A 57,671-nucleotide genomic window follows, 5' to 3' on the forward strand; every position below is an offset into this window, starting at 1 on the left:
CGAGCTGGAACGTCTGCAGGCTTATATGAACGAACAGGCTAAGCTTGCACAGAAATTGACGAATGAGCGGGTGATCGACCGCGAAGAAGAGGTCCAGCGCATCGTCTCGGAAGAGCGAAATCGTTTGGCAAGGGAGCTGCATGACTCTGTCAGCCAGGAACTGTTCGCGGCCTCCATGCTGATTTCCGCCCTGACCGAATCCGAAGAAGGAGAGACAGCAATGTTCACTGCATTGAAGCAGCTTGAAGCAATGGTCCAGCAATCGCAGCTGGAGATGCGGGCGCTGCTTTTGCACCTTAGACCTGCAGCCCTGAAAGGGAAAACGCTGCAGGAAGGGATGGATATGCTCCTGGAAGATCTGCGGGCGAAGGTGCCGCTTTCGATTGAATGGGAGCTGGATACCTTCCCTGTGGAAAAAGGTATCGAGGATCAGCTATTCCGTATCGTGCAGGAATCTGTATCCAATACGCTGCGTCATGCAAAAGCGGAAAGTCTTTCAATCAAGCTTCTCCAGCGTGACAGCTTCATCATCCTGCTCGTTGCGGATGATGGTATCGGCTTCGAAATAGGCACCGAACAGCCGGGAGCTTACGGTTTACAAAATATGAAGGAAAGAGCAGCGGAAATCGGTGCCCATCTGCGGGTGGTAAGTGTGCCGAACCAAGGTACACGCTTGGAGGTGCGGGTTCCGATGCTTGATAGGGAGGAAGAATGGACATGATCAAGGTTCTATTTGTAGACGATCATGAAATGGTGCGGATCGGTGTTTCGGCATATCTATCGACGCAAGCCGATATCGAGGTCATCGGAGAAGCGGACAATGGGGAGGAAGCGGTTCGACTGGCGCTGGAATTGAAACCGGATATCATCCTGATGGACCTTGTGATGGACCGGATGGATGGGATAGAAGCGACCAGACAGATCGTAACGGCCTGGCCCGAGGCTAAGGTGATTGTCGTCACGAGTTTTCTGGATGATGATAAAGTGTATCCGGCCTTGGAAGCGGGTGCAGCCAGTTATCTGCTGAAAACATCCAAAGCAACGGAAATAGCCAAGGCAATAAGATCTACATATAATGGAAATGCTGTTTTCGAACCGGAAGTGACCAATAAAGTGATGGCTCGCATGCGGCAGCCGCAGGCTCCTGCCTTGCATGAAACACTGACAGCAAGGGAGCGGGAGGTATTGCTTTTGATCGCCAAGGGAAGATCCAATCAAGAGATCGCCTCGGAGCTGTTCATCGCCCTGAAGACAGTAAAGGTGCATGTCAGCAATATATTGAGCAAGCTGGAGGTGCAGGATCGCACGCAAGCGGCCATCTATGTGCATGAAAATGGATTGCTCCAGTGAAAAAGCAGGCTTCCCTTTAAAGGGAATGCCTGCTTTTTTATAAACCGAATGTATCGTTCGGGATATACAGTTTGAAGCTCAAGTCATCATTCGGCAAATCGAATTGCTCTACTTCCACATGGAAGTTGTTTTGTAATTCCATCTGCGTGACAGCGACATAGATGGATTCCTTATCTGGATTGATTGTGACCCATTCAGGCATCTTATAATATCTGTCTATATATTTAAGGACCTTATCATTCGGCAGGGATAGACTTCCAAGGGAGATATCCCGCTGTACGAGCAATAGATCCCCATTTTCCTGTACTTGCGGTTCAAGGGTGATCTGCAGCGGAATCCTTACGCCGAATGCAGTGATTCCCCCTCTCAATTCCACAGCATCATCCCCGAGTACAACCGAATAATTATCGGAGTCATCGTTCAGTTCCTTGTCGATGTATGCGTTGATCAGTTCATTGACGTTTGCTTTGGTCGAGCTGATTGTGAACTCGGAAGAATCCGAGCTATCGAATTGGGCTTCCTTTGGCGGCTCCGGAGCCGGACTGAATGCCGGAAGGAAGATAAGCAAAAGCAAAAGCAGCAGGACAACACCGTTTGCAATAGCCAATATTTTAAAGTATTTTTTCCAGTCCCGCTGTTTCGGCGGCCGTGTTTCATTTTTTCTGTTTTCCATGATAGTCACACCTGCCTATTCATCGTCTTCCTGTATAACAGGTTTGATACTCTCCAATACCCGTTCGGCAACTTTTCCATACCCGACTTCATTTGGATGGAAGTAGTCATCAGCCAATAAAGCTGCTGTCTGATTATGGAATAAATCGGCTGTTTCAATATAATGCTGGTCTTCTTCTTCTGCAACCTGCTTTCCAATGGCATTATATTCATCTACGATCGTGCCGAGCTGATCCTCGATTTGAGGGAAGGATTCCTCAAAAGGATTATAAAAGCCGATCAAATATACTTCAGCATCGGGATTCAATGTCCCGATTTTATTGAATACTTCTTTCATCCGTTCTTCATAGGACGGCATGGCCGCGCTGTAGTCATCGTAATCCAGATCAGTGAAGTGATCCTTAGTCACTTTCATGATATCATTGGCGCCGATCGTAATCAGGACAACATCTGCATTCTCGATGGAGGCCGAGATGACAGGATCGTCCAGTCTTTTCAGCAGCTGATCCGTTCGATTGCCGCGTTTGCCGAAATTATCGATTTTGACGTGATCATCTGTTTCTTCGAACGTTTGCTTTAGAATGCCGACATACCCGCCATTCCCTGTCGTGTCTCCCACTCCTTGGGTCAGGGAATCACCGATTGCGGTGATATGCAGATCTTCCTTGATGAAGAGGCCGATTGTATCCTTGAGCAATCGCTGGAAAGCCTTCTTTATTTCGGAGGAAGTATCTGCTTCTTCTTCCGATGCAGCCGGATTTTCCGCGGTGTCATTGGAATTATCGGTTTCACTAGGTACAATTTCGGTAGGGGCATTCGTGACCGTTGCTTTTTTATCGGTTCCTGCAAAAACAATCACTGCCCCGATTACAATGGCGAGCAGGAACGATGCAACCATGTAGTAGATTTTTCTTTTATGCAAGCATCATCACCCTCGATCAGCAGAAATATGATTGCGTATTCCCGCCATTTGGGCGGCGGGATACTGAAAATACAATTGTTAATTGGTTGTAAAACTATATCTTACTAGATTCAGAGAAGGTTGGGTAGTGGGAACAGCTGGTACCCCGCAATGTTTTGCTGAATGTTTTGTTGGGAACACGTTTTACTAAAAGGGTAGGAGGAGCACAGTATGAAGGAATACGGTGCTATGCCGAATAAGGATGTATCAGGCTGGTACGTGAAAATGGAAGATGCTGCCGTTTTGGAGGCAGAAGGACTTGCCCGGGAAAATGCACCCAGCAAACTCATCATCTGTGATGCACAGCATGAGGTAAAAGAAGAGAGACGGTTTTAAAAATACCGGCTTTTGTTGCCGGTATTTTTTAACCCTTTGGGCAGTTCCTGAATAAGCTGAACAGCAGGAGGTGCAAGTATGGAATTTTCCTTGCTGCTGTTAGCTTTTTCGGGAATCGCATTGATCAGTATCGGAGTGCTGCGTCATGTCACCAAGGACCCGTTTGTTTTATTCATCCCAGCTGCTGTAACGGCACTGCTGCTGCTTGTAACCAGTATATTCTCTGTCCTGTTCCAGGGGGAACTCATCAAAGGGACATTATACATCTTTGCTTCTATCTTATGTGGATTATTCGTGATATTGCTTTTCTTGCCACCTTTTCGTAAATGAAGGTGGCTTATTTTACAGCTTCGGCATGCTTCAGCTGCTTTGTCGTCAGACGCTTCATGCGGATGCCGGATATGGTGTAGAGAAGCAATGCCCCCCAAATGCATGTGAAAGCAATCAAATGTGCATGTGTGAATGCTTCACCGAATAAAGTGACACCCAAAATCAGCATGAGTGTTGGTGCAATATACTGGAGCAGGCCGATCGTCGTCAAAGAAAGTCTGCGGGCGCCAAAGGCGAATAGCAGAAGCGGCGCTGCTGTGGCAGCTCCGGATAAGAATAGGACGACAGCTGTACCAGCTGATATGGGATCACTGTCCGCAGCAGGCACAAAGAGCAAATAAAGGATAGCCAACGGGGTGACGAACATCGTCTCGATTGTCAGTCCGAACATAGGCGGGATCGTCACTACCTTTTTAAGCAGGCCATAGACAGCGAAAGTGATTGCCAGCAGGAACGACACCCAAGGAAATACCCCATAACTGAAGGTGAGATATATGACGCCGATAGCTGCAAGGATGAAGCTGATGATCTGTAAAAGCGTGCTTTTTTCCTTCAGGACGATCATGGCGAGCAGGATGCTGATGAGCGGGTTTATGTAGTAACCCAGGCTGGACTGCAGGACATGACCGGAATTTACTGCCCAGATGAATACGAGCCAATTGAGGCTGACCATGATGGAAGCTGCGAACAACCCCCAGAATGCGCGTTTATCCAAAAACAGATCCTTCAGCTGTCTGATGAAGGGACGGATTTTTCCCAGCAGAAGGACGATTAGGATCATCGTGACAAAGGACCAGACAATTCGATGGGCAAGCAAGTGGCCGGCATCGATTCCCTCTAATAAATTCCAAAATAACGGCAGTACGCCCCACATCACATATGCGATGGCGGCATATACGACACCTGACTTGGATGATTGCGATTGCATGATGGCATGCGCCTCTCTTTCTAATCTCTGTATGGATTAAGTGTAAGGTTTGTGTATCGGGGTTTTCAATACTTTTATTCTTTAAAGGGTAGAGAAGTTGTCAATGCCCGATAGAATGCTATATATTAGTATGGGTAATTGGAAATATATGAAGGGAGACGCTCATGTGCATATATTTGCGTATTTATTAGGATTATTAACTATCATAAATATCCTCCTCGCACTGGCAATTGTCTTCCTGGAACGGCGCGATGCCAGTGTCACATGGGCATGGCTTCTCGTACTGGTATTCATACCGGTGGCGGGCTTCGTGATTTATTTGCTTTTTGGCCGCAAACTCTCGGGCAAGATCTTCACCTGGGATACGAAGTCAAGGCTTGGTGTGAAGAAACAAGTGCAGGCCCAATTGCGTGCCATCGAGGAAGATACATTCGTCTATGAGCAAGAAGCAGTCAAGGAATACAAAGACCTTGCCTACATGCATCTGCGCAATGATGATGCCATCCTGACACAGGGGAACGAGGTGGAGCTGTTCACGGACGGCCAAAAGAAATTCCATGCGCTGCTGCATGATCTTTCACAGGCGAAGGACCATATCCATCTCCTGTATTATATCGTGCGCAGTGACAAGCTGGGGGAACGGCTGGCTGACGTGCTTATCAAGAAAGCACAAGAAGGTGTCAAAGTCCGGTTTCTGTATGATGATATGGGTTCGCGCAGCATCAAAAAGAGCTATGTGCGCAAACTCGTGAAAGCTGGAGTGGAGATTGAAGCTTTCTTCCCGTCTTTCATACCAAAAATCAACCTGAAGCTCAATCACCGGAATCACCGGAAGCTGGCGATCATCGATGGAAAAGTCGGCTACATTGGCGGCTTTAACATCGGAGATGAATATCTGGGCTATGATAAGAAATTCGGTTATTGGCGTGATACGCATCTGCGGATAACAGGAGAGGCAGTAAGAGCAATGCAGACGCGTTTCATTTTGGACTGGAACCAGGCCTCGCGCCATGATATCGAGTATGAGGATCGTTATTATTTGTCGGAACCGACGGGTAATATCGGGGTACAGATCGTCTCAAGCGGTCCGGATTCCGAGTGGGAGCAGATCAAACATGGCTACATCAAGATGATTCTCTCAGCCAAGAAATACGTCTATATCCAGACACCATATTTCATCCCTGATGAAAGTCTGGCGGATGCAGTGAAGATTGCAGTGCTGTCAGGGGTGGATGTACGGATCATGATCCCGAACAAGCCCGATCACCCATTCGTCTATTGGGCGACTTATTCCAATGCAGGTGACTTGATCAATGCCGGGGCAAAGGTTTATATCTACCAAAATGGATTCCTCCATGCCAAGACGATCGTTGTCGATGATAAGATATCTTCCGTCGGGACAGCGAATATCGATGTCCGCAGTTTCAGGCTGAATTTTGAAGTGAATGCATTTTTATATGACGAAAATACGGCGGGGGTATTGAAAGAAAAATTTGAAGAGGATATCCTATTATCAACGGAACTTTCACATACACTATATCAACAGAGATCAAATTGGATCCGTTTCAAGGAATCCCTCTCACGTTTGATCTCCCCGATCTTGTAGCCTAAAGTTTGGCGGAAAGAAGGAACCCAAGTGAAATCGAAACCATGCATCGCATCTTTGACAGTGAAAACGTCCCATGTACTTCCTCCTGATACGAATACCCACGGTACGCTTTTCGGAGGAACGCTTATGGCTCATATCGATGACGTAGCGGCAATCGCTGCCTATCGTCACGCCAGGCAGCTTGTAGTGACAGCTTCAACCGACAGTGTAGACTTCCTTGCACCAGTGAAAGAGGGAGATACAATCTGTGTCGAAGCTTTTGTCACATGGACGAACAATACCTCCATGGAAGTCTTTGTCAAAGCCGTGACAGAGGACTTACGCACAGGAGACAGAAAAGTATCGGCGACTGCGTTTGTTACGATGGTTGCACTGGATGAGAACAATCAGCCAGTCGAGGTGCCGGAAGTATTCCCGGAAAGTCCCGAAGAGAAATGGCTGCATGATGGTGCACCGCAGCGTGCTGCTTACCGCAAAGAACGTTTGAAGCGTTCCAAGGAGATGGCGGTGGCATTCGGAACTGATTATCCATGGTTCCGTAATGACGGACGCAACTTCGAAGAAGAATGAGCAAGACGAGCCTGTTTCACCGCAGGCTCGTCTTTTTTATGTCAGTATATTCTTTTCTGCATATTCCCGTAGATCGGCAGCTGTTTTTGTAAGCTTTTCGATTTCGATCATGAACTCGTTCACCAGCTTGGCTTCTTCCTGTGTGGAACTGGAAATATCCTGAAAGTCATTTTGCATTTGATGGATGGAGTCCTTGATCGCATTCAATGTGTCCTCGATGCTGATCGTTGCATTTTTCGACTCGACACTCAGCTTGCGGACTTCAGCAGCTACGACGCCAAAGCCAGCTCCGGCGCTGCCGACGCGTGCTGCCTCGATAGCGGCATTGAGGCCGAGCAGATTCGTCTGTTCACTGATGCCTTTGATCGTTCCGGCAATATCGGTTATTTTGGCTGAATGAGCCACCGTATTGCGTGTGTTTTCCGAGATTTGCTCGGTTGTTGCGAAGAGCTCCTCCGAATGTACGGCAATATGCTGGATATTTCCGAGTAGGGCATCCGTGACACTTTCCATTGCTGCTGATGATGTTTTTGAATAAATCCTGCTTGGCTGTCGTAACCGCGAAATTCATCCCGCCAATCATATTGCCGGCATCATCTTTTATCGGAATGGAGATGCTGTCGAAAGGTGCACCGAATTCCTCTTTCGGCACTTTTACGACTGTGACACCTTCCGGATTGACTTGCTTGAAATGTTTATAGTCTTTTGGCAGCGGATCACCAGCCTGGTGATGGAAGTTAAGATCTGCGCTTGGAGAATAGTATAGATACTGCTCAGCATCAAAAATGGTGATCATTGCTTCCTCTCTGAGCACTGCTTTTATATATGGTACTGCCGTGATGATCGCTTCTATCTTTTTTCCAATGTCATTCCCCTTAAAATTCATACATTTGTATCTATCGGAGGAAAACGGAAATAGTTTAGTGTTTTGATCACAAAAAAAGAGAGCTGAATATTTACAGCTTCTCTTTTTCCAATGGCTGGATCAAATGGCTGAAGAAGTCATTCAGCAGGTCGTAATGGTGCTTCAATTCCCGTCCATCCCCGTCATGTACAGTCAAATATTCGATTCGTTGATAAATGCTGTGGATCTCATGCTTCTGTTCCTCGGTGAGCGCCTGAACATCCAGGACGAGTGATGCGTCCATATCCTTTGGTTCCAATTTCTTCAAATCCTTGCCGTATTCTTTATGCGGATTTGCCATCAGCTCCTGCGCGATGTCACTGAGGAAATAAGCCATGAAAAGGTCTGCTTCCTGCTTATATTCATCATGGAAGTAAATGCCCATCAATTGATCCAGATGGCGGACATTGGTTTTATTGCGGACGATTTGAATTTGCTTCCGATTGAATACACTCACCAGGATAGGTGCTGCTTCCAATACGGAAAAACGGTACCAGGGCTTACGAGAGCGGATGATATGCCGCTGATCGACCCGATGGGATTTCCCGTCCTCCAAATATTGCTTCAAGCCATGCTCCAGTTCCTGTTCATCATCCACGCATAGAAGCAGCGTCTGCTCATCCTGCTGCACAAGCTGCTTGTAATCAATGTAGGAAAAGAAGGGCTGTTTCAATTGAGCAGCTTTTGAAATACAGGGCAGGAAGTGCTGTTTACCGATTTGCCATTGCCGCATCTTGCTGCTGTTAAAGCAGAAATACTGATTCGATCCGGTTTTTATGCCGTGTTTGGCACTGGCAAAATGCTTCAGCGGCCGTACATTCGTGTAGCGCTTTTGGCTTTCCTGGTAAAAATGCAATTTCCATTTATCAGCTGGATTCAAATCCTGTCGCCGGCGGATGATACCGTGAGGCTTTTTCCGGTCCGATAGGATGTATGCCTTTGCTTGCTGCAGTTCCTGAACGGACTGGGTGCGGATGAACTCAATTGCATCGCTGCTGCTCGATTTATCGAAAAGCAGCAAGGAGCTTGTCGTCGCCGCGCCTTTGAACCAGCCCATTTGGATATCGGTGTTGATGATTATTTTCAGGCTGCCGTCCTGGAGGAAATACTCTTTTATCTTCGTGCCATATCTAGCATTCAGGAAGTCGGAAGGCACGATGAAGGCAGCACGTCCGTGTTCGTTCAGCTGATGCAGGGATTTAAGCATGAATAGACCGTACAAGTTTGTATATGTAGAAAGCAAGATGCCCATCTTCTGCCGGAATAGATTCAAGTAAATCTCTTTTTCATCATGGTTTCGGAAAGTTATATAAGGCGGGTTGCAAATGATGCCATCATAAACCTTTTCCCAGTCAGCTGAAAGGAAATCCTGTTCATATAGGCGGATGGAGGACTGGGATGTGAAAAAGTCTCGGTTAGCCTCCAAAATCTCTTTATCATCATCATATGCATCGATTGTATATTCATCGGGTATATCTTTGATCAGCTTCCCCAGACCGACGGCGGGGTCAAGCAGACGGCCGCCATCCAGATTGTGCAGCACCCACTGTTTCATCATATCTGCGGCCGCATCGGGAGTGAAATATTGACCATAATGGCGGCGATGGAGCGCAGAGCTTTTATTTAAATATGATTCTTCCAATCGAGATTCTTCCAACAGGGCACACCTCCAAGGGCAATAGGTACAAAAAACTAGATTCATTGTATTATAAAACCTACATACTTTTCCAGTGAAAGGAGGGGATTTGACAAAAAACCCGATGGATGGACAAGTTTTGATAATATTAACCATACAGCTCTGATGATATGCAGGCTGGTTGATAGACAAGGAAGAAAAGGAGTATAATACAACCAGTTATAAAAAATGACAGCATGTATGCAAAAAGGGGTTACGGACATGAACAAAGCATTGACAATTGCAGGCTCAGATTCCTCTGGAGGAGCGGGTATCCAAGCGGATCTGAAGACGATGCAGGAATTTGGCGTATACGGAATGTCTGCTGTGACGACGATCGTCGCAATGGATCCTTACAATAATTGGCATCATAATGTATTTCCGGTTGATGTGAATACGGTGAAGGAACAGCTGAACACGATCGTTGTCGGTGCAGGCGTCGACGCAGTGAAGACAGGAATGCTTGGTTCCCCCGAAATCATTGAATTGGCAGCCAAGATGATCGAAGAAAATAATATTCCGAATGTAGTCATCGACCCGGTGATGGTATGCAAGGGTGCAGATGAAGAACTTCAGCCGGAAAACACAGTCAGCCTTCGGGAGAAGCTGGTCCCGCTCGCAACCGTCATCACACCGAACTTATTTGAAGCAGCCAAATTAGCGCAAATGCCATTGATTCACTCAGTGGAAGAAATGAAAGAAGCGGCACAGAAAATTCATGCCTTGGGTGCAAAATATGTTCTTGTCAAAGGCGGCAGCAAGCTGGAAACGGACAAAGCGATTGATGTGCTTTATGACGGGGAAAACTTCGAGATTCTTGAAAGCGAGAATATCGATACTACTTATACGCATGGTGCCGGATGCACAAGCTCTGCTGCAATCTGCGCATTGCTCGCAAACGGAAGCAGTGTGAAAGAAGCCATATACGAAGCGAAGGCATTCATTACCGAAGCGATTCGCGGAGGCTTTAAGCTAAATGAATATGTAGGCCCTGTCAATCACGGTGCCAGAAAGTCCATGCAGCAGCAATAAGCAAGGATGGATAAGGAAAAAGCCGCCTGTACGGGCGGCTTTTTCCTTGTTCGGGAAGGAGGAGGAAATGCGTATTTTCAGCGTGGAAAATCTTACGAAAACATATGGGGATAAACAGCTGTTCCAAGCAATAGGATTTCATATCGAAAGCCGTGAACGAATCGGACTTGTCGGTGTCAACGGGACGGGAAAGTCCACATTGCTGAAGGTGTTGGCCGGTATCGAAGGTGCAGATGCCGGGGACATCGACCATAGCAAGACATTTCAGCTCGCTTACTTGGCGCAGGAGCCGGAATTGACTCCTGGCAGGACGGTACTGGAGGAGGTGTTCAGCGGATCCAGCCCGATCCTGCAGACGATCCGCGCCTACGAAGAAGCGCTTTCGGATTTGGAGCGGGAACCGGATGATGCCAAAGTGCAGAATCGGTTATTCAACCTTCAAGCCAAGATGGATGCCGAAGACGCTTGGGATGCCAGTACCCAGGCGAAGACCATTTTGACGAAACTGGGTGTCGATTATTACACAACCTCTGTCGATGCTTTATCAGGCGGACAGCGAAAACGTGTAGCACTGGCAAAAGCACTCATTCAGCCTGCGGATTTATTGCTCTTGGACGAGCCGACAAACCATCTTGATAACGAGACAATCGAGTGGCTGGAAGGCTATCTGCCTAGTTATCAGGGAGCCATCATGCTGGTGACGCATGATCGTTACTTCCTGAATCGGATCACCAGCCATATCTTTGAACTGGAGATGGGCAGGCTATATCGATATGAAGGAAACTATGAAACATATTTGACGAAGAAGGCGGAGCGGAAAGCACAGACTCTCTTGGATCAGGAAAAGCATCAAAATACACTGCGCCGGGAGCTTGCATGGCTGCGCCGGGGGGCCAAAGCACGTACGACAAAACAAAAAGCACGAATCCAGCGTGTCGAGGAAATGAAAGAGGCTAAGTTCCAGACGCAGGATAATGAGTTGAATCTCCAGGTCGGAGCTGCCCGACTAGGCAAGAAGGTATTGGAAGCGAAAGATCTGACAGTCAAATTCGGTGATGAAACATTATTCAGTCATTTTGATTTCCTATTCAAGCCAGGTGACCGCATCGGCATCATCGGACCCAATGGCAGCGGAAAAACATCTCTTCTGAATACACTCGCAGGCAGGATTTCCCCGACAGCCGGGGAAGTGGAAACAGGGGAGACCGTCAAACTTGGCTATTACACGCAGCTGCAGCAAGACATGGATCAGCAGCTTCGCATCATCGATTACATCAAGGAAGTAGCAGAAGTCATCCATACCGCAGATGGCAATGTCATTACGGCGGAACAAATGCTCGAGCAATTCCTTTTCCCGCGGAGTCATCAATATACGTATATTCATCGTTTATCCGGAGGGGAAAGGAAGCGATTGTATCTGCTCCGTGTGCTGATGGAAGAGCCGAATGTCCTTTTCCTCGATGAACCGACCAACGACCTGGATACAGAAACACTGGGGATCCTTGAGGATTACTTGGATACCTATCCTGGTGTGGTCATAACGGTTTCCCATGATCGTTATTTCCTGGACCGTGTAGTGGATCAGCTGATTCTCTTTGAAGGCGAAGGAGTCATCTCCACATTTTATGGCAACTATAGTGAGTACCGGGATAAAGTGCAGGAACAGCCTAAACCGCAGCAGGAGAAAAAATCGGAACCAGTCCAAGAGAAGAAAGCAAAGAAAAAGCAGAAGCTCTCTTACAAGGAACAGCAGGAATGGAACACGATCGAAGATGAAATTGCGGAGCTGGAACAGCGGATCGAGGCTTGTACGACAGGCATCACCGAAGCAGGCAGTGACAGTGAGCTTGTCCAGAAACTATTTGCCGAGCAGCAGGAGCTGGAACAGCAATTAGAGCAAAAGATGGAACGATGGGAAACATTATCCCTCCTGATAGAAGAAATCGAAAAGCAAAGGTGACCGATTGGGTGAGAAAGCCTGTTGGAAGCCAGAAAGAATGTCCAGGCATAATTCGTGTGAAATTGCTCATACTCTACTAGAATGGAAGAATAGTCTGAAATCAATGACGGGAAGGATGAATCCAATGCCAGAAAAGGAATTATTGGAAAAATACGCGGAGGTTGCTTTGCGTACAGGTGTGAATATACAAAAGGATCAACCTCTATATATCATGGCACCTATCGATGGAGCGGAGTTTGTCCGACTAATCGCCAAGCGCGCTTACGAGCTGGGGGCCAGTGAAGTACATATCAATTGGTCCGATGATACGCTGACCCTTTTGAAGTATAAACATCAATCCGAAGAGGTGCTGACAGACATTCCTGATTGGGTTGTGGAGCAGCGCGCTTATTATATGAAAAAGGGAGCGGCTCTCCTGCAAATACGTTCCACCGATCCGGATCTTTTGAAGGATGTCGATGGAAGCAAAGTGGCACAGGCAACAAGAGCGACTGCCCAGGCCCTGCAGCATCTGCGCAAGTATACGATGAATGATATCATCCCTTGGACGATCATCACGATTCCGACAGATGCCTGGGCGCAAAAAATCTTCCCGGGCAAATCTGCAGAGGAAGCAACGAAGCTGCTTTGGGACTCCATCTTTAAAATTGTCCGTGTCGATCAGGAAGATCCTGTCCAGGCCTGGAAAGAGCACAATGCAAAGCTGCACCATGCCCGGGATGTCCTGAATGACAAACGTTACAAAAAGCTCCACTTCAAATCCGAAGGAACGGATCTTGTGATTGGTTTACCGGATGGACATATTTGGAAGGGTGGTTCATCTACGACAGAAAGCGGTACGGAATTCAATCCGAATATGCCGACGGAGGAAGTGTTCACGCTTCCGCATAAATATGATGTGGAAGGGACAGTCACAAGCAAGAAACCGTTGATTTATGACGGGAATATGATCGATGACTTCACGCTTACCTTCAAGGAAGGAAAAGTTGTTGATTACAAAGCGGAAGTGGGGCAGGAAACGCTCAAGCATTTACTGGAAACAGACGAAGGTGCTTTGCGGCTTGGCGAAGTGGCTTTAGTGCCCCATGAATCGCCGATTTCCCAATCCGGCCTTATTTTCTACAACACCTTGTATGATGAGAATGCATCCTGTCACATTGCTTTAGGGAAAGCTTATCCGACAACGCTTGAAGGCGGTTCGTCCATGACGGAAGAAGAATTGGATAAACATGGCGTCAATGATAGTCTTACACACACAGATTTCATGATCGGTTCAGCGGATCTAGCCATTGACGGTATCTTTGCAGATGGGACATCCGAGCCTGTATTCCGTGATGGAAGCTGGGCAATCAAATTCGATTAAAAGAAAACCCGCATCACTGGAATGCATCCAGTGATACGGGTTATTTTATTGCTCGAGTATAGCGTGATGCACGAGTACTGCACGGATGCCGTGGTAGTCACATGGTATATCCAATTGATCCTTGATTTCCCTGAGCTTTGGCAGCTCTTCATGCTGCTTCAGCACATGGAGAACGGCATTTTCCTGCTCCTCGGTGAAAAATTGCCTCAGATCGAGAGCTTTTCCTTCTGCATAAGCTTTGAACAAATGATTGCTGACAGTCATCGGAGTCAAGCCTCGTTCCTTGGCTATGTTTTCCATCGGTATACCTTGACTGAAGGCATCATAGCTGATGAGATGACTCGGTGTATCCTGCCTTTCCTGCAGGAGAGGCTTTTGATCGATGTCCGGGTTGGATGCTGTCTGCTCATATTGCTTCAGCACTTCGAGGAACTGCTCTCCATATTGTTCCATCCGTCTTTCCCCGATCCCCTTGATACCGAGCATTTCCTGCTGGGTATGCGGGATATATCGGCATAGCTCTTTCAATGTTGCATCCGAAAAGATGACATACGGAGGCAGTCCTTCTGCTTGTGCGATGCCTTTACGCAATTCACGCAGTTCCTGGAACAACGCCTCATCATAGTCCGCTTCGGCAGATTCCGTCGCTTTGGCGATCTGCATCATTACTTTCCTTTCGCCTTTCAGTATACGGACAGCTTCATCCGTCAGTGTCAATACAGGGTATTTATCATCGGTTGGAGCAAGGATCATTTCTGCGGAAAGATAATGGATGAACTGTGTGATATCCTTTTCCGTACGGTTTTTCATGATGCCATACGTAGAAAGTCCATCAAGCCCGAATTGCTTGATCCGCTTGTCCTTGGACCCTTTCAAAACCTTTGCAACCAAAACGGCTCCAAAGCGCTCGTCCATCCGTTTGACACAGGAGAGCACCATTTGCGCTTCACGAGTCATATCCGTCTTTTCGAATTCATTCAAGCAATTGCTGCATCTGCCGCAATCCTCGGGAATATGCGGATCCTGGAAATAGTGAAGCATATAGGTCTGTAAACAGCTTTGTGTATGGCAGTAATGGATCATTTGCTGCAGTTTCTGATACTCCGCTTGTGTGTCCGAGGCAGAATTCTCAATCAGGAATTTCAGCAGATGCACATCCTGGCCGGAGAAGAGCAGGACACAATCACTCGGTTCTCCATCGCGGCCTGCCCGGCCAGCCTCCTGATAATAGGCCTCCATGTTCATTGGCAAGGCATAATGCAGTACATAGCGTACGTTACTCTTATCGATTCCCATGCCAAAAGCATTCGTCGCAATCATGACACTGACTTCATCCTGGATGAAGGAGATTTGCGCTGCCTGGCGATCTGCTTCGCTCATCCCGGCGTGGTATTTAGCCGTCTTTATTCCTTGGCGGTCGAGAAACAGGGAAAGCTGATCGACCAGCTTTCTTGTTGGTGCGTAGATGATACCTGTATCTCCTTTGCGTTTTTGGATGAAATCGAGGATATAGCGCTCTTTATCGGCTCCTTTCACTACCTGGAAGCGCAGGTTCTCACGAGCGAAGCCGGTGCGTACCGTATAGTCTTCCTGGATATGCAGCAATTTTTGGATATCATCTGCCACCTGTGGTGTTGCAGTGGCAGTCAAAGCCATCACTGGAGGCGTATCTGCCAGCTTATCCAGGATGGAGATGGCTGATCGGTAGCTTGGACGAAAGTCATGTCCCCACTGGGAGATGCAATGCGCTTCGTCAAAGGCAATCAAGCTTATCGAAAGCTTGCGGATCATTTGCAGAAAGCGAGCATTTTCCAGCCGTTCAGGCGCCACATAGAGAAAGGTGAATGCACCTTGGGCAGCTTGCTGCATCGTCCATTCCAGTTCTGCTGCTTCCAATGTACTGTTTATATAAGCGGCAGGTATGTCCATTGCTGTCAGAGCATCCACCTGATCCTTCATCAAGGAGATAAGGGGAGAGATGATCAGCGCAGTACCCTGCCGCATCAAGGCCGGGACTTGGTAGCATATCGATTTACCACCGCCTGTCGGCATGATTGCTAACGTATTTTCATCATTCATTGCATGACCGATCACTTCGGCTTGACCTTTTCGGAAGGTGTCATAACCGTAATAATCCTTGAGTATTTGCTCGGCAGTAGCTTGCACGTTCAAAATCCTTTCCTCATTCATGTTATGTACAGCATAACACGATTCTGTGCAAATCAGCATTTTAGTCGGAAAAATAAGAAACTGCCCGTATCTGATACAGGCAGTTCCTTATTTTTATACCGTCGCCTCGCTGTGCGGGCGCTTCAATTCAATTTTAATTTTTTCCAGGCGATTATCCCGTACGGATTCAACGGTAAAGAGCATGTTTTCATATTCCACGACTGTATCAGCATCTTCGTCCGGGATTGATCCGATGCGGCTTAGGATGAAGCCGGCAATCGTATCGAAATTTGGTACGTCGATATCTGTATCGAAGTAATCGTTAAACTCATCGATTTGGAGGGAACCGCTCGCCATATACGTATTGTCATCGATGCGTGTCAGCTCTCCCTCGATTTCATCATATTCATCGTCGATATCCCCGACGATCTCTTCGATCATGTCTTCCATGGTCACGATACCAGAGAAACCGCCATATTCATCGATCAGGATGGCGAGATGATTATGCGTCTGCTGCAATTCCTTCAGCAAATCATCGATGTATTTCGTCTCGGGCACAAAATGTGCTTCCCGCAAAATCGTCTCAAGACGGATGCCATCGAATCCATACTCCCGGACTGCTTTGAAATAATCCTTCATGTTCAGAATACCGACGATGGTATCGCTATCTGTCTGATAGACCGGAATCCTGGAGTATTTCTGTTCCAGCAGAATGTCAGCCAGCTCCTCTGCCGGGGTATCGATACTCAGTGTGAATGTATCCGTACGGGGGGTCATGATCTCACGTGCAATCTTATCATCAAGATCGAATACACCTTTGATCATGCCGAACTCATCTGCATTCAATATACCTTCCTCCTGACCGGTCTGAGCCAGGAGCTTGATCTCTTCCCGAGAAACCTTTTCGGCTTCTGCGTCATTTCCCACACGAGTGATTTTTACGAGCATATTCGTGGAGAAGGAAAGGAACTTAACGAATGGCATTGCGATTTTACTGATAAATAGAATCGGTGTGACAGAGAATCTGGCTATCCTCTCCGCGTTTTGAAGGGCAACCCTTTTTGGGAACAATTCACCGAATACAAGTGTTACATATGACAGCAAGACAGTAATCACAATAACGCTGATTTGCTGTGCATAAGGGATATCTCCCAGTACACCGGCGAATCGATTGGCAAGTCCGGTAGCAGCTGAGGCACTCGAGAAGAAGCCTGCCAGCGTTATACCTACTTGAATCGTAGCAATGAACTTACTCGGATCGGCGATGAGCTTCTGCAGCAATGCTGCTTTTTTATCGCCTTCATCCGCTTGCTGCGAAATACGATTCTTATTCAGTGAGACCAATGCGATTTCCGCCGCAGCAAAAAAAGCATTCAGGACTGTTAAAATACCAATCAATACGAGTTGGAGTAAAACTGGACTCCCAGGATCATCCGGACTATTCATGTATAAAATCTCTCCCTTAAAAAAATAAACGCAAAAAATGCGTTTTCATTATGAATATTATAAGCTTTTTTTATGCGTAATCCAACTAGTGTGCACGTACTGTAGTATATCCTGTGAATTGGGAATTATTCCAATGCCCGCAGCTGCTGGCGGAGTGATCGGATCTCCATTTCCATTTCTTCCAGCTGCCTTTCCATATGGGATGCTCCAGCACCGCTTGATGCCAATTTATCCGCATCTGCCTGAACGCTTGTGTACGACATTTTTAACTCGGCCAGTTTTGCTTCCAGCTCTTGCCTATCCATATCATCACCTCTACACTTAGAATAGGGAAAATCAAGTCTCTACGTCAAGCGGGAGGGGAAGGAATGCGTTTTGTACAGGAACATGATGTGCATCGTCTGCTGGCAAAAGCTGAACAGTCATTGCTGCAGCATGAAGCAGAGAATAATTTATTGTTAGGGCTGCTGGGAAGAGTGGCGGATGGAGAGGATATGGGATCGATTTTTGGATATGGGGAGGATGACCATGGAATTTGCACCGTCTTCTTGCATACAAAGGGAAATCGTATCATCCTTTCTCATGACACGGTATGGAAAGACGAAGAAGCTGCCCAGCTGGCCGGATTTGTGAATACATTGACGCCCGACCTTCCTGGAGTCATCGGACCAGTGGAACAGGCAAATCAGTTTGCACGAGTTTGGTCCAGGCTTTACGAAAAACAGATGAAGGTCCATATGAATCAGTTCATCTATCAGCTTGATCAAGTGGAGGATGCCGGTGCCGCCGCAGGGGAAATGCGTCTGGCAGGCAAAGAAGATTTCCTCTTGCTGCGGGATTGGCTCGTGCAATTCGGGAAAGCCACTGGCGAAGATATGACGGAAGAACGAGCGAATACAGTGATCGGCAGGATGATCACCCAAAAGCGAATGTATGTCTGGACGATCGATGGCAATGTCGTGAGTATGGCAGGCTGTGCCAGAGAAAGCCGGCATGGGATCGTCATCAATGCAGTTTTCACGCCTGCAGAGCAGCAGCGCAAAGGATATGCCCAAAGTTTAGTGGCAGCACTTTCGGCTAAATTGCTCCATGATGGAAAACAATTCTGCTGTCTGTTCACGAATGCGGATGACCCAGGTCCGAATAAGCTGTATCAAAAAATCGGATACCGCCGAGTCGCCCGTAGCTGCGCTATCGATTTCTTATAAGAAAGGGCCGTCACAGTGAAGTGACGGCCCTTATCTGTATTTATGTTTTATATTTTGCCTTGGAAGGCAGCAAGTTCGTCGTAGAATTTATCGAATGTCGGAATATCCATTTGCTGGCCTGCATCGGACAATGCAGCAGCAGGATTCGGGTGCACTTCAGCCATGACACCATCTGCACCGACAGCCAATGCAGCTTTCGCGCACGGGAGCATGATGTCCTTTCGGCCAGTGGAATGCGTCACGTCGACCATGACAGGAAGATGTGTTTCCTGTTTCAAAATCGGCACGGCAGAAATATCAAGTGTATTCCGCGTCGCTGTTTCATAAGTGCGGATACCGCGTTCGCAAAGGATGATTTGTCCATTGCCTTCGGAGTGGATATACTCCGCAGCAGCTATGAATTCTGCAATTGTACCGGATAAAGCGCGTTTGAGCAGGATTGGTTTATTCGTACGGCCTGCTTCTTTCAGTAATTCGAAGTTCTGAGCATTACGCGCACCGATTTGAATGACGTCGACAAAATCCAGCGCTTTTTCGATGTCATGCGGCGTCACGATCTCACTGATGACAGCCAAATCGTATTCATCCGCTGCACGCTTCAGGATTTCCAAGCCTTCCACACCGAGCCCCTGGAAATCATAAGGGGATGTACGCGGCTTGAAAGCACCGCCGCGAAGCAGCTTGAGTCCTTTGTCTTTCAAAGATTCCGCTACCGCCGCTACTTGATCATAGCTCTCCACCGAACAAGGACCAAAGACAAAGCTTGCTTTGCCGGTTCCGACTTTTTCTCCTTTTAGGTCGATTACCGTATCTTCGTTTTTGTAAGAGCGGGAGACAAGCATCGGACGCTTGCTGGCAGCTTCTTCTTCCTTCGTCTTGGATTTCATCACAGCTTGGAAGATAGCATCCAAAGAGGATTCCCCGAGGACGCCTGTTTCATTCTGTGCTTTCAGCTCTGCCAGCAGCAGTTTTTCGGACTGGCTGCGCTCACTCTCGGGAAGATCCTTCAGCTGCTGCTTAAGGCTTGCCTGTTCGTTCAACAATTTCAACAGCTCGAAATGTGTTTGTTCATACTGCTTCTTAAGCTCCAAAACATTTGTAGTCTGCATAAATAGATCCTCCTTATAAGTTTAAATGCCCCAATTTGTCTTCAATAGCCCATCCAGCCGGTATCAGTTATCCTGCAAGCGAGAATTCCCGGATCCCGGGGAATCCCTTGCAAACCGCTGCCGCCCTGAGACGGGTTATGGAAGAAGCACAACATCAACATCGCAATCCGAAATAAATACAATGTTGAAAATATTATCCCTATACTACATGCTTTTATAAATAAATACAAATGAAAGCTTCGAGGTATGCAGAAAAAAGGACGATAGTACCTATTTACCCTGGATTTTTGCCTTGCCATGATTTTGATGAAATCTTTATATTTTTTTAACATTCATAGCAGGCTGCCGATCTTTTCGACGCTTGATAACATAATCGGACAGCGTGAACAAAAATACGAGCAAGAATAGGAAACTCGATATTTGGAACAGGGAAGAAGTCGGTACGAATTGATGCAAAATGCCAAGGATGACAGCACTCAGGCCAATGCCAAAATCGATAGATGAATAGTACATGCCATTGGCGATACCGCTTCTTTCAACATCCGTCTTGGATATCGTCCAAGCTTGCAAAGCGGGGATCATTGATCCATAACCAATCCCGAACAAAGCCCCGGAAAGGATGAAATACCAGTTTGCCGATGCGATGCTGAGTATCCACATAGCCAGGAAAGCTATCACGGAACAGCCCATGATCAAAAGCCAAGGTCCCTTGGCATCGAACAGGCGCCCTGTGAAAGGTCTCGAAATGGTAGCACATAAGGCATTGGCTAAATAGAAGAGGAATGTCCCGGTCAGATTCTGTTCCTCTCCAAAAAGGACAAGATAAGTAACGATGGAACCGTATCCGAATGAAGTCAGGAACGTGATGAATACTGGATAAGTGCTTTTCTTTTCGATCAATGATCGGAAAAATGAAAACTTCGGCGGCTTGGCTTGGTTCCGTGATAGTGCTTCAGGTTCTGCATAATGTGTAATCGACAGGAATAGGAAAGCTATCATGCCTAGTAAGACAGAGACAAGTACGAGGGTGCGGAAATCATAATTTTGATAAAGGAAAATACCGATGCTTGGTGCAATGATCATTCCAATCGTTATCGAAAGGCCAAAATAACCCATGCCTTCTCCGACACGCCTTCTCGGCACAAGGTCAACTGCGGCGGTACCGTTGGTGGTGGTGCCCCATCCCCAAGCTGCCCCATGCAGGAAGCGGAAGATCAGCAGAAGTGTGACAATTTGAGTGAAAGGATAAAGGATTGTACAGACGAGTAAAAGGAAAGAGCCGATAAGAACCGGCATTTTCCTTTTTTTCGTCAGCAGGATATGGCCGATGAACGGCCTGATCAGAATTGCTGCGACTGAAAAGGATGTCGTCACCAATCCTACTTGAAGGCTGCTGCCGCCGATGGAGGCAATATAAGGAGGCAGATTCGGCAGCAGCATCTGGAAGCTCATGAAAGTAAAAAGATTGCCCAGCAGCAGGAAAACAAAGGCCTTCGTCCATAAGGGAGGCGTATTGTTCATGATCATGCGCCTCCTAATCTGCCTGAATTCCAGCAGCTGATTTTTTCTTCATTCTATAATCGACCCATTCCCGGTAAAAGTGGGAAACGACCGCTTTGCAAACGGCATAAAACGGAATGACGAACAGAAGACCGAGGAAGCCGGCAATGTTTCCGGCAGCCAGAATCAGCGTGATGACTGTCAGCGGATGGATGCTCAAGACTTTGCCCATGACATTCGGGGAAATGAGATTTCCTTCGATCTGCTGGGCAATCAGCATGACGATGGCAGCCAGTATAGCCAATTTGGGCTCTTGGAAAAAGGCGACCAGGATGGCTGGCGCAGCTGCCAGATATGGCCCGAGAAACGGGATGACATTGAAAACGAGTCCGATGACAGCAAGCGTGAAGGCATATTTCAGCCCGATGAGCGAATAGCCGATGAACAGCATGGTGCCGACGCATACCGATACAATGAACTGGCCCTGGATAAAGGAGGCCAGCGTATGATTCACATCTTCCATCAGTTTTTTCACGCTTGCTCCTTTTTTCTCATCGAAGAATTTCGTGATGAATGGAATCAATTTTTCCCCATCTTTGAGCATAAAGAATAAGAAAAAGGGAATTAAGACAAGCGTGAACAGGAAGTTGACCAGGCTGGAAATGAAACTGATGAGATAACCTGGGATGTCCTGCAGACTGGATTGCAAGTTCGAAGCATAATTCATGATGGATTCTTCCACTTGATCCGGCAGGGCAGAGTGATTCTCTTCCCAATAATCCACGATGGACATAATTTCATTGGTTATTCCCGGGATATTATTCACCAAAGCCTGAAATTGCTTCTGCACGATTGGTGCAGCGAATTGGAATACGATATAACCCAATCCGATCAAGAGCAGGAATATCGTCAGGATGGCCACCCATTTCGGGAAACGGATCCTTTCAAGGAGCCGCACCAGCGGTTTGGTGATATAGAATAGAAGGCCGGCCGCGATCATCGGGAATGCGATGGCGCCTATGTATGCGGCTAGGGGCCGGAAAATGAAGCCCACTTTCGAAATCAACAGGATCAGGGTGAAAGTCAGGACAGCGGCCACAAGGCCTTGAAACCATTTTTTCTGAGTCAACTAAATCGTACCTTTCCAGTTATTGATATAGCCTAGCATAGCATAGCCGGGCTTCGGCGTAACCCTTTCCCAAAGTTTTTATTGAATTTCCAGCAAGATGGGGATTCTGCGCCATTTCACATTATAATGTGGTAAAATCTCACTATACTTATTTTTCAGGAGGAAAGCACATGGCATGGCAAGATACATATCAGAAATGGAGTTCATTTACAAGTCTTGATCCTAAATATAAAGAGGAATTGGCGAAAATCGCCGAGGATGAAGCTGCTTTGGAAGATGCTTTTTATAAAGAGCTGACATTCGGGACAGGCGGTATGCGCGGCGTGCTGGGAGCGGGAACGAACCGTATGAACATCTATACTGTCCGCAAGGCAGTGGAAGGGCTGGCAGTGTACATGGAGAAGAACGTTGCAGATTACAAGGAACGCGGCGTAGCAGTTGCTTATGATTCCCGTTACATGTCTGCCGAGTTTGCGGATGAAACTGCCCGTGTCCTGGGAGCGCATGGAATCCGTGCGCATGTTTTCGAATCGCTTCGTCCGACTCCGCTGCTATCCTTCGCGGTGCGTCATTTGAATGCTGCAGCCGGCATCATGATCACAGCGAGTCATAACCCGCCTGAATATAATGGCTTCAAAGTCTATAATGAAGACGGCGGTCAGATCCCGCCGGCGCAGGCAGAGGCAATCATAGCGGAAATTGCCAAAGTCGAAGATGAATTGGCGGTGGAAGTCGCGGATTTGGAGACAATCCGCAAAAATGGTCTGCTGCATTCCATTGGGGAGGATGTAGATAGTGCCTACCTCCAAGAATTAAAGACGATCTCAAACATGTCCGATTCTGCGAAAGAGCAGCTGGACAAACTCCAGATTGTATTCACACCGCTTCACGGTACATCCCATGATCTTGTCCTGCGCGGTTTGGACCAGCTTGGCTTCCAGCATGTACATGTGGTGAAAGAGCAGGCACAGCCGGATCCGGAGTTCTCGACCGTGGAATCTCCGAATCCGGAAGAGCATCAAGCCTTTACACTGGCGATGGAACAAGGTGCGGAGATCGGAGCGGATGTACTGATTGGGACCGATCCTGATGCGGATCGCCTGGGAGTTGCTGTACAGGACGGAAAAGGTGCATATCAAGTATTGACAGGGAACCAGCTTGGTACTTTGATGCTTGATTACGTACTGACCAATGCATCAGAGGATGATCTACACAGCGGGAGGCTCGTCAAGACCATCGTGACGACTGAAATGGGACGCGCAGTGGCAGCATCATATGGCGTGGAGACGATTGATACGCTGACGGGGTTCAAATATATCGGTGAGAAAATCAAGCAATTCGAAACCACCGGCGAGAAATTCCTCTTTGGCTATGAAGAGAGCTACGGTTATTTGATCGGTGATTTCGTACGTGATAAGGATGCTGTACAGGCTGCTATGATCGCTTGTGAAATGGCTGCTCACTGGCGGGCGCAAGGCAAGACGCTGCTGGAGGCATTGCATGTACTTTACGAAAAGCATGGCTACTTCCTGGAGGATCTTCATTCCATCACATTGAAAGGTAAAGATGGTGCCGCGAAGATCGCAGCGATGATGGATGCTGTCCGTGCCGATACACCACAGGAGCTTGGCGGTCTGAAGATCATTGCAGTGGAGGATTATTCCGCACAGACACGCCGTCATCTCGAGTCTGGTTCTGAAGAGAAGCTGACACTTCCTCAGGAAAATGTCATAAAGCTGCTTCTTGAGAAGGATAGCTGGGTGTGTCTGCGTCCATCCGGAACGGAACCGAAAATCAAAAGCTATTATGGTGTCAGCAGCGCGAGCTACGAAAGCAGCTTGAAGCTATTGGAGAAGCTGAAAGCAGATCTTGGCAAGTATCTGCAATAAGCAGTTGACATTGTTCTGATATTCGACTACACTGAGTGTGTGATAAGCGCAATATGCTTTTAAAGGGGAGTAGCTACACAATAAAGTCGTCATTCCGAGAGAAATCTCCGGCTTTATTGGCAACTCAGACGTTGTTAGCGAGACCTTTACCATCTTGGTAAAGGTCTCGCTTTTTTTGATAAAAAGCGTTACGCCTTCACTAAGATGGAGTATGATTGCAAAGAAAGTCGCATACTACACATAAAAGGAGCGTAACTACATGGATGCACAATTACTTTTAGAGTATGGCTGGGTTCTGATCGTCCTTGTCGGACTGGAAGGTATTCTTGCCGCGGATAACGCATTGGTACTCGCAATCATGGTTAGGCATTTGCCTGAAAAACAGCGTAAAAAAGCACTTTTCTATGGGCTGCTCGGGGCATTTATCCTCCGCTTCGCATCCCTATTCGTCATTTCCTTCCTTGTCGATGTTTGGCAAGTACAGGCAATAGGTGCTGCGTATCTACTGTTCATATCCATAAAGAACCTGTACGACAAGTTCAGTTCTAAAAATGATGATGTCACTAATAAGAAGCCGAAAAAAGAAAGTGGCTTCTGGATGACGGTCTTGAAAGTCGAACTTGCCGACCTTGCTTTTGCGGTCGATTCCATCCTTGCTGCGGTAGCACTGGCTGTTGCACTTCCGCCGACAGGCTGGGGAGAAGTAGGAAGTTTGGATACCGGACAATTCGCTGTCGTCCTTGCAGGCGGAATGATCGGTATCATCATCATGCGATTTGCAGCGAACATTTTCGTTGACTTGCTCCATACACGACCTGCTTTGGAAGTAGCAGCTTTCGTCATCGTCGGATGGGTAGGTGTAAAGCTGGTCGTGAGCACGCTCTCCCACGACTCACTTGGCGTACTGCCGCATGATTTTGCACATTCGACTGCGTGGAAGCTTATCTTCTATGGTGTACTGGTCGCTATTGCCGTGATCGGCTGGATTGTGTCTGGCAAAAATAAAGTCGAGCATAAGAAAGAGGATTCTGCTCAAACTGAATAAACTATAAAAGACCTTTCACTTAATGGTGAAAGGTCTTTTTTGAACAGACATTTTGTCTTTCAAGCTGAGAAGCGTTAAAATAGAAGACAGCATATAGATAGCAGAAGGGGACGAGTACCATGTCAGAACATCATTTTCATTTAGCGGCAGCCTGGCCGGGAGGAAGGAACAGCTCCGGTACAATCGAAGCAGGAAATCTGAAGACAGAAATCAGCATTCCGCCAGAAATGGGTGGTCCTGGCATCGGTACGAATCCGGATGAGATGCTGCTCGGAGCAGCGGCTACTTGCTATATCATCACTTTGGCAGCAATGATTGAACGGGCTCACCTGCCGCTGTCATCCATGAAATTGGAGTCGGAAGGCATCGTTGATGAAACCAATGGTGTGATCACATACAAGCGAATCATCCATCGGCCGACAGTATATTTAAAAGAAGAGGCGACGGAAAAGCAATTCCATATGCTGGAGAAGCTTGCTGTCAAAGCGGAAGAGAGCTGTATGATCACAAGAGCGATAAAAGGCAATGTAGAAGTGAGTCTGGAGGCAGACTTGCATATCGAGAAGCACCCTAAATAATTTTGCAAGATAAAGGACGGAAAGCGTATGAATAGTGAACGTGCGATGCATATTCTGAAGGAAAATGGCTTTAAACAGACAAAGCAGCGCGAAAAACTGCTGGATATTTTCCAGAAACGATCCCAGTATTCCGCGGTGACCGATCTTTGGAAAGAATTTCGAGAGGATTTTCCAAGCGCAAGTTATGATACTGTGTACAGAAATCTTTATACGATGTCGGAGCTTGGCATCCTGGAGATGACAACAATAGATGGAGATAAGCATTTCCGTTTCCATTGCAATATAGAAGGCCATCATCATCACTTCATCTGTAAGCAATGCGGCATAACGAAAGCGATTGATGTCTGCCCGATAGCAGACGTGCAAACAGCGCTGCCGGGCGGCTATACAATAGAAAACCATAACTTCGAGGTGTATGGCATTTGTCCTGCCTGTCAATAATTGATTGATAGGCAGTATTTTTTGTGACAGAAACGTAATAATTACTGTTTACAGATAGTAATGGTTACGATATAATCTCGATTAGAGCTTATATCGTAACGGGAGGAATACCATTGTTGAAGAAATCGTTATTTTTAATCAGTACAGCCCTGCTTTTCGTTTTGCTTGCAGCTTGTTCGGACAGCGGAAGTCAAGAAAGTTCGGAGAATGGCAAAATGAAGATATATACCACCATCTATCCGATTCAATACTTTGCCGAAAGAATTGGCGGGGACCAAGTGGAAGTGGAGTCCGTGATCCCAGCTGGCAGTGACGCACATAGCTTCGAACCAACCTCGAATCAGATGGTCGATATTGCGAAAGCAGATGCTTTCCTGTATTCAAGTGATGAACTGGAAACATATGCCAAGACGATCGCGGATGCTGTCGGTGACGAGGATGTAAAGATTGCCCAGCTTGCAGATGGCATCAATTTGCTTCCTTTTGATGAAGAACATGAGCATAGCCATGGAGAGGCAACAGAGGAAGAGCACGATCATAGCCACGAAGAAGCAACAGAAGAAGAACACGATCATAGTGAAGAATCAGCAGAAGAAGCACATCACCATGATCATGGCAGTATCGATCCGCATTACTGGCTTGATCCAGAACGTGCAAAACAGATGGCGGAAAATATGAAGAATACCCTTGTAGAACTGGATCCTGACAACGAAACGACTTATGAGGACAATTACAAGGCAGTCGCAGAAGAATTGGATGAGCTTGATCAGAAATTCCAGCAGGCGGTCGAAGGAAAAGAAAATAAGAAAATCATCGTGTCCCATGCTGCATATGGATACTGGGAAGACCGTTACGGTATTGAGCAGATTGCCATAACTGGTTTATCCCCAACGAATGAACCTTCTCAGCAGGAATTAGAGGAGATCATCCATACGGCAGAAGATAATAAATTGAACTATGTACTGTTCGAACAGAATATTTCGCCGAAGGTGGCAACCATCGTACAGGATGAAATCGGGGCTGATGTCCTCAGGATCCACAATTTGGAGACCATTACCGAGGATGAAATCGATGCTGGCGAAGATTATTTCAGTCTGATGAACAAGAATATTGAAACGTTGGAGCAAGCTTTGACCAATGAATGAACTGCCTAAGGCTGCCCGAGTTTATCTCGGGCAGCCTTTTATTAATCCTTATGTTTCGTGAATATTCTAATTTTAATATATAATGAAGATGTACATAAGTTTGTTTATGGAGGGGTTTGCAATGAAAAAATTCGAAGAACAGCTGCAGCAATTCGCCAGACTGGCCATCCAGACCGGCGTTAATCTGCAAAAGGGACAAGGGCTTCTGCTGGTTGCACCAATCGAAGCGGTACGCTTCGTCCGGATGGTTGCAGAAGAGGCGTATAAAGCAGGAGCTAAAGATGTACATACAGAATGGATCGATGACGAGCTGGTTCTTCAACGCTATAACCATGCTCCGATTGAATTTCTGGAGAACGTGCCTGCATGGAAATTCCATGCCCGCAATGAGATGGTGAAGGATGACTATGCAGTTCTGAATATCCTCGGTGAAAATCCAGATTTACTGGAAAAAGCCGATGGGGATAAAGTGGCGGCGTATATGAAATCAGCTGGAAAAGGACTGACACCTTATCGGGACTGGATGATGAAAGATAAAATGCAATGGTCGATTGTCGCTTATCCGACAGCAGCCTGGTCCAAAAAGGTATTCCCTGACAAATCCATCGAGGAGGCGCAGGAAGCCATGATGGAAGAAATCCTGCGCATCAGCCGGGTCACTGGAAATACAGACCCGAATGAAGCTTGGAAAGCGCATAATAAACAGCTGCATCTTGCAGCGGACTTCATGAATAAGCAGCAGTTCTCCAAATTGATCTATAAGTCCAAGGGAACAGACTTAACAATCGAGCTGCCAAAGGGTCATATTTGGAGTGGTGGTTCAGGTCCTACAGAAGCAGGGGTAGAATTCAACGCTAATATCCCTACGGAAGAAGTATTCACGATGCCGCATAAGAACGGCGTAAATGGAACGGTATCCAGCACCTTGCCATACAACTTCAATGGTCAGCTGATCGAAAACTTCCAGCTGACATTCAAGGATGGCGAAGTGGTGGACTATAAGGCAGAAAAAGGCGAGAAAGCGCTGAAAAATCTGCTGGAAGCTGATCCCGGCTCCAAACGTCTTGGGGAAGTGGCGCTAGTTCCGCATAAATCACCGGTATCACAATCGGGTTTGATTTTTTATAATACATTGTTCGATGAAAATGCATCGTGCCACCTTGCATTAGGGAAGGCGTATCCGACTTGTATTGCAGGCGGCAATGATATGACTGCTGCAGAACTTGAGGCAGCGGGTGTGAATGACAGCATCATGCATGAAGATTTCATGATCGGGTCAGCTGATCTTGATATCGATGGTGTAAAAGAAGACGGCACCACTGTGGCTGTCTTCCGTCAAGGAGCCTGGGCGCTCGAGTTCAACTGATCAAACCAAGCGGAGAATCGAATCCAGTCTTTGGCTGTTCCTGGCTTCTTCATAAGAAGCAAAGGGGCAGCCTTTTTGCCGTATGCGCTCCGGAACAGTATAAATGGTGAAGTCATCCAGTGTTAGCCCTGGATTTACTTCTTCCCAGAATAATGGAGTGCTGACAGTACCACTTGTCCGCTTCCGGGCGGTGTAAGGAACCGGTAATGTTTTCCCCTTCCCGAACTGAACATAGTCGATATACAGACGCTCATGTCGATTCTTTTTCATTCTCTCGATTGTAAAAAGATCAGGATGCTGCTGGACGAGTAATCTTGCCAAAGCTTCGGTGAAGGTGCCTGCTTCTTCATAGCTGAGCTGCTTATCTGGCAATGGAATGTACAGCTGCAGTCCTTTGCTGCCGGAAGTCTTTATGAATGCATGGAGATGCATTTGATCAAGCCAGTCTTTAAGCAGATTGGCAGCCTTGATTGCCAATGGAAGGGCATCTTCTGCCGGCGGATCAAGGTCGATGGCGATTTCCTGCGGCGATTCGCTGCCGATATGGTGAAAAGGGGCATGGAATTCGATGCTCCCATGGTTCGCAAACCAGATGAGAGTCTGAAGATCCGGGCATTGCAGCGCCTTCGTATCAGGAATGAAGTCTGGGGCATAATCTGGCCTGTGCTTCTGATAAAAGAAATCTGCTTCAACCCCGTCAGGACAGCGGATGATTGTCATTTCCCTATTTATCATATGGGGTAGCATGAACGGTGCCACTGCCCGGATATAAAGCAGGTAACGCAGCTTATCGATTCGCGCCTCTTCCCAGTAAAGCTTGTCCAGCTTGCTTAATTCAACTGTTTCCGGAAATTGGGCAAGATCAATGGCTGCTTGCTGTATTGTGCAATCAGCTGCTGCTATGGTCGGTGTCAAACTATGGAATCTCGGTTCGCGCAGCTCTTCGTCTGCCTGGCCAAGGCAGTCGATTTTTGCGCAGATGGCTGGAGGGAGTATCAGAAGATTATTGTCCTTGTTCCCGTTCTCTTTAAAAAAGGCAGTAAGAGCATGGCGCTCAGCCTCTTCCATCCCATGCTTGCATTTTCCGATCGGCACGAAATGACCATGCTCATCTGCCAGCTGAGCATGGAAATAATCATTTTCTTTATCGTATGCTGTCAGCACTGCTGTGATCGTGCGCCAATTCTTTATTTTGTACCAATCGTGATGCTGTTTGCCTGCCTTATAAGTACTGGAAGAGCGCTTGGCGATGATGCCTTCCCCTTGATGCAGGATGACAGATTCCAAAAGCGTCCCAGGTTCTGAATGATAAGCTACATATTTTACAGCTGCCGGCTGTCCTTCGAATGAATGGATGAGTTCTTGCAGTGCTTGCTTGCGCGAAGTGAGCCGCCGTCTTTCCTGCTTTTTGCCGGCATCGATAAGTAAATCGAAAGCCATCAGCACAGCAGGGCGTGCAGCTGCAATCCGTTCGATTCGATCGGCTGATTTCAACCGTCCGCGAGTTTGCAGCAAACCAAAGTCCCCGCTCAATATGTTTTTCGGTACGATTAATTCCCCATCGATTGTGAAAGGGATATGTGCATCCACTGCATGCCTTTGCTGTTCGCAGTAGGTGATGATCTCCGGGAATTGGGCGGTCAAATCGATGCCATTTTTGCTTGTCAGCGTCACGCTGTCCTTGGTGACGTTCAGTACAGCCCGGAAACCGTCATATTTGACTTCATATATCCAGTCTTCCCCGACAGGATAGGTATCCTGATAGATCGGTTTCATTACCTCCATTGATATTCTCTCCTTTTTCTCTAGTTTGAGAGCATTCTGCCGGAATTAAACATAGAACAGACGTACAAACTAGGCTAAAAAGGAGTGAAGAGTTCAATGCATACGATGTGGAAGGGAACAATCAGCTTCGGACTTGTGAATATTCCAGTGAAAATGCATGCTGCCACGGAAAATAAAGACGTGAAGTTGCGGCAGCTGCATAAAGAGTGCAATACACCGGTCAAATATGAGAAAGTATGTCCGCATTGTGAGAAGGAACTGCAGGCAGAAGATATTGTCAAAGCCTATGAATACACGAAAAATAAATTCGTCGTACTTGATGAAGAAGAATTGCAGGCATTACAAAAGGAGCAGGAAGACAAAGCGGTGGAAATCGTTGACTTTGTCAGCTTGGAGGAAATAGATCCCATTTATTTCGAACGCTGCTATTACCTGTCTCCGAATGAAGGAGGGACCAAGGCGTACAGTTTATTGCGAAAGGCACTGGAAGAGACGGGCAAAATAGGGGTAGCCTCGATGATCATCCGTTCCAAGCAGCAGCTCGCCGTCATCCGGGTATATCAGAATGTGCTGGTCGTTGAGACGATTCATTATCCGGATGAGGTGCGGAGTGTGGCTGATGTGCCGAATATCCCGGCGGAAGACAGCATTGCCGAAAAAGAGCTCACAACAGCCAAGCTGCTCATCGAACAGCTTACAGCTACCTTCGATCCGGACAAATATAATGATGAATATCGTGAGGCCTTGCTCGATCTCATTCAGGCAAAACGCGATCATGAAGACGTTCATATCCCGACAGCGAAGAAACAGCCGAGCAATGTCACCAATCTGATGGATGCCCTGCAGGCATCACTGGATAAAGCGAAGAAGGATAAACCAGCCGCCAAGAAGACGACAAGGCGAAAAACTTCGGCACGGGCAAAAAAGAAGCCTGAAGCTGGATAATCTTTCCCGTCATTTTACGCTTGTATTTCGTAGATGACAGTCTTTTGACAGCTAGCTAACAAGTCGATGAAGAATGGGCATAAGCTATAGCGTTTCTGCTGTTTGCTCCTTACGATGGAAGGAATACATCCTAGAAGGAAGCGATAGTATGGAACGAAAACGCGATGCGTATTTTGATAATGCAAGACTGCTTATGATTACCTTTGTCGTGTTCGGACACTTGATACAGCCTTATCAGGACATGTTATTCCTGCAAATGAGCTATACATGGATATATACCTTTCATATGCCTGTTTTCATCTTCCTGGCTGGATTTTTTGCCAAGGGGGCCGCGAACAGGGCCGCTATCGAAAAGCTGGCGAAAAAGCTCCTGTTGCCGTTTCTTTTCTTTCAATTCATTTACACGATTTATTACTTTACCATCGGAAAAGAAAATTGGCTGGAGTCCATCCTTGTGCCGCAGTGGGCACTATGGTTTTTGCTGAGCTTGTTCTGCTGGCATATGCTGCTTATTCCATTCAAGAAAATCAAGCCAGCGCTGGGAATTCCACTGGCTGTTTTCATTGGCTTGCTGGCAGGATATATTGATGAGATCGGAGCAGCATTAAGCCTCTCCCGAACATTTGTATTCTTCCCATTTTTCTTGATTGGGTATTGGGTGACAAAAGAGCAGCTGCACGTACTGCGACATACGCCGATTCGAATAGGGGCGGCAGTGCTGCTCCTGGCTGCAGCTGTCATGCTGTATCTGTACCCTGACCTACCGACAGATTGGCTGCTTGGATCGAAATCCTATGCCATGCTTGGTGCTGGCGGAAGCGGCGGAGTGATCCGTTTGTTTATTTATCTTGTGTCGGCGTTGATGATGCTGAGCATTCTGACGCTGGTGCCCGATAAAGAGATGCCTTTTACAAAGTATGGGCAGCGGACATTGTATGTTTATCTGCTGCATGGTTTCTTCATCCAGTGGATCCGTGTGGACGATGTATTCGAAGTGAGCAATGGCATGGATATTGCAGGACTCCTGATAGTCACTGTCGGTATCGTACTTGTCCTTTCCCAGCGCTGGATGCTGCGTTTATGGAAACCATTGATCGAGTTGAAAAGCCCATGAAAAAGCTGCACAGGATGACCTGTGCAGCTTTTTAAATTGGACGTGAGTCGCGAAATTGCTTTGGCGTCATTGATGTATAGTACTTGAATTGAGCTGTAAAGTAGCTTTGGTTGCAGAAGTTGAATTTTTTGGCTAAGTCAGCAATGGATTGATTCGTATGAAGCAAGAAATATTTGGATTCCTCGATCTTTTTCTGGTTGATGAACTGTACCGTGGATACGCCGACTTCTTTTTTGAATAGATGGGAAAGATAGCTCGGGTTCACTTTGCAGTGGGAGCTGATAGCCTGTAAGCTCAGATCCTCCAGAATATGCGATTGTATGTACGCAATCGCTTCATTGATGATATTGGAGTATTGCGTCGCGCGGCTTTTGTTCAAGCCTTCGATGAAACGGACGAGCATATCATATTCCAAATCGGAAAGCTCCTGCTCTGTCTGGCAATTTTCGATTTCCAGCATGTAGGTCATATTCAGAGTGGAAGCTACCTCCTGTGAAGCACCGCCGCGCAGGATGGCACGTGTGTATAAGGTGCAGATGCTGATCAATTGGTTCTTGGCGGATCGCAGCGGTTGAAAGGCATACTTCGGGCGTTCAGAAGTGGACAGGCTTTCAATGATCGATAATGCCTCGTTCAAATCTCCATTCTGTACAGCATCCATCAGCTGGTTTTCCAGCAGGTAGGAAGGGTATAAAAACTGTTTGTTTGACTTCATATCTTCAGAGGGACGTTTCTCAGGCAGAACAGCATTTTTAGATATGGTAGACATACTATACCTCCGTTAAGGAATATTGGTTTTATCATCAGTCTTATATATCAATATTGTAAGCGTTTTCCGATAAAAAATAAACTGTTTTAATAAAAAATATTTATAAAACGGTTATTTTAACATTTTTCGACACGTTGGCAGGTTAATAGACAAGCAGGAGAAAGACTAGCTATAATGGGAATAGCAAGAAAGAAGGCAATTGTCTGAAAAAAAGAGGTGTGCACATGCGTGTCAGATCCACTCGGCGTATTCTGCCTATTGTTTGGATGGTCATCCGGTTCATGCTGCAGATTTATTGGTTTTATTTCCTGCATAGCCGTGTATGGGATGAACAGGATAAACAGGAATGGAAAGCATTGCTGACGAAGCAGGCGAGGGAGTATCGGAAGACGGCCGAAAAGAAGGGCGGGTTGCTGGTCAAGTTAGGGCAGTTTCTCAGTTCGCGCGCAGATTTACTGCCCAAGGTATTCATCCGGGAAATGGAAGGACTTGTGGATAAAGTAAGGCCGATGCCGTTTGTCTATTCGGAAGCAATATTACGAGAAGAACTTGGCAGCCATTATGAGTCAGAGATCAGGGATCTGAATCCTCACCCGATAGCTTCTGCTTCTATCGGCGATGTGTATGAGGCACGCCTGAAGAATGGAAAAAAGATAGCTGTGAAAGTCCAGCGTCATAATGCTAGGCAGATATTTCACATGGACTTCAAAGCGCTTCGGATCATTTTCTTCCTGCTCCGAAAGTTCACTAGTATCGGCAAAAAATCGGATATGAAGGCGTTGTATGCCGAAATCGTGACAATCATCAGCAGGGAATTGGACTTTCGGAAAGAACTGGAGCATGCGGATTATTTCAAGAAACGCTACAAAGGGAATACGGAGATCAACATGCCGAATTATTATCCAGAGCTCTGCACCGGAAGAGTGCTGGTGATGGACTGGATAGAGGGCAGGAAGGTGACGGACACCGACTATCTTGATGCACAGAAGATTCCGCGTGAGCAAGTGGCCAGGGCGCTTTTTCAGTTCTTCGCCGATCAGTTCCTCAACAGCGGGATGTTCCATGCGGATCCCCATGCAGGCAATATCATGGTACAGCCGGACGGGAAGATCGTACTGCTCGATTTCGGTATGGTCGGGGAAATCAGGGCAACGGATACCGACTATTTAAGGGAAGCCATACAAGGGGTGGTTCTGGATGATTATGAAGCGGTCATCCAGGCGCTTTACAAAATGGAATTCCTGCTCCCTTCCGCCGATTCCGAGAAGGTGAAGCGGATCATCCGGAAGACGGTGGATTTATATAAAGGCGGACAGCTTGATGTAGGGGACACGGACTCCTTCCTTCAATTGATGGAAGAGCTGCAGGTGATCGTGAAGGAACAGCCGATTCAGCTGCCGGCCGATTTTGCTTTCCTTGGCCGGGCAGTTTCCCTGGCAATTGGCCTGGTGGCCATCATTTATCCGCAGGCAGATTTGGTAGAATGGGGAAAACCTGTCATCCTCCGCTGGATGAGAGGATCGAAAAAACATAGTTCCATCTATACTGGTATCCTGACAAATTCGCTCCGACCCTTCTTATCCATGCCGCGGGCACTCGTTGATTGGCTGACGGACGGGGAGAAGCAGCGGAGCTGGGAGCGGGATAAGCAGAAGAACCAGTTGATGCACCAATTTTACTTCTTTTATACGGTGCTGCTGCTCACCCTGACAGCAGGCTCTGCATACATTGGCATTCATGGAATCATCCAGCATACATTATGGCTGATCCTTGTCGGATTCATACTGACGTTCCTGTTTTTTGGGTTAAGCTTAATTCTTTTCATCAAGCATGTTCTGATGCTTAGATCCATAAATAAGACTAGGAGGTTGTGAAAATGGCAGATTTATTACGTAAAGGATTTCTCTTAGGTGTAGGTGCTGCTTTGGCTGGAAAAGAGAAGTTGGATGCCAAATTGAAAGAGCTGGTGGAAAAAGGAGAGATTACGCCGCAGCAAGCGAAGGATTTGATTCAGCGCTTTGTTGAAAAGGGAGAAGCAAAATCCAATGAATGGAACGAGAAAAACCAGGAGAATATGCAAAAGAAAGCAAGTGAGCTGGGACTTGCGACGAAAGCGGATGTTGATGCCCTGAAGCAGCGAATCAGCCATTTGGAGCTTCGGCTGCACAAAAAGGAAGATTAAGGGATTATGGGTTAAAAGATTAATTTGTCGTGAATATTTTGAAAATTTGTTGTCAAGCTTTCCTTTCTCTATTAGAATGATGGAAGAGGCTATAATCAGAGGAGGTAATTAGCAATGATCAGCTTTTTATCTTTTGTCGACCAAGTGGAGCAAGAATTGAAACGCCCTTCCACAGCCACGGAGTATGATTTTCTGAAATGGATGCATGAACAATATGTCGCCGAACAATTGGATATACTGAAGCAAGCGCAGTAACAGAACCACACCCCGCCAAATTTGGCGGGCTTTTTTATTTACCGGGAGCGCATGCTTATATGACCAAGAAGTTCATGTATGTACCGAAGGAAAGAAATAGCAGGATGAAATATTGGAATTCTGGTGAGGGAATTGACGAGAGGCGAGGGAGTTGTCGGTTTATATTAGATGGAGCCGGCTATGGGACCGGCTTTTTATTATTGTGGTGAGTCTTGCATGTGTCACGAACCTTTCTGTGTTCAGGGGAAGCAGCACTGCTGCGGGAGTTGTTTCATAGGCTGGCAAATCAAATAGAATGGAAAAATGATGAAATCTGACGGATTTTGTGAAACTCTGAGAGAATTCCAGGCATTTTAACGGCTCGTGTTCCCCTTGTATTCCCAATATATCATTTTCAAATAAATGGTAAAATGAAAGGGAATAGAGAAGGAAGGAGGTGAGGAATTGGATCGTACTATATTTTCTGAATCAAGTACGTTTCCAGAGCTGTTAGATACTTTTCATGTAAGCATTAAATTAGAAAAGAAGCATGCTGCGGAAAAAATGCTGCGAGAGATCGAGGAGCAGCGAAAAAGCATTCATGATCCAAACCTATTGATCAAATCCGCTCTGATGGAAATTAGATTCTCTTTGCTGGCTGGGGAGACGGAGCGAGCTGAAACGATGTTTGCTGATTTCGAGAACGCCAAAAAAGAGTTAAATGATGAAAATGCTTTTTATTATCATTGCTTCAAGGGTCATCTATTCTATGAAAAAGGCCATCTTCAACATGCGATCATTGCATATGAAAAAGCTGCAGAATATTTGGAGGAACTTTCGAATACTGCAGAGAAACCAGACTTTTATTATAAGCTGGCCAACGCATACTATCATGCCTATATCACTTCGCTTTCCGTTATCAATGCAACCTTGGCCATCCAGGAAGCCCAGGAGCAGAAACAGGATTATGTGCTTGCTAAAAGTAAACTGCTGCAAGGGTTGAATTACCTGGAATGGAAGGACTATGAGGGAGCAGAAGCACTTTTGCATGAAGCCTTGTCATATCGGCAGCAGGACACAGGCAGCGAGTTTAATCTGGTGTATATGATAAATCATAACCTAGGCTTGGTTTATTTAAGGAAAGGATTGCCGGATACAGCTGTCCATTACTTTAAAAGAGCGATCGAGGACCAGGAAAGCAGTCATTATATGAAAAGTCTTTATTACCTGGCCGAAGCGTTGTTTTACGCTGGTCGGAATGAAGAAGCATTGCGCTACTTTGATATAGGATTCTCCATCAGCAAGCGGGAAAATAACGAGCTTTATAAATGGATCTTTGCCATGCTGCATAAAAAGTTCATCGATAGGAGCAGCTTTGAAGGAGTTTGGCAGCAAGGAATCGAATATTTCATTACAAAAAATGACAAATTCAATGTAAAATATTATTCAGAGCGGTTCGCCGAATATTTTTTCAAGAAAGGCGAACACGTAAAAGCCAGCTATTATTATAGATTGGCCATAAAATAAAAGGAGTGGGGAAAATGAAGAAGAAAATCTTTGTTGGCACACTACTGGCAGCGATAATTGCAGGAGGATTTTTCGGCTTACAAGATAGCGGGCAGCACCAAGCGGAAAGACAAGGCGTCACTCCTAGTTCAAGTTATTTCGATCAATTATAAAAAAACTGTCCGATGCCAGGATAACTGTATTTTATGGCCAACACTCCATGTGTTGGTTTTCTTTATGTTTCAACCTCCAATATAGGAGCGTTCCTCGGTACACACTGCTTCTGTCCATCCATCGAAATTTAATATGGATGATTCTGCTTTTGGATCATCCCACTTCATTTCCGCAGCCGCTCATTTATGTATAAGCTATGAACAGAATACTGTTTTTTGAAGAAAAAGAACATACGTTCCTTTTTTGGGTGTTAAATTTTTTGATCTATATCTGTTATAATGCATGTAGCAGTGAAATGAGGGAGGTGTTCGGCTTGTTAAGTGAAGAAACAGTGCTGCGGCATATGAAAGAGGAACTGGAACAGGCCTTGGCCAATGGGGATGTCCAGAAGCAGCGGGAGCATGTTCGGGCGGTTCGTTCGATGTGCGATTTGTTTTTGCAAAGTGAACGATCCGAAAAGAAGGAGATGCCTAAACAGACTGAATCCCAATCGGGACCGTCCGCGGCGGAATGGGCAGCGATGACAGGGGAATGGCCGGTCCAGCAGCCCAGGAAGGCATTTGAAGATGATGATGATGAATCGAACGGCAAGTCCTTGTTCGATTTTTGATATAAAGGAGCAGAAAAAATGAAAGCATTACTTATAATCGGAGCGATCAGTGGTTTCCTTACGGTGGCACTTGGAGCATTCGGGGCACACGGATTGGAAGGAAGGCTCTCGGAAAAGGCAATCGCTACATGGGAAAAAGCGGTTCTATATCAGATGTTCCACACATTGGCGCTGGTCGGGGCAGCGTTGCTGCTTCAGAAAATCCAAGCAGGCAGTTTGGTGACTGCCGGCGGTTTCTTCATCGCAGGTATCCTATTGTTTTCGGGAACACTTTATATTTACGCGGTCAGCGGAATCACGGCATTTGCCTTGATCACACCAGTGGGCGGGTTGGCATTCCTGATCGGCTGGGTGCTGCTCGGTTATTCTGCAATCAAATATCTATAAAGAAAAACCTCTGCAGCTGCAGAGGTTTTTATCGCGGAGGGTAATTTGCCAAGCCGTCTGGATTTCCATAAGGGTAGTTATAATTGAGCGGTTCATCGAATGTGACATAATCGAGATACACCATCAATAACAGATAGCGGCGGTTGGTCTCGGGATCGCGCAAAATAAGGTGGTCACGTCCGGCAGCTTCGATTGTGCCTTTGAAGATCTTTGCATTCCAGCGGTCGTTGTTTTCGAATGTCATATAGACAGTAGCCAACTTGCCGCGATTCAGACGCAATATGTTCTCGATATAGGACTGCTCAACCGGAAGGCTGGGTCCGCCCCCGCCCGGGCCGCCGCCTTGTACTTGTGAGGGTGCTTGCTGTTGCTGCTGGGGATAAAACGGCTGGTTTTGCTGGCGAGTCGGGTAACTGTAATTCGGGACTTGCGGATAGGTATAAGCCTGATTCTGTTCCTGGAATTGCGGAGTGCTCGGCGTCTGATTCTCTTGATTCGGGTTCTTACTCATATTCATTCCCCTTTCCTATATCCTTTGACTTGAAGACACTCGGGCAGCTGATGGTCCGGGAAGCAGAGTCGATACGTTCTGCCGAACATATTGACAAATTCCGGCTTAAGGAGGCGGGGGCTCTCCATCCCTGTACTCCTTAATCGCCATCGGCTTACCTCATGCAAAGGAACTCATGCCTGTTCTTTGACATGATATGTGATCGGAAAGCGGGGTAGAACCAAGGAAATAAAAAAAGCCGGACCATTTGGTCCAGCTTTCATCAGACATGGAAGTAGGAGGATGCTGCTTCTTTTGTCAGGATATTTCCGAAATAGAAGTCGCCGAATTCGCCATAGCGTGCGCTTACTTCATCGAATCGCATTTCGTAAACCAGCTTCTTGATTGGCAGCGGGTCGTGGGCAAATAGTGTAACGCCCCACTCCCAATCGTCGAATCCGAAGGAACCCGTGATGATCTGTTTGATTTGACCAGCATATTTACGGCCGGTTTTGCTGTGCTCATACATAAGTTTGGCACGTGCATCTTTTTCAAGTGAATACCAGTTGTCTTCATTCATCCGGCGTTTATCCATCGGGTAGAAGCACATATAATCCCAGCGAGGCAGGATGGGTTTCAAACGAGCCTGTACTTCCGGCTTCTGTTCGATGTCGACGCCAGGCTTGCTCATATATTTGGAGAGTTCAACGACCGATAAGTAAGAAAAGCTCTTTGTCATGTAAGAGGCTAACTTCGTTTTGTCGAATGTTGTTTCTATCTCCTGTAATTCATCCATTGTCGGCCGCAGGATCATGAACATCAAGTCTGCTTTGTGACCTATTATTTTGTAGGCAAGCTGACTGCCTTTATTTGCTTCTTCTACTTGTTCCATTGTCGAAAGCCAGTCCTGGAATTCCCCGATCGCCGCTTTACGCTCATCTTCGGATGCCAGTTTCCAGCTTGTCCAATCCATTACCCGGAAATCATGCAGGCAATACCAGCCGTCCATGGTTTCTACTGCTTCTGCCATGCCTAAACACTCCTTTTTCGTTCACATTCTTTGTATAGTGTAACACAAACGACATAAGACCATGCTTGTCGTTGCTTGCTAATCCCATCTCTATTATAACAACTGCCCTGCATGTCAGACGCGTATACTTTGACAGAAATGGGAACATCTAAGATGGTGATTATTTTAATTAAAAAAATCGGCGCAGCCTTATATGACTTTAAAAGTAAAACAAAAAGATTTACTATAGAAAAGCAGACATATTCTAGGAGGGTTTTAGGATGAGTGATTTATTTCAAACATTGCGGGAAAAAGTGACAGGCCAGAATAAACGTATCGTCTTGCCGGAAGGATCGGATGAACGTATTTTGGAAGCGGCAGGAAAACTTGCGGAAGAGGGGATCATTGCACCGATTTTAATTGGCAATAAAGAGCAAGTGGAACAAAAAGCCAAGGAGCTGTCTATCGATCTTCATGGAGCAGCAATCATCGATCCCGATGCTTACGAGAAATTCGATGAGCTTGTGACAGCGTTCGTGGAACGCCGCAAAGGCAAAGCGACGGAAGAAGATGCAAAGAAATTACTAAAAGACGAAAACTACTTCGGTACGATGCTTGTTTATACAGGCGAAGCCGATGGGCTTGTGAGCGGAGCGGCACACTCCACTGCTGATACAGTGCGTCCAGCATTGCAAATCATCAAAACGAAGCCAGGATACAAAAAGACTTCTGGTGCATTCGTAATGGTAAGGGAAGATGAGCGTTATGTTTTCGGTGACTGTGCCATCAACATCGCACCTGACAGCCAGGATCTTGCAGAAATTGCTGTAGCAAGTGCTGAAACAGCAGCTATGTTCGGAATTGATCCGAAAGTTGCTTTGCTGAGCTTCTCGACTAAAGGCTCCGCTAAATCTCCCGAAACAGAGAAAGTAGCAGATGCATTGACGATTGCGAAAGAGAAAAACCCTGATCTTGTCATAGATGGCGAATTCCAATTCGATGCGGCCTTCGTTCCGTCCGTAGCTGCGAAAAAAGCTCCGGATGCTGTGCTGAAAGGTGACGCGAATGTATTCGTATTCCCAAGTCTTGAAGCAGGTAACATCGGTTACAAAATTGCACAGCGTCTTGGTAACTTCGATGCTGTGGGTCCGATCCTGCAAGGGCTGAATGCACCAGTGAATGACCTATCCCGTGGCTGTAATGCAGATGATGTGTACAAACTTACATTGATTACAGCTGCCCAGTCCGTAGAATAAGCATGACCCAGGAGACGTCTTTCTAAAAAAGGCGTCTTTTTCTTTGTTTGTTTTGTCTTTGCTGTCCAACTATAGTAGAATTGCCTTGTTTATATGCAAAAGGAGTGAGTATTGTTGGGCAAGGATATCCGCTATTCATCCGAAGTAACAGATCAGTTTGTGAAGCATGCCATCGATTACGTAGGAGCTGGAGTGGTAATCACAGACCCCTCACTTCCTGATAATCCGATCATTTATACGAACAAAGGATTCGAAGAACTCACCGGTTATCCCTCTGAAGACATAATCGGCCAAAATTGCCGATTCCTTCAAGGGGAAGATTCGGATAAGGAGGATGTCACCATCGTCCGGAACGCGGTTGAAAATGAAGAAACCGTCGTGGTTGAGTTGAAGAATTACCGGAAGGACGGAGAAATGTTCTGGAATGAGCTCGCTATTTATCCGATTTTTCTGGAAAGTGAGCAGAAGACATTTTTCGTCGGCGTCCAAAAAGATGTGACAGATCGGAAGAAAAATGAAGAACTGGTATCACATTATCTGGAAGAGGTATCCCGCTTATCCACACCTATTGTCCCCATCACGGATACGACCTCCATTCTGCCGCTGATTGGAGATGTCGATGATCACAGGCTGAATCAGATATTGGAACGAGTAGGCGAGCATGTCCAGCAGTCGGGAGAGCAGAATTTCCTTCTGGATCTGCAAGGCATCAGCCGCTTCCATAGCGCTGTCCATCATGGTGTGCTGCAGCTTCATCAGCTGCTGGATATGATGGGCACACGCTTGATCATTACAGGCTTCCATCCGAAGATGGCGATGGAAAGTGTGCGACAGGCAGATTTCAGTGATCAAAGCATCAAGTTCTTTTCGACCGTGAAACAGGCACTATCCTTTTTAGAGAGAGAAAACCGCTGAGCCGATAACCGGTCAGCGGTTTTTCATTGGAATTTTTCATTGCGCGTGCGCATCAGTTTCATCCGATCCTGCTGCAGTCCGATTTCCCGCTCTGTCATTTCGCTGGCAGGAATGATCTGCGTGATGGAAGCGAGTCCATCGGCGATTCGCTTGCAAACCTGCTCGCTTGTAAGCGGGATATGGAGTAATTCTTCCAATGATGCCATCGTTTCCGGCACTACTTCAGGAAATGAAAACCGGGTTTTTGCATCCTTTTTTGCCTTTTCATAAAAGCCGCGGACGATTTCAGCACGTGCGGCACCACTTCCATCGACGCATAAGTAAATTTGTACAGCAGAACCATCTTTGACACGGCGCTGGGAAATGCCGGCGAATTTCCGGCCATCTATGCTCAAATCATAAGTTCCGGGACAATAAGAACCTACGACCTCGAAGGCTTCGATTTTGTCTGTAAGATCACGGAATATATATTGGATGAAGGAAACCATTGCTTGATAACCATCATGGATTCCTATATGTTTGGCATCTGGAAAGATGAAGGACAGATTGACAACGCCCTGATCAAGCAAAACAGCGAGACCGCCAGAGTTCCGTACAACGGCTTTGTAGCCTTGTTCCCGTAAATAAGCCACTCCCTCTTCTATATAAGGGAGACGGGAATCCGGAATGCCAAGCATAATCGTGCGATCATGGATCCAAAGCCTTGCGGTTGGCGGCGCCAGATTCTCCCCGACAGAAATAGCCAGTGCATCATCAATTGCGAAGGAGGCCATGGCCTGCTCCGGCCCATCCTCACCGGAATGATCGATGATGCGGAATTCAGGTGCTCCGAGTAATGTATGCAACACGTAAAACGCGCTCCTTTTCAGCAATATGGCATAAAAACGCCAATACATAGTATAGCAAAAACAGGGTAGACAAGAAACGAGTAAAAATTACAATTGGTTATTTACGGGGGACCCGATATTTTATAAACTGAATCTATTGGACATAAAGTCGAGACAGATTGACATAAAGTGAGGCAGAGGAAATGGCATATCGAGACGAAAAGCTAGATGAAGAAAAAGTTTTCAAAGATCCTGTGCATCGCTATGTGCATGTCCGCGACCGGGTGATATGGGATTTGATAGCGACGCCTGAATTTCAGCGGCTTCGCAGGATCAAGCAGCTTGGGACCTCTTATATGACGTTTCATGGCGCCGAACACAGCCGTTTTAATCATTCTTTGGGCGTATATGAGATCGTCAGGCGGATCGTGAATAATTTTGAGAATCGGAAGAACTGGAAAAAGGAGCAGCGGCTGCTGCTGCTCTGTGCCGCCTTGCTTCACGATCTCGGGCATGGACCATATTCCCATTCCTTCGAGAAGGTTTTCGGATTGGATCATGAGGAGTTCACCCGCAAGATCATTCTTGGTGATACTGGTGTCAACCACGTGCTGCGAAAAGTGAGCACGAACTTCCCGAAAAAAGTAGCCGAGGTGATCAATAAGACATATGGCGACAAATTGATCGTCAGTATCATCTCCAGCCAAATCGATGCGGACAGGATGGACTATCTGCAGCGCGATGCCTATTTCACTGGTGTCAGCTATGGTCATTTCGATATGGAGCGTATACTCCGGGTGATGCGGCCGCGTGAGGATCAAGTCGTCATCAAGGAATCCGGCATGCACGCGGTGGAGGATTATATCATGAGCCGTTATCAGATGTATTGGCAAGTTTACTTCCACCCAGTGACACGAAGTGCGGAGGTCATCCTGACAAAAATCCTGCACCGGGCAAAGGCACTATATCAGAGCGATTATACTTTCAAGCTGCGCCCGCAGCATTTCATTTCTTTGTTTGATGGGAACGTCACACTGGAGGATTACATACGGCTCGATGAGAATGTTACGTCTTTCTATTTTCAGGCATGGCTTGAAGAAGACGATGATATACTCCGGGACTTATGTGAAAGATTCCTGAATCGCAGGCTCTTCAAGTATATCGAGTTCAATCCTCTCCTGCATGTGAAAGAGATGGTGGAGCTGTCCAAGCTCTTCAGTGAAGTCGGCATCGATCCCGAATATTATCTCATTGATGATTCTTCATCGGATCTGCCATATGATTTCTACCGTCCGGGCGAGGAAGAGGAGCGGCTTCCTATTCACTTGCAGCTGCCAAATGGGAAACTGAAGGAATTATCACGTCAATCGGATATTGTTGAAGCGATTTCGGGTAAGAAACGAACAGACCATAAACTATACTTCCCGCAGGATATCTTGGAAGCCCTGCCGGATGACAGCAAACAGAAACAGCGGATCTATGAGATTTTATTTCAATGAGGAGGAGCAGCTATGCTAGCCAACCACGCAAATCTACTGCAATTCTTTTCTTCCGTGGAAGAAGTGGTAGGAAGAAAAAAATTACAGAAGATGATTTACATACTGAAGAAAAATGGGATTCCGTTCGGTGAAAAATATGAATTCCATTTATTCGGTCCCTATTCAGAGGAATTATCCCTGCGTGTGGATGAATTGAGCAACCTTGGTCTGATCAGCGAGACGAAAGAAGATAAAAGCAGCTATATCCAATACCGTTACACCATTACGGAAGAAGGGCAGCAATTCCTTACACATTATGAAAATCAATTCCCGGACTATCAGGAGGCTGTGCGGCTGCTGAAGGATAAAAGCTCCCGATTCCTTGAATTGGTTTCCACGATGCTTTATTTCGAGGAGCTGCCGCAGGAGGAAGTGGAAGAAAAGGTACGGACTGTGAAGAAAAAACAAAATTATACGGATGAAGAGATGGATGAAGCTTGGGAATTCATCGCTTCATTGAGAAAGCTGCAAGCATGAGAAAAGCGGGGGATCCAAAGTGATCCGTCGTTTTTTTAATGATAGCAGCCGTGGTACGATCAGCTGCGGACGCAGTGCCATCCAATGCCTTTCGCTTCCATGATAAAACAATAGAATTGAAGTGATATTCCGGCACATGCTACTATAGAGACAAAAGTCGAGGGAGCGGTTAAGGTGGAAAAGAAAAAGAATAATGCTTTCACGATCATGAAAGATGATTCAACGGATGGTCATGGCGGTTATGGCGTAGGGTCCATCAGTTTGGAAAATATGAGTCCAGTCATTGTCGATCCGAATGAGAAGACAGCATATGTCGATATGGCTGCAATGCATGCCCGCAGCCAGGTGGAGCGCCGGGTTCGTTTCCAGCATGAGAAAGACAAGGTGCCGGATGGAAAGCTGTATTGGATTGTCTGGGTGACAGTGCAAAATGGCGGGGATGGCCCATATTATCATGGGGCAGCAGCAAGTGAGATTCTCGTCGACCGTCCGAATCGGATTGCCTACAAATCGATGCCGGAGCATGTGAAGCATATGGAGCAATCCTTGAAAGGTATGTATGTGCTGGAGCATATGGATGATTTATCGAAGGGATTGCTGCTGGATTTCCTTAAGGAATATAAACCGGAATTCTGGGATCGGACACCGCAAGAGCTTAGTGAGCAATTGCAATAATAAAAAAGCCGCTGTCTCTCAAAAGGCAGCGGCTTCTTTGTGTCAGAACAGCCAATCGAACCAGCGCTTTCGCCTGGTCGGAGGCGCTTCCTGCTTTGGTGTCAGCGAATTTTCATCCAAATCGGGATGGCAGTACAGCTTTGGTTCTGTACCTCTTACAAAATAGGTGAACCGGCGTTTTTCGCAGTAGGAAGTGGCAAGAAGCCCCGAATCGGGATCAACGAACACGCCGCGCACACCAGCTGGCGGGCGGAACGCTTTGATCGGTTCACCCTCATGGGCAGCTTCCATGAAGCCGGCCCAAATTTCCTTGCTGTAGCCCAATTCCTTCACTTTCTCCATCGGGCGGTTGTCGTCATAACCTGTCCAGACTGCTGTGACCAAGTCAGGACTGAATCCGACCATCCAGCTATCGGTGGCCGTCGTTCCGGATTTTCCGGCATAAGGCCTGCTCAGCTGATCCTTGATGCCTGCGCCTGTGACACGCATATAGCTGCTGAGTGAATCATCGAACATGCCTGTCATCAAGTCCGTGAGCACAAAAAGCCTCTTCTTATCCAAGCTGCTTTTCATCTTCGGCTGCTGATGGGAATAGATTATCTTTCCGTTACGGTCGACGATTTTCTCGATTGTATAACCCTCTATCGGTTTGCCGCCATTGGCGATCCGGCTGTAGGCAACTCCCATCTCTTCGACCGATACAGGTGAAGTCCCAAGGGCGAGAGAGGGGACTGCCTGCAAATCACTTGTGATGCCAAGCTTCCTGGCATCTGCTGCAACCTTTTCTGCGCCGACGATCAAGTTCGTCTTCACTGCGTAGATGTTATCCGACATCGCGATTGCTTCTGCCATCGTGATATCATCATTGGCATAATAGCCATGATAATTGCCTGGCGCATATTCTCCTCCGTTTGGAAGCTTGAAGGTCGTCTCTTCACTTTTTAATTGTGTCATTGGTGTAAAACCATTTTTCAAAGCTGTGTAATAGACAAAAGGTTTGAATGCAGAGCCAGGCATCCGCTTGGAAGTAGTGGCACGGTTATAGGTGCTGGTTTTATAATTGGTTCCGCCGACCATGGCCGTGATGGCTCCTGAATGCGGATTCATGGCAATTGCACCAGCCTCAAGCTCCGTATCTGCCGGAATGGTATCGGCTATTTGCATTTCCAGCTGCAGCTGCTGTTCAGGATCCATCGTTGTATGGACATGGTATCCGGCAGATACAGCTTCATCCTCCTCCATTCCAAGCACATCGGCTAATTCAGCCGTGATATAATCCTGGAAATAACCGGCACGCCTAATGGTATCCCGTTCCTGTTCTGTCGAGAGCGACACAGCAGGAAGAGTATCGGGCTCCGTGATGTAGCCTTCTTCCTGCATCAATCCGTAAATATATTCCTGCCGTTCATCAGCGAGTTCTTTATTCTGAAAAGGAGAGTAATAGGAGGGACCTTTCGGAATGCCTGCAAGCAGGGCCGCCTCAGCTGCTGTCAGGCTGCCGGGATCCTTATCCATATAATAATCACTGGCAGCCTGGATGCCATACATCCCATGGCCGTAATAAATCGTATTCAGGTAGCCTTCCAATATCTCCTCCTTCGAATAGAACATCTCCAGCCGGATACTGTATATGGCTTCCTTGAATTTTCGTGTCCACGTCTTATCATTGGTCAAATAGAGATTCTTGGCGTATTGCTGGGTGATGGTGCTGGCCCCTTCCACCTTGGCCCCTGCCCTGATATTCTGCAAAGCAGCCGCGAATATTCGTTTCCAGGCGAAGCCATGATGCTTGTAGAAGTTCTTGTCTTCTGCCAGGATGGTTGCATGAATCAAATGGGGAGAGACTTCCTCCAAGGATACCCAGCGCTTCGGTGTGTTGCCGTACTGTTCGCCGAGAATCGTATCATCATTTGCATAGAATGTCGTGCTCCATTTATTTGTCATCGGCGGCGGCCCCATCAGATAGCAGATGAGGAGCAGACCGCCAATGGCAGTCAATGTCCCTCCAAGGAAAAATGCCGCCAGTCTTTTCGGCCGGAGCCACTTCTGCCAGCGTGCTGTCGGAATCCGAATCAAATCTATCGCCCGCTTCCTTCATGGTGTCAAATACAGTATCGGCTTACAGTAGGATAATAAACGTCATAAAGGGTTGCTTTTTTTCGGATTTTCTCTATAATTTGATTGTTTAAAGCTATAAAAATGACCAACACTAGTTGCGAGATGATATAGGATTCTACACATAAGGAGTAATGACATCCAATGGAACTATGGTATACAGAAAAACAGACAGACAGCTTTGGCATCACGGCAAAAGTGAAGCGTTCCCTGCATAGCGAACAGACTGATTTTCAGAAACTGGACATGCTGGAAACGGAAGAATGGGGGAATATGCTGACTTTGGACGGGATGGTCATGACTACGGAACGCGATGAGTTCGTCTATCACGAGATGGTGGCGCATGTTCCGCTGTTTACGCATCCCAACCCGGAAAACGTACTGATCGTGGGCGGAGGAGACGGCGGTGTCATCCGCGAAGTGCTCAAGCATGACAAAGTGAAGAAAGCGACACTTGTCGATATCGATGGCAAGGTCATCGAGTATTCGAAAAAGTTCTTGCCTTCCATCGCTGGCAAGATGGATGATCCGCGTGCGGATGTCCGTGTCGGTGACGGTTTCATGCATATTGCCGAGAGTGAGAATGCCTATGATGTCATTATGGTCGATTCGACAGAACCAGTGGGACCAGCAGTGAATCTATTCACAAAAGGCTTCTATGCGGGGATTGCAAAAGCGCTGAAAGAAGATGGTTTGTTCGTTGCACAGACAGATAACCCATGGTTCAAAGCGGATTTGATTTCCCAGGTATATAAGGACGTGAAGGAAATCTTCCCGGTGACGGAGCTGTACACGGCGAATATCCCTACTTATCCGAGCGGTTTGTGGACGTTCACGATGGGAAGTAAAGTCCATCATCCGAAAAAAGTGGATACAGAGCATCTCCAGCCTATCGAGACGAAGTATTACACACCTGAATTGCATCAGGCTGCTTTTGTCCTGCCGAAATTCGTACAGGATCTATTGAAATAAAACCAGAGAGACGCTTCCGGAGGGAGCGTTTTTCTTGCTGAAAGGGAGGAAGCTGCAATGCATCGGACGAAGATACCGGTATGGATCGAAATGAATACGGCAATAACGGAGGAAGACGAAACCGAACACACGACGTTGCGGGCAGCGGGTACCTATTCCGAAAAAGGCGGATTGACGGTCGTCAGTTTTACGGAGGAATCACAAGAGGTCGGGGATACGAAGACGATGATCACGATTTCATCGGATAAAGTGAGCATCAAACGTTCAGGCGGCTTTGATATGAAGCAAGTTTTCGTAAAGAATCAGCCGACAGAGAATGTATACCGCCATCCTTATGGTACAATGCATATGGAAACAAGCACGCACGCGATGACGTTCTCGCCGCTGATGGCTGACAGTCCGGCAGAACTTACGTTAAGCTATACAGTGACGCTCAATCAGGTGCAGTCCAGGAAGCATGCACTGACGTTGCGTGTGCAGGAGGAGAGTAACGGATGAATATCGTACAACAAACAGAACAAAAATTGAAAACGGCAATCCAGGATGCGGTTTTGAAGGCGGGCTTGGCTGATAAAGAAACAATTCCTGCCATCATTTTAGAGCAGCCGAAGGATAAGGCGCATGGCGACTACGCTACCAATATCGCGATGCAGCTTGCCCGCGTTGCGAAGAAAGCACCTCGAGCCATTGCCGAGGATTTGCAGGATAACTTCGATTACGATCAAGCACCTGTGGAAAAGATTGAAATTGCAGGACCAGGATTCATTAACTTCTTTATGCGGAATGACTATCTAGGTGAGCTTGTGTCGACTATTTTGGAAGCGGGCGATAACTTTGGCCGCACGGATGCAGGCAAAGGGGAGAAAGTCCAAGTGGAATTTGTTTCGGCGAACCCTACAGGCGACTTGCACCTTGGACATGCCCGCGGAGCGGCCGTAGGGGATTCCCTTTGCAATATTCTCGATGCGGCAGGTTATGACGTTGCACGCGAATATTATATCAATGATGCTGGCAATCAGATCGACAATCTTGCCCGCAGTGTGCAGGCGCGCTATCTGCAAGCACTTGGCCAGGATGCTGAAATGCCGGAGGACGGTTATCATGGCAAGGACATCATCGGTATCGGAAAACAGCTTGCCGAAGAATATGGTGATAGCTATGCGGCGAAGCCGGAAGAAGAACGACTTGCTTTCTTCCGTCAGTATGGCTTGACTTATGAACTGAAAAAGCTGGAGAAGGACCTTGCTGATTTCCGCGTTCCATTCGATGTATGGTATTCGGAAACGTCCCTTTACCAAGATGGAAAGATCGATACGGCCTTGCAGACACTTCGTGACAACGACTATGTCTATGAGAAAGATGGGGCGGTTTGGTTCCGTTCGACTGATTTCGGTGATGATAAAGACCGTGTCTTGATCAAAAAGGACGGCAGCTACACCTATCTTACTCCGGATATTGCCTATCATAAAACGAAACTTGACCGCGGATTCACCAAGCTGATCAATGTCTGGGGTGCCGATCATCATGGCTATATCCCGCGGATGCGTGCAGCTATCCAAGCGCTTGGCTATGATGCCGATACACTGGAAGTGACCATCATCCAAATGGTCAATCTGTTCGAAAACGGCGAGAAAGTGAAGATGAGTAAGCGTACAGGAAAAGCAGTCACCCTGCGTGAATTGATGGAAGAGGTAGGCATCGATGCCATGCGTTACTTCTTTGTCATGCGCTCCAGCGACTCCCATCTTGATTTCGACATGGACTTGGCCAAATCCCAATCCAACGAAAATCCAGTATTTTATGTGCAGTATGCATATGCCCGCATCAGCACGATGCTTGCACAAGCTGCTGAAAAAGGATTCCAGACAGAGGGAGCATTCGATGCCGGCCTCCTGACGGCGGAGAAGGAATTGGATCTCTTGAAGCGCCTTGGGGAATTCCCGCAGGTGGTGGCAGATGCAGCTGCAAAACGCACACCGCATCGTATCACCCAGTATGCCTTTGACCTGGCTTCTGCACTTCACAGCTTCTATAACGCTGAAAAAGTGCTGAATCCGGATAATGAGGACTTGACGAAAGCGCGGATCGCGTTGATGAAAGCAGTACGTATCACCATTAAAAATGCACTGCGTCTCATCAGTGTGGAAGCACCAGAAAAAATGTAAAAAAACGCCCGCTGGCAGCAATGCCGGCGGGCGTTTTTCAAAGGTAATTCCGAAGCGGCCTGAAAAGGATGCCAGTAGCCTTGGCGATCCAAGGGCGTTTTTGCATATCGTGCACAGAGGCTGCGATGCTTGATTGTTCATCTTTCTTCCACAGTGCGAGCAGCTGGGCGTAAAATAGGTCATTCTGTCTGATGGTTATGGTAAGCTCCTTGTTTATCAGCAAACTCCGGCCATCAAGGTTGGCAGAGCCGACAGCACACCAGGAGTCATCGCTCAGCACGATTTTGGCATGGTAAAAGCCGTTCTGATACAAATTGATGCGTATCCCATGCTGGATCAAACGTCTGGCGAAATGAAAGGACACTTGATTGACGACATAATGATCGACTTTGGTCGGCACCATCAGCCTGACATCCACGCCCCTTTCCGAAGCGCGCTTGAGTGCAGCCTCCACACGGCGGGTCGGTACACAATAGGGTGTCCCGATATAAAGGTATTTCCTCGCATGGTGGATTTGATGCAGCAGCCAGTCTTCGTAGCCATCTGCTTCCGTTACGACAGCCTCTATCTGCGCGCCATCGAATGCGGGTGCTTGTTTCGGCAATATATGAAACGGGTCTCCCCAGTCGGATGCGAATACCTGTACGAATGTGTAGACAGCCTCTCCTTCAAGTTTTACGACACAATCGCGCCAGAAGCCAAAACGGGGCTCTTTGCTTAAATATTCTTTCCCGATATTGAATCCTCCGATATATGCGCTTTTTTGATCGATGATCGTCACTTTGCGGTGATTGCGCAGATTCAGGTTATAGAGGAAATATGGGAAACTGGGTATATTGGCGAATCGGAGCATGACACCGGAATCGCGCAGGAGCTGCCGTTCTTTTCGGGGCAGACGATAGCCGCCGAACCGGTCCAGCAGGAAACGGATTTTGATTCCTTCCTGTGCCCGCTGCTTCAAGAGTTCAACCAGCTGCTGGGTCGGTTCATCCCATTTTACGAGAAAGAATTGGATATCGACGGAATGCTGTGCAGCTTTTATATCACGGATCAGAGCTTCATAGAAGGTGACCCCATCATCGAATATGGAAGCAAACGCATGTTTATGGCCGATCAGACGATTGACGGCCCTTCTTTTGCTTTGTTTCCTGCCGAGCGCCAAGTCCACTCCTATCAGCACGACGAGGAGGAACAGGAGGGCCAGCAGGAGGAAGAAGACATACATATCCTGATCTCCTTTCCTGGATTAATAATAGGCTTTACAAAAATAGCCAATGTCATGTATCATAAAAACAAATCAAGAGCGAACGGCAAATGCCGGATTCGCGGAAAGGGATGATGACTATGTTGACAATCGCGATGAATGAACAGCTGTCCGTCACCATGCACATCCCTTCTGCGCGTCTGGGTTAGCGGGATTTTTCCATCCTGGTGGAAGGGCTGTGCAGACAGTCCTTTTTATTATGGCCAAAAATGGCATCACTAGGAGGAAAACATGAACGAAGCATGGAATCTATTAGGGTGGAATGATCGATTGGAAGCAGCGAGGCAGGTCTATGATAAGAAATGGACGCCTGCGCGAGTTGTATCGGAACATAAACATATGTATCGAGTGCTGGATGACCGGGGAGAGCTGCTGGCGACGCTGTCAGGAAAGTTTCGGCAAAAAGGGGAGTTTCCAGCTGTCGGGGATTGGGTGCTGATCGATGCCCGGCACGAAGAAGGGAAAGCGACGATTCGTGCTTTATTGCCGAGAAAGAGTAAATTCTCACGGAATGAGGCAGGTGCTGTGACCAAGGAGCAAATCGTTGCGGCGAATATAGATTATATTTATCTGGTGATGGCATTGAACCAAGAATATAATCTCCGCAGACTGGAACGCTATTTGCTGGCAGCTTACGATAGCGGGGCATTACCTGTCATCATTTTGAGCAAGGGAGACCTGTGCAGTGACGTGGAGGGGAGATTGCTCGAAGTGGAGGCGATTGCCCCTGGTGTGGACGTCTACGTCACAAGTGCCATTGACGGAAGGGGCGTCGATGCAATCGGCAATCAGCTTGCGGCTGGTGTCACAGCGGCTTTCCTCGGTTCCTCGGGAGCTGGGAAATCCACGCTTGTGAATATGCTGTATGGGAAGGAAGTGCAGCTTGCCGGGGACATTCGGGAGGATGACGGCAAAGGTCGGCATACGACGACGCACCGGGAGCTTATCCGGATTCCTGGCGGCGGGATGATTATCGATACACCAGGCATGCGCGAGCTGCAGCTGTGGAATCAGCAGCACGCTGGTATGTCAGCGGCTTTTGCTGATATCGAAGAATTGGCAAATGGATGCCGCTTCCGGGATTGCACACACCAAAAGGAGCCTGGCTGCCGCGTGCAGGAAGCGATGGACAGCGGCGGGCTGGAAGCGGAGCGGCTGCAAAGCTATTTCAAGCTGCAGCGTGAGCTCCGGTATTTTGACAGGAAAACATCAGCCAAGGCACAGCTGGAGCAGGGAAAACAGTTCAAGCAGCTGTCCAAACACGTCAAACAAGTCAAAAAACGCCGCTGATCCGAAGAAATATTGCATTTTGATAGGCCTGGCAATATAATGTAAGGTATGGTTCTAAAACGGTAGACGTGAACATAACCAACTTATTTGATAAAGGGAGTGCTGTGACAGTGGGTTTGAAAGAATACAGCCAAGAAGAGCTTGCTGACTTTTCCCTCGTGGAATTGACGAATTTGATCCTAGAGGATGAAAACAAAGCAACCGATTATAGAGAATTATTCGATAAAATAGCTGAAATCAAACAATTGAGCGATGATCAGCGTGAAGAATATCTGCTGCAATTCTACACGGACCTGAACGTAGACGGCCGTTTCATGACAGCAGGTTCCAATCTTTGGGGACTGAAGAGCTGGTATGCAGTAGATCAATTCGACGAAGACGTTACAGTCGAACCTACGAAGAAAAGGAAGAAACGTGTAGCAGAGGAAGATGAAGATCTGGATGATCTCGAGGAAGACTTCACTCTCGATGAGGAAGGCTTCGACGAAGATTACGGCGATGAAGATGATTTGGAAGAGGATATCGCGGAAGGTGATTACCAAAGTGATGATACTGACGATGATACCCGCGAAATCATCGGAGAAGATATGCATCTGACTGGCGACGAAGATGATGAGGACGAAGACCGCTGAGCGAATATTATTCGCTGAAATGTTATTGACTTTGCAGAAGAGAATCAGTAATATTTTATGTGGGCTCTTTAATTGTCCAAAGACGCGTTCCCTTAACAAAGGGAGCGCTTTTTATTTTTTCTCAAACTTTTTTAAGGACATGGGTATTCTATAAATAAATGCTAGAAATGAGGGATTACGTTGACAAAGTATATCTTTGTTACAGGAGGAGTAGTATCTTCTCTGGGTAAAGGCATCACAGCGGCATCACTTGGCCGTTTACTGAAAAATCGGGGATTACAGGTGACAATCCAAAAATTCGATCCATACATCAATGTGGATCCGGGCACGATGAGTCCATATCAGCACGGGGAAGTCTTCGTCACCGAAGATGGTGCGGAAACAGATTTGGACCTTGGCCATTATGAACGTTTCATCGACATCGATTTGAATAAATACTCCAATGTGACAACAGGTAAGATTTATTCCACTGTGTTGAAAAAGGAACGCCGCGGTGATTATCTTGGAGGTACTGTCCAAGTCATCCCGCATATCACGAATGAAATCAAAGACAAAGTCTTCCGTGCCGGCAAACAGACAAACGCTGATGTTGTCATCACGGAAATCGGGGGGACGGTAGGAGATATCGAATCTTTGCCGTTCTTGGAAGCCATTCGTCAAATCAAATCCGATATCGGCCGTGACAATGTGATGTATCTGCATTGTACACTTGTACCTTTTATCAAGGCCGCTGGTGAATTGAAAACAAAACCGACACAGCATAGCGTCAAAGAACTTCGCTCCCTCGGTATTCAGCCGGATGCCATTGTTTTGCGTTCTGAAAGATCCATCAGCAAGGATATGAAGGAGAAGATTGCATCTTCTTGTGACTTGGATATCAATGCAGTTGTGGAATGTATCGATGCCGATACACTTTACGATGTACCGCTTGCCTTGCAGAGCCAAAACCTGGATCAATTTGTTTGCGATCATTTCGGTTTGGAATGCCCGCCGGCTGATATGACGGAATGGTCTGCAATGGCTGCGCATGTGACGAACCTCAAAAAGACTGTCCGCATTGCATTGGTAGGGAAATATGTCGAGCTTCAGGATGCGTACATTTCCGTTGTGGAATCCTTGAAACACGCAGGATATCCTTATGATACCGATATTGATGTGAAATGGATCAATTCCGAGGATGTAACAGCCGATAATGCGGAAGAATTACTTGGAGATGCGGATGGCATCCTTGTGCCGGGCGGATTCGGCGACCGCGGTATCCAAGGTAAGATCGAAGCGATACACTATGCTCGCACCAGAAAGATCCCATTCCTTGGTATTTGCCTGGGTATGCAGCTGGCAACTGTCGAATTTGCTCGGAATGTCCTTCATCTTGAAGGTGCACATTCAAGTGAAATCGATCCATTGACACCTCATCCGGTCATCGATTTGCTTCCTGAGCAAAAAGATATCTCCGATTTAGGCGGTACCTTGCGTTTAGGCGTATATCCTTGCCGCTTGCAAGATGGTACGAAAACAAAAGAGGCGTATGGCAATGAGGATGTCATCTATGAACGTCATCGCCATCGTTTCGAGTTTAACAATCAATACCGTGTACAGATGGAAGAACAAGGCTTTGTCTTCTCTGGTACAAGCCCGGATGGACGCTTGATCGAAACGGTCGAGATCAAGGATCATCCTTGGTTTGTCGCTTCCCAGTATCATCCGGAGTTCAAGAGCCGCCCGAACCGTCCGCACGCGTTATTCCATGGCTTCATCGGTGCGTCTTTACAGCATAAAGAAAACTGATCGGTATGCTTATATATAATTAATTTGAGTGGAGAAGCAGGAATTTGGTGCTTTTTACTAGAAAAAGGTGTAACTGAGTCAGAGCAGTGAACATTATGTCGAAGCAAGCAGCAGCTTGCTTCGTTTTCTAGGGGGATATGCGGATGAGTAAGCGCGTGTTGATCGTGGATGACCAGCCAGGTATTCGGATTTTGCTGGAGGAAGTCATCCGGGAAGAAGGACATGAAGTGATTTCCGTCTGCACGGGAGCAAAAGCACTTGACCAAATAAAAAAACAACAGCCGGATCTTTTACTGATTGATTATAAGCTGCCGGTACTGGATGGGCCTGCAGTATTGGATGAGCTCAAAGACCAGGGACTTTCCATCCCGACAATCATGATGAGCGGATTGGCGGAGGAAGCAGGAGCATTCCGACAGGATTATGACTTCCTGATTGATGTGCTTGCCAAGCCTTTCGATATACTCAAAGTTCGAAAAATGGTGAATCAAGCATTGAAAGAAGGGTCGAATCAGGTATAAAAGAGCGGGAAATGTTGCACCATGACGGGCGAGTTGGTATTCTTATGTATGGAAGCGATAAAATACACGACTTCACTTACATAGTTGCCGACCGTCGTGCAAATTTGAAGGAGGATTTTTGTTATGCCTTTAGTATCAATGAAAGAAATGCTAGATGTAGCTAAAGAAAATCACTATGCTGTAGGACAGTTCAACATCAATAACCTTGAATTCACACAAGCGATCCTGCAAGCAGCTCAGGAAGAAAGCTCTCCTGTCATCCTTGGTGTATCCGAAGGGGCAGCGAAATATATGGGTGGCTTCAAAACAGTTGTATTGATGGTGAAAGGTCTTTTGGAAGACTATAACATCACTGTACCTGTAGCTATTCACCTTGACCATGGTTCCAGCTTCGAAACATGTGCGAAAGCGATCCATGCCGGCTTCACTTCCGTGATGATCGATGGTTCCCACCATCCATTGGAAGAAAACATCGCGCTTACGAAAAAAGTAGTTGAGCTTGCACACTTGCACGGCGTATCTGTCGAAGCAGAACTTGGACGCATCGGCGGACAAGAAGACGATCTTATCGTAGAAGATGCAGATGCAGCTTACGCAATTCCTTCCGAATGCAAGCAGCTTGTGGAAGAAACTGGCGTTGACTGCTTCGCACCAGCACTTGGTTCTGTTCACGGTCCTTACAAAGGCGAACCAAACCTTGGTTTCGATCGCATGGAAGAAATCTTCAAAACAACTGACCTTCCATTGGTATTGCACGGCGGTACAGGTATCCCGACAAAAGATATCCAAAAAGCAATCACGCTTGGTACTTCTAAAATCAACGTGAACACTGAAAACCAAATTTCTTCTGCTAAACGCGTTCGTGAAGTATTGGCAGAAAAACCAAACGAATACGACCCACGTAAATACCTGGGACCAGCTCGCGAAGCGATCAAAGAAACAGTAATCGGCAAAATGCGCGAATTCGGCTCCTCAGGCAAAGCGTAAGCAAAAAAACATAACAAACTGCCCCTCGGGGCAGTTTTCTTTTTTTATAAGAACGAAAAGCGGAAAAAGCCGGATAGAAACGAAGAAGCAAGCGAGAAAGCCGGGAGAGAGGCATTTTACCTCACGCAGGGATTCATCGCTTGCGGCGCAGTTTCTGGATTTCGCAGCTAGACATCAAATGAAAAGCGGATCCCCCAGAAATGAATCCTTCAAAAGAACAAAAAAACAGTTTAAAAAAACAGGAATCGGTGAAAAAACTGTACAGTGCTATTATGGAATAGGGATTGAAAAAGAGAGTGGAAATCGAAGAATTTGATGTAAATCCTTTG

57 protein-coding genes (1 of these 57 running past the window's edge) are annotated in these 57,671 nt (G+C 46.9%); 38 read left to right on the plus strand and 19 right to left on the minus strand.

Annotated features, from left to right (window positions below; genetic code table 11):
* On the plus strand, positions 1 to 721 hold the 3' portion of the coding sequence (locus tag MHI54_RS11555) for a sensor histidine kinase (protein ID WP_095214249.1). It extends 323 nt beyond the left edge of the window; only the last 721 of its 1,044 coding nucleotides appear in the window; the start codon falls outside the window, past its left edge; it ends in the stop codon at positions 719 to 721.
* Positions 718 to 1,350, plus strand: coding sequence for a response regulator transcription factor (locus tag MHI54_RS11560; protein WP_095214248.1), 633 nt, complete (start codon positions 718 to 720; stop codon positions 1,348 to 1,350). The genes MHI54_RS11555 and MHI54_RS11560 overlap by 4 nt, the downstream gene beginning before the upstream one ends.
* Positions 1,351 to 1,387: 37 nt before the next feature.
* On the opposite strand, the gene MHI54_RS11565 is transcribed toward MHI54_RS11560, so the two are convergent.
* Positions 1,388 to 2,023 carry a YpmS family protein gene (locus MHI54_RS11565; protein ID WP_095214247.1) on the minus strand — a complete coding sequence of 212 codons (636 nt, stop codon included), beginning with the start codon at positions 2,021 to 2,023 and terminating at the stop codon, positions 1,388 to 1,390.
* Between the two features lie 15 nt (positions 2,024 to 2,038).
* Positions 2,039 to 2,944, minus strand: a complete 906-nt coding sequence (locus MHI54_RS11570; protein ID WP_095214246.1) for a GDSL-type esterase/lipase family protein — start codon at positions 2,942 to 2,944, stop codon at positions 2,039 to 2,041.
* A gap of 210 nt (positions 2,945 to 3,154) precedes the next feature.
* On the opposite strand from MHI54_RS11570, the gene MHI54_RS11575 reads away from it, so the two are divergent.
* Positions 3,155 to 3,319, plus strand: coding sequence for a DUF2188 domain-containing protein (locus tag MHI54_RS11575; protein WP_095214245.1), 165 nt, complete (start codon positions 3,155 to 3,157; stop codon positions 3,317 to 3,319).
* A 78-nt stretch (positions 3,320 to 3,397) separates the two neighbouring features.
* Positions 3,398 to 3,649, plus strand: a complete 252-nt coding sequence (locus MHI54_RS11580; RefSeq protein ID WP_095214244.1) for a hypothetical protein — start codon at positions 3,398 to 3,400, stop codon at positions 3,647 to 3,649.
* Between the two features lie 7 nt (positions 3,650 to 3,656).
* Here the strand turns inward: MHI54_RS11580 and rarD are convergent, their stop codons facing one another.
* Entirely contained in the window at positions 3,657 to 4,577 is a 921-nt protein-coding gene (rarD, locus tag MHI54_RS11585) for an EamA family transporter RarD (protein ID WP_095214243.1), read from the minus strand.
* Between the two features lie 166 nt (positions 4,578 to 4,743).
* Here rarD and cls point away from each other — a divergent pair, with 166 nt between their 5' ends.
* Together cls and MHI54_RS11595 are read left to right on the plus strand one after the other, a co-directional pair.
* Entirely contained in the window at positions 4,744 to 6,183 is a 1,440-nt protein-coding gene (gene cls / locus MHI54_RS11590; protein ID WP_095214242.1) for a cardiolipin synthase, read from the plus strand.
* Positions 6,184 to 6,213: 30 nt separating this feature from the next.
* A complete protein-coding gene (locus MHI54_RS11595) occupies positions 6,214 to 6,756 on the plus strand; it encodes an acyl-CoA thioesterase (protein ID WP_095214241.1) in 543 nt (180 codons plus the stop codon).
* 36 nt (positions 6,757 to 6,792) lie between these two features.
* On the opposite strand, the gene MHI54_RS11600 is transcribed toward MHI54_RS11595, so the two are convergent.
* The 3 genes from MHI54_RS11600 to MHI54_RS11610 form a co-directional block, all read right to left on the minus strand.
* Complete coding sequence (locus MHI54_RS11600) at positions 6,793 to 7,161, minus strand: methyl-accepting chemotaxis protein (RefSeq protein WP_340081513.1); 369 nt, start codon at positions 7,159 to 7,161, stop codon at positions 6,793 to 6,795.
* Positions 7,106 to 7,642, minus strand: a complete 537-nt coding sequence (locus MHI54_RS11605) for a hypothetical protein (RefSeq protein ID WP_340081514.1) — start codon at positions 7,640 to 7,642, stop codon at positions 7,106 to 7,108. Before MHI54_RS11605 ends, MHI54_RS11600 begins: the two co-directional genes overlap by 56 nt.
* A 70-nt stretch (positions 7,643 to 7,712) precedes the next feature.
* Entirely contained in the window at positions 7,713 to 9,317 is a 1,605-nt protein-coding gene (locus MHI54_RS11610; RefSeq protein ID WP_340081515.1) for an N-6 DNA methylase, read from the minus strand.
* A 240-nt stretch (positions 9,318 to 9,557) separates the two neighbouring features.
* On the opposite strand from MHI54_RS11610, the gene pdxK reads away from it, so the two are divergent.
* From pdxK to MHI54_RS11625, 3 genes are all read left to right on the plus strand, one after another.
* On the plus strand, positions 9,558 to 10,367 hold the full coding sequence (gene pdxK / locus MHI54_RS11615) for a pyridoxine/pyridoxal/pyridoxamine kinase (RefSeq protein WP_095214238.1): 810 nt from the start codon (positions 9,558 to 9,560) through the stop codon (positions 10,365 to 10,367).
* A gap of 67 nt (positions 10,368 to 10,434) precedes the next feature.
* The gene (locus MHI54_RS11620) at positions 10,435 to 12,327 is read left to right on the plus strand and encodes an ABC-F family ATP-binding cassette domain-containing protein (RefSeq protein ID WP_095214237.1); all 1,893 of its coding nucleotides are present in this window, start codon (positions 10,435 to 10,437) and stop codon (positions 12,325 to 12,327) included.
* Positions 12,328 to 12,451: 124 nt separating this feature from the next.
* Positions 12,452 to 13,690, plus strand: a complete 1,239-nt coding sequence (locus tag MHI54_RS11625) for an aminopeptidase (RefSeq protein WP_095214236.1) — start codon at positions 12,452 to 12,454, stop codon at positions 13,688 to 13,690.
* 45 nt (positions 13,691 to 13,735) lie between these two features.
* On the opposite strand, the gene recQ is transcribed toward MHI54_RS11625, so the two are convergent.
* From recQ to MHI54_RS11640, 3 genes are all read right to left on the minus strand, one after another.
* The gene (gene recQ, locus MHI54_RS11630; protein ID WP_095214320.1) at positions 13,736 to 15,856 is read right to left on the minus strand and encodes a DNA helicase RecQ; all 2,121 of its coding nucleotides are present in this window, start codon (positions 15,854 to 15,856) and stop codon (positions 13,736 to 13,738) included.
* Positions 15,857 to 15,973: 117 nt separating this feature from the next.
* Positions 15,974 to 17,305, minus strand: coding sequence for a hemolysin family protein (locus MHI54_RS11635; RefSeq protein ID WP_340081517.1), 1,332 nt, complete (start codon positions 17,303 to 17,305; stop codon positions 15,974 to 15,976).
* Positions 17,306 to 17,430: 125 nt separating this feature from the next.
* A complete protein-coding gene (locus MHI54_RS11640; protein ID WP_095214234.1) occupies positions 17,431 to 17,610 on the minus strand; it encodes an SE1832 family protein in 180 nt (59 codons plus the stop codon).
* A gap of 63 nt (positions 17,611 to 17,673) precedes the next feature.
* Here MHI54_RS11640 and MHI54_RS11645 point away from each other — a divergent pair, with 63 nt between their 5' ends.
* Positions 17,674 to 18,513 (plus strand): GNAT family N-acetyltransferase, encoded by an 840-nt coding sequence (locus MHI54_RS11645; protein WP_095214233.1) that lies wholly within the window; start codon positions 17,674 to 17,676, stop codon positions 18,511 to 18,513.
* 47 nt (positions 18,514 to 18,560) lie between these two features.
* On the opposite strand, the gene MHI54_RS11650 is transcribed toward MHI54_RS11645, so the two are convergent.
* From MHI54_RS11650 to MHI54_RS11660, 3 genes are all read right to left on the minus strand, one after another.
* Positions 18,561 to 19,622 carry a bifunctional 3-deoxy-7-phosphoheptulonate synthase/chorismate mutase gene (locus tag MHI54_RS11650; protein WP_095214232.1) on the minus strand — a complete coding sequence of 354 codons (1,062 nt, stop codon included), beginning with the start codon at positions 19,620 to 19,622 and terminating at the stop codon, positions 18,561 to 18,563.
* A 315-nt stretch (positions 19,623 to 19,937) separates the two neighbouring features.
* Positions 19,938 to 21,143, minus strand: coding sequence for an MFS transporter (locus MHI54_RS11655; protein WP_233134734.1), 1,206 nt, complete (start codon positions 21,141 to 21,143; stop codon positions 19,938 to 19,940).
* A gap of 13 nt (positions 21,144 to 21,156) precedes the next feature.
* Positions 21,157 to 22,251: an AI-2E family transporter gene (locus tag MHI54_RS11660; RefSeq protein WP_095214230.1), complete on the minus strand. Its 1,095-nt coding sequence runs from the start codon at positions 22,249 to 22,251 to the stop codon at positions 21,157 to 21,159.
* A gap of 170 nt (positions 22,252 to 22,421) precedes the next feature.
* On the opposite strand from MHI54_RS11660, the gene MHI54_RS11665 reads away from it, so the two are divergent.
* The 6 genes from MHI54_RS11665 (at position 22,422) to MHI54_RS11690 (ending at position 28,715) form a co-directional block, all read left to right on the plus strand.
* Complete coding sequence (locus tag MHI54_RS11665) at positions 22,422 to 24,140, plus strand: phospho-sugar mutase (protein WP_095214229.1); 1,719 nt, start codon at positions 22,422 to 22,424, stop codon at positions 24,138 to 24,140.
* A 259-nt stretch (positions 24,141 to 24,399) separates the two neighbouring features.
* Positions 24,400 to 25,185, plus strand: a complete 786-nt coding sequence (locus MHI54_RS11670) for a TerC family protein (RefSeq protein WP_095214228.1) — start codon at positions 24,400 to 24,402, stop codon at positions 25,183 to 25,185.
* A 119-nt stretch (positions 25,186 to 25,304) separates the two neighbouring features.
* On the plus strand, positions 25,305 to 25,763 hold the full coding sequence (locus MHI54_RS11675; RefSeq protein ID WP_095214227.1) for an OsmC family protein: 459 nt from the start codon (positions 25,305 to 25,307) through the stop codon (positions 25,761 to 25,763).
* A gap of 27 nt (positions 25,764 to 25,790) precedes the next feature.
* A complete protein-coding gene (locus MHI54_RS11680) occupies positions 25,791 to 26,204 on the plus strand; it encodes a Fur family transcriptional regulator (RefSeq protein WP_095214226.1) in 414 nt (137 codons plus the stop codon).
* A gap of 113 nt (positions 26,205 to 26,317) precedes the next feature.
* The gene (locus MHI54_RS11685) at positions 26,318 to 27,349 is read left to right on the plus strand and encodes a zinc ABC transporter substrate-binding protein (RefSeq protein ID WP_340081519.1); all 1,032 of its coding nucleotides are present in this window, start codon (positions 26,318 to 26,320) and stop codon (positions 27,347 to 27,349) included.
* Between the two features lie 121 nt (positions 27,350 to 27,470).
* Complete coding sequence (locus MHI54_RS11690) at positions 27,471 to 28,715, plus strand: aminopeptidase (protein ID WP_095214225.1); 1,245 nt, start codon at positions 27,471 to 27,473, stop codon at positions 28,713 to 28,715.
* On the opposite strand, the gene ligD is transcribed toward MHI54_RS11690, so the two are convergent.
* Entirely contained in the window at positions 28,716 to 30,500 is a 1,785-nt protein-coding gene (gene ligD, locus MHI54_RS11695) for a DNA ligase D (protein ID WP_095214224.1), read from the minus strand.
* A gap of 96 nt (positions 30,501 to 30,596) precedes the next feature.
* Between ligD and MHI54_RS11700 the strand changes: the two genes are divergently transcribed.
* Both MHI54_RS11700 and MHI54_RS11705 read left to right on the plus strand, forming a co-directional pair.
* Positions 30,597 to 31,445 carry a Ku protein gene (locus MHI54_RS11700; RefSeq protein WP_095214223.1) on the plus strand — a complete coding sequence of 283 codons (849 nt, stop codon included), beginning with the start codon at positions 30,597 to 30,599 and terminating at the stop codon, positions 31,443 to 31,445.
* 148 nt (positions 31,446 to 31,593) lie between these two features.
* Complete coding sequence (locus MHI54_RS11705) at positions 31,594 to 32,559, plus strand: acyltransferase family protein (RefSeq protein ID WP_340081521.1); 966 nt, start codon at positions 31,594 to 31,596, stop codon at positions 32,557 to 32,559.
* 31 nt (positions 32,560 to 32,590) lie between these two features.
* Here the strand turns inward: MHI54_RS11705 and MHI54_RS11710 are convergent, their stop codons facing one another.
* Positions 32,591 to 33,328 (minus strand): AraC family transcriptional regulator, encoded by a 738-nt coding sequence (locus tag MHI54_RS11710; protein WP_095214221.1) that lies wholly within the window; start codon positions 33,326 to 33,328, stop codon positions 32,591 to 32,593.
* 224 nt (positions 33,329 to 33,552) lie between these two features.
* Here MHI54_RS11710 and MHI54_RS11715 point away from each other — a divergent pair, with 224 nt between their 5' ends.
* The 7 genes from MHI54_RS11715 to MHI54_RS11745 all read left to right on the plus strand — a co-directional run bounded on the left by MHI54_RS11715 (position 33,553) and on the right by MHI54_RS11745 (position 38,421).
* Entirely contained in the window at positions 33,553 to 35,202 is a 1,650-nt protein-coding gene (locus tag MHI54_RS11715) for an AarF/UbiB family protein (protein WP_340081522.1), read from the plus strand.
* Positions 35,203 to 35,204: 2 nt separating this feature from the next.
* On the plus strand, positions 35,205 to 35,510 hold the full coding sequence (locus MHI54_RS11720; protein WP_340081523.1) for a hypothetical protein: 306 nt from the start codon (positions 35,205 to 35,207) through the stop codon (positions 35,508 to 35,510).
* Between the two features lie 114 nt (positions 35,511 to 35,624).
* On the plus strand, positions 35,625 to 35,765 hold the full coding sequence (locus MHI54_RS11725; RefSeq protein WP_340081524.1) for a hypothetical protein: 141 nt from the start codon (positions 35,625 to 35,627) through the stop codon (positions 35,763 to 35,765).
* 444 nt (positions 35,766 to 36,209) lie between these two features.
* Positions 36,210 to 37,271 carry a tetratricopeptide repeat protein gene (locus MHI54_RS11730; RefSeq protein WP_340081525.1) on the plus strand — a complete coding sequence of 354 codons (1,062 nt, stop codon included), beginning with the start codon at positions 36,210 to 36,212 and terminating at the stop codon, positions 37,269 to 37,271.
* A 14-nt stretch (positions 37,272 to 37,285) separates the two neighbouring features.
* Positions 37,286 to 37,423: a hypothetical protein gene (locus MHI54_RS11735; RefSeq protein ID WP_158221439.1), complete on the plus strand. Its 138-nt coding sequence runs from the start codon at positions 37,286 to 37,288 to the stop codon at positions 37,421 to 37,423.
* 314 nt (positions 37,424 to 37,737) lie between these two features.
* Positions 37,738 to 38,034, plus strand: a complete 297-nt coding sequence (locus tag MHI54_RS11740; protein ID WP_095214217.1) for a YwdI family protein — start codon at positions 37,738 to 37,740, stop codon at positions 38,032 to 38,034.
* An 18-nt stretch (positions 38,035 to 38,052) separates the two neighbouring features.
* On the plus strand, positions 38,053 to 38,421 hold the full coding sequence (locus tag MHI54_RS11745) for a DUF423 domain-containing protein (RefSeq protein WP_340081526.1): 369 nt from the start codon (positions 38,053 to 38,055) through the stop codon (positions 38,419 to 38,421).
* Between the two features lie 28 nt (positions 38,422 to 38,449).
* On the opposite strand, the gene gerQ is transcribed toward MHI54_RS11745, so the two are convergent.
* Complete coding sequence (gene gerQ / locus MHI54_RS11750; RefSeq protein WP_340081527.1) at positions 38,450 to 38,932, minus strand: spore coat protein GerQ; 483 nt, start codon at positions 38,930 to 38,932, stop codon at positions 38,450 to 38,452.
* 262 nt (positions 38,933 to 39,194) lie between these two features.
* Complete coding sequence (gene hemQ / locus MHI54_RS11755) at positions 39,195 to 39,941, minus strand: hydrogen peroxide-dependent heme synthase (protein ID WP_095214214.1); 747 nt, start codon at positions 39,939 to 39,941, stop codon at positions 39,195 to 39,197.
* Between the two features lie 260 nt (positions 39,942 to 40,201).
* Between hemQ and pta the strand changes: the two genes are divergently transcribed.
* Positions 40,202 to 41,176 carry a phosphate acetyltransferase gene (gene pta, locus MHI54_RS11760; protein WP_095214213.1) on the plus strand — a complete coding sequence of 325 codons (975 nt, stop codon included), beginning with the start codon at positions 40,202 to 40,204 and terminating at the stop codon, positions 41,174 to 41,176.
* Between the two features lie 114 nt (positions 41,177 to 41,290).
* Positions 41,291 to 42,091 carry a PAS domain-containing protein gene (locus MHI54_RS11765; protein WP_233134732.1) on the plus strand — a complete coding sequence of 267 codons (801 nt, stop codon included), beginning with the start codon at positions 41,291 to 41,293 and terminating at the stop codon, positions 42,089 to 42,091.
* A 23-nt stretch (positions 42,092 to 42,114) separates the two neighbouring features.
* Here the strand turns inward: MHI54_RS11765 and MHI54_RS11770 are convergent, their stop codons facing one another.
* The gene (locus MHI54_RS11770) at positions 42,115 to 42,939 is read right to left on the minus strand and encodes a lipoate--protein ligase family protein (protein WP_233134731.1); all 825 of its coding nucleotides are present in this window, start codon (positions 42,937 to 42,939) and stop codon (positions 42,115 to 42,117) included.
* A gap of 182 nt (positions 42,940 to 43,121) precedes the next feature.
* On the opposite strand from MHI54_RS11770, the gene MHI54_RS11775 reads away from it, so the two are divergent.
* The 3 genes from MHI54_RS11775 to MHI54_RS11785 all read left to right on the plus strand — a co-directional run bounded on the left by MHI54_RS11775 (position 43,122) and on the right by MHI54_RS11785 (position 45,608).
* Positions 43,122 to 44,417: an HD domain-containing protein gene (locus MHI54_RS11775; protein WP_095214210.1), complete on the plus strand. Its 1,296-nt coding sequence runs from the start codon at positions 43,122 to 43,124 to the stop codon at positions 44,415 to 44,417.
* Positions 44,418 to 44,429: 12 nt separating this feature from the next.
* A complete protein-coding gene (locus tag MHI54_RS11780) occupies positions 44,430 to 44,933 on the plus strand; it encodes a YwgA family protein (RefSeq protein WP_340081530.1) in 504 nt (167 codons plus the stop codon).
* A gap of 174 nt (positions 44,934 to 45,107) precedes the next feature.
* Entirely contained in the window at positions 45,108 to 45,608 is a 501-nt protein-coding gene (locus MHI54_RS11785) for a YwhD family protein (RefSeq protein WP_095214208.1), read from the plus strand.
* 42 nt (positions 45,609 to 45,650) lie between these two features.
* On the opposite strand, the gene MHI54_RS11790 is transcribed toward MHI54_RS11785, so the two are convergent.
* The gene (locus tag MHI54_RS11790; RefSeq protein WP_340081531.1) at positions 45,651 to 47,684 is read right to left on the minus strand and encodes a PBP1A family penicillin-binding protein; all 2,034 of its coding nucleotides are present in this window, start codon (positions 47,682 to 47,684) and stop codon (positions 45,651 to 45,653) included.
* A gap of 183 nt (positions 47,685 to 47,867) precedes the next feature.
* Here MHI54_RS11790 and speE point away from each other — a divergent pair, with 183 nt between their 5' ends.
* From speE to argS, 3 genes are read left to right on the plus strand one after another with little or no spacing between them, the layout of a single operon-like run.
* Positions 47,868 to 48,695, plus strand: coding sequence for a polyamine aminopropyltransferase (gene speE / locus MHI54_RS11795; RefSeq protein ID WP_095214206.1), 828 nt, complete (start codon positions 47,868 to 47,870; stop codon positions 48,693 to 48,695).
* A 57-nt stretch (positions 48,696 to 48,752) separates the two neighbouring features.
* On the plus strand, positions 48,753 to 49,193 hold the full coding sequence (locus MHI54_RS11800) for a DUF1934 domain-containing protein (RefSeq protein ID WP_095214205.1): 441 nt from the start codon (positions 48,753 to 48,755) through the stop codon (positions 49,191 to 49,193).
* Positions 49,190 to 50,860, plus strand: a complete 1,671-nt coding sequence (gene argS / locus MHI54_RS11805) for an arginine--tRNA ligase (protein WP_095214204.1) — start codon at positions 49,190 to 49,192, stop codon at positions 50,858 to 50,860. The genes MHI54_RS11800 and argS overlap by 4 nt, the downstream gene beginning before the upstream one ends.
* Positions 50,861 to 50,897: 37 nt before the next feature.
* On the opposite strand, the gene MHI54_RS11810 is transcribed toward argS, so the two are convergent.
* Positions 50,898 to 52,085, minus strand: a complete 1,188-nt coding sequence (locus tag MHI54_RS11810) for a phospholipase D-like domain-containing protein (protein WP_340081532.1) — start codon at positions 52,083 to 52,085, stop codon at positions 50,898 to 50,900.
* Positions 52,086 to 52,355: 270 nt separating this feature from the next.
* Here MHI54_RS11810 and rsgA point away from each other — a divergent pair, with 270 nt between their 5' ends.
* The 5 genes from rsgA to MHI54_RS11835 all read left to right on the plus strand — a co-directional run bounded on the left by rsgA (position 52,356) and on the right by MHI54_RS11835 (position 57,342).
* Positions 52,356 to 53,414, plus strand: coding sequence for a ribosome small subunit-dependent GTPase A (gene rsgA / locus MHI54_RS11815; RefSeq protein ID WP_095214202.1), 1,059 nt, complete (start codon positions 52,356 to 52,358; stop codon positions 53,412 to 53,414).
* A 110-nt stretch (positions 53,415 to 53,524) separates the two neighbouring features.
* Positions 53,525 to 54,046 carry a DNA-directed RNA polymerase subunit delta gene (gene rpoE / locus MHI54_RS11820; RefSeq protein ID WP_095214201.1) on the plus strand — a complete coding sequence of 174 codons (522 nt, stop codon included), beginning with the start codon at positions 53,525 to 53,527 and terminating at the stop codon, positions 54,044 to 54,046.
* A 180-nt stretch (positions 54,047 to 54,226) separates the two neighbouring features.
* A complete protein-coding gene (locus tag MHI54_RS11825; RefSeq protein ID WP_095214200.1) occupies positions 54,227 to 55,834 on the plus strand; it encodes a CTP synthase in 1,608 nt (535 codons plus the stop codon).
* A 143-nt stretch (positions 55,835 to 55,977) separates the two neighbouring features.
* Positions 55,978 to 56,355: a response regulator gene (locus MHI54_RS11830; RefSeq protein ID WP_340081533.1), complete on the plus strand. Its 378-nt coding sequence runs from the start codon at positions 55,978 to 55,980 to the stop codon at positions 56,353 to 56,355.
* A gap of 123 nt (positions 56,356 to 56,478) precedes the next feature.
* Positions 56,479 to 57,342 (plus strand): class II fructose-bisphosphate aldolase, encoded by an 864-nt coding sequence (locus MHI54_RS11835; RefSeq protein ID WP_340081534.1) that lies wholly within the window; start codon positions 56,479 to 56,481, stop codon positions 57,340 to 57,342.
* Positions 57,343 to 57,671: the final 329 nt, after the last annotated feature.

The sequence above is a fragment of the Terribacillus sp. FSL K6-0262 genome (assembly GCF_037977385.1).
GTDB lineage: Bacteria > Bacillota > Bacilli > Bacillales > Amphibacillaceae > Terribacillus.

What these genes read in the sequence shown, in the direction of transcription:
- MHI54_RS11560 (WP_095214248.1), top strand. Translation starts at nt 718, where the DNA reads ATGATCAAGGTTCTATTTGTAGACGATCATGAAATGGTGCGGATCGGT.
- MHI54_RS11565 (WP_095214247.1), bottom strand. Translation starts at nt 2,023, where the DNA reads ATGGAAAACAGAAAAAATGAAACACGGCCGCCGAAACAGCGGGACTGG.
- MHI54_RS11575 (WP_095214245.1), top strand. Translation starts at nt 3,155, where the DNA reads ATGAAGGAATACGGTGCTATGCCGAATAAGGATGTATCAGGCTGGTAC.
- MHI54_RS11580 (WP_095214244.1), top strand. Translation starts at nt 3,398, where the DNA reads ATGGAATTTTCCTTGCTGCTGTTAGCTTTTTCGGGAATCGCATTGATC.
- rarD (WP_095214243.1), bottom strand. Translation starts at nt 4,577, where the DNA reads ATGCAATCGCAATCATCCAAGTCAGGTGTCGTATATGCCGCCATCGCA.
- MHI54_RS11605 (WP_340081514.1), bottom strand. Translation starts at nt 7,642, where the DNA reads ATGAATTTTAAGGGGAATGACATTGGAAAAAAGATAGAAGCGATCATC.
- pdxK (WP_095214238.1), top strand. Translation starts at nt 9,558, where the DNA reads ATGAACAAAGCATTGACAATTGCAGGCTCAGATTCCTCTGGAGGAGCG.
- MHI54_RS11620 (WP_095214237.1), top strand. Translation starts at nt 10,435, where the DNA reads ATGCGTATTTTCAGCGTGGAAAATCTTACGAAAACATATGGGGATAAA.
- MHI54_RS11625 (WP_095214236.1), top strand. Translation starts at nt 12,452, where the DNA reads ATGCCAGAAAAGGAATTATTGGAAAAATACGCGGAGGTTGCTTTGCGT.
- MHI54_RS11635 (WP_340081517.1), bottom strand. Translation starts at nt 17,305, where the DNA reads ATGAATAGTCCGGATGATCCTGGGAGTCCAGTTTTACTCCAACTCGTA.
- MHI54_RS11640 (WP_095214234.1), bottom strand. Translation starts at nt 17,610, where the DNA reads ATGGATAGGCAAGAGCTGGAAGCAAAACTGGCCGAGTTAAAAATGTCG.
- MHI54_RS11645 (WP_095214233.1), top strand. Translation starts at nt 17,674, where the DNA reads ATGCGTTTTGTACAGGAACATGATGTGCATCGTCTGCTGGCAAAAGCT.
- MHI54_RS11650 (WP_095214232.1), bottom strand. Translation starts at nt 19,622, where the DNA reads ATGCAGACTACAAATGTTTTGGAGCTTAAGAAGCAGTATGAACAAACA.
- MHI54_RS11655 (WP_233134734.1), bottom strand. Translation starts at nt 21,143, where the DNA reads ATGAACAATACGCCTCCCTTATGGACGAAGGCCTTTGTTTTCCTGCTG.
- MHI54_RS11665 (WP_095214229.1), top strand. Translation starts at nt 22,422, where the DNA reads ATGGCATGGCAAGATACATATCAGAAATGGAGTTCATTTACAAGTCTT.
- MHI54_RS11670 (WP_095214228.1), top strand. Translation starts at nt 24,400, where the DNA reads ATGGATGCACAATTACTTTTAGAGTATGGCTGGGTTCTGATCGTCCTT.
- MHI54_RS11675 (WP_095214227.1), top strand. Translation starts at nt 25,305, where the DNA reads ATGTCAGAACATCATTTTCATTTAGCGGCAGCCTGGCCGGGAGGAAGG.
- MHI54_RS11680 (WP_095214226.1), top strand. Translation starts at nt 25,791, where the DNA reads ATGAATAGTGAACGTGCGATGCATATTCTGAAGGAAAATGGCTTTAAA.
- MHI54_RS11690 (WP_095214225.1), top strand. Translation starts at nt 27,471, where the DNA reads ATGAAAAAATTCGAAGAACAGCTGCAGCAATTCGCCAGACTGGCCATC.
- ligD (WP_095214224.1), bottom strand. Translation starts at nt 30,500, where the DNA reads ATGGAGGTAATGAAACCGATCTATCAGGATACCTATCCTGTCGGGGAA.
- MHI54_RS11700 (WP_095214223.1), top strand. Translation starts at nt 30,597, where the DNA reads ATGCATACGATGTGGAAGGGAACAATCAGCTTCGGACTTGTGAATATT.
- MHI54_RS11705 (WP_340081521.1), top strand. Translation starts at nt 31,594, where the DNA reads ATGGAACGAAAACGCGATGCGTATTTTGATAATGCAAGACTGCTTATG.
- MHI54_RS11710 (WP_095214221.1), bottom strand. Translation starts at nt 33,328, where the DNA reads ATGTCTACCATATCTAAAAATGCTGTTCTGCCTGAGAAACGTCCCTCT.
- MHI54_RS11715 (WP_340081522.1), top strand. Translation starts at nt 33,553, where the DNA reads ATGCGTGTCAGATCCACTCGGCGTATTCTGCCTATTGTTTGGATGGTC.
- MHI54_RS11720 (WP_340081523.1), top strand. Translation starts at nt 35,205, where the DNA reads ATGGCAGATTTATTACGTAAAGGATTTCTCTTAGGTGTAGGTGCTGCT.
- MHI54_RS11725 (WP_340081524.1), top strand. Translation starts at nt 35,625, where the DNA reads ATGATCAGCTTTTTATCTTTTGTCGACCAAGTGGAGCAAGAATTGAAA.
- MHI54_RS11735 (WP_158221439.1), top strand. Translation starts at nt 37,286, where the DNA reads ATGAAGAAGAAAATCTTTGTTGGCACACTACTGGCAGCGATAATTGCA.
- MHI54_RS11745 (WP_340081526.1), top strand. Translation starts at nt 38,053, where the DNA reads ATGAAAGCATTACTTATAATCGGAGCGATCAGTGGTTTCCTTACGGTG.
- gerQ (WP_340081527.1), bottom strand. Translation starts at nt 38,932, where the DNA reads ATGAGTAAGAACCCGAATCAAGAGAATCAGACGCCGAGCACTCCGCAA.
- hemQ (WP_095214214.1), bottom strand. Translation starts at nt 39,941, where the DNA reads ATGGCAGAAGCAGTAGAAACCATGGACGGCTGGTATTGCCTGCATGAT.
- pta (WP_095214213.1), top strand. Translation starts at nt 40,202, where the DNA reads ATGAGTGATTTATTTCAAACATTGCGGGAAAAAGTGACAGGCCAGAAT.
- MHI54_RS11775 (WP_095214210.1), top strand. Translation starts at nt 43,122, where the DNA reads ATGGCATATCGAGACGAAAAGCTAGATGAAGAAAAAGTTTTCAAAGAT.
- MHI54_RS11780 (WP_340081530.1), top strand. Translation starts at nt 44,430, where the DNA reads ATGCTAGCCAACCACGCAAATCTACTGCAATTCTTTTCTTCCGTGGAA.
- speE (WP_095214206.1), top strand. Translation starts at nt 47,868, where the DNA reads ATGGAACTATGGTATACAGAAAAACAGACAGACAGCTTTGGCATCACG.
- MHI54_RS11800 (WP_095214205.1), top strand. Translation starts at nt 48,753, where the DNA reads ATGCATCGGACGAAGATACCGGTATGGATCGAAATGAATACGGCAATA.
- argS (WP_095214204.1), top strand. Translation starts at nt 49,190, where the DNA reads ATGAATATCGTACAACAAACAGAACAAAAATTGAAAACGGCAATCCAG.
- MHI54_RS11810 (WP_340081532.1), bottom strand. Translation starts at nt 52,085, where the DNA reads ATGTATGTCTTCTTCCTCCTGCTGGCCCTCCTGTTCCTCCTCGTCGTG.
- rsgA (WP_095214202.1), top strand. Translation starts at nt 52,356, where the DNA reads ATGAACGAAGCATGGAATCTATTAGGGTGGAATGATCGATTGGAAGCA.
- MHI54_RS11830 (WP_340081533.1), top strand. Translation starts at nt 55,978, where the DNA reads ATGAGTAAGCGCGTGTTGATCGTGGATGACCAGCCAGGTATTCGGATT.
- MHI54_RS11835 (WP_340081534.1), top strand. Translation starts at nt 56,479, where the DNA reads ATGCCTTTAGTATCAATGAAAGAAATGCTAGATGTAGCTAAAGAAAAT.